This window comes from Sulfitobacter albidus, from assembly GCF_018200035.1.
In the GTDB taxonomy this organism is placed as follows: Bacteria; Pseudomonadota; Alphaproteobacteria; order Rhodobacterales; family Rhodobacteraceae; genus Sulfitobacter; species Sulfitobacter albidus.
The window spans coordinates 239,585-297,084 of sequence record NZ_CP073581.1 but is presented as its reverse complement, the minus strand read 5'-3'; the positions used below and the strand labels follow the sequence as shown (position 1 = coordinate 297,084).

Genomic DNA, 57,500 nt, shown 5'->3' with positions numbered 1-57,500 from the left:
CACCGAGGCGATGGACGAGGTGTCGGACGAGTTGAAGGCGCTGCGCGACCAGCTTGACGGCTACGCCAGCGACACTGCGGGGGCCGACCCGGACGCGCTCAAGGCGCGGTTGAGCGAGATCGCCGGCGGGATCGAAACGCTCTCGGGCGCACCCGTCGCCGACAGCGTGGCGTTCCGCGCGGCAAATACCATCGACGGGACGCCAGACGGCTATAAATCCGCCGCCGAGGCCCTGACCATCGGCCTGTCTGCCGCGAATTGATCGTGCGGCTGACGGCGACTGCACTCTCCCTGGTCATGGGTCTGTCCCTTGCGGGGCAGGCCCATGCGGCAGATCCCTGTGCCGATTACGTCCCGCAGGAGCGCCCGCAGAACACCAGCCGCGACATCGTCGGTCAGGAGCTCGACCAGATCATTGATCAGGGGCACATGCTCTTTGCCGTCTACGAAGACTATCCGCCCTACAGTTGGCAAGAGGCGGGCAAGCCGCGCGGCGTGGACGTCGACATCGCGCGCTTGATTGCAGAAGATATCGGCGTCGAGGCAAGGTTCAACTTTGTCGCCGCCGGCGAAAACCTTGACGCGGATCTGCGCAACAACATCTGGAAAGGGGCGTTGATCGGCGGACGCATCGCGAACGTGATGATGCGCGTGCCCTACGACAGCGCGTTCAAATGCCGGACGGAACAGGTCGTGTTCACGGGCCAATACGCCGCCGAAAGCATTGCGATCGGCTACAGCACCGCCGCCTACCCCGACGAGAAACCGGTGCCGGCCTACTTCCGCTTTGACACCGTCGCGGTCGAGAACGACTCGATCGCGGATTTCTATCTTTCCGCCTTCCCCGGCGGTCAGCTGAGCGGCAAGATGCAGCGATACCCCGACATGCGTGGCGCCATGCAGGCCCTGAACGATGGCACCGTCAAGGCCGTCATGGGTCCGCTTGCGCAAATCGAATACGGGCTGACCGACGCCACCGACGTGCACAGCCCGCCGCTGCCGGGCTTTGCATTAAGCGAATGGACGCTGGGGGTTGGCATCAGTTTTCTCTACCGTCCGCTTGCCTACACGGTCGACGACGCGATCTATGCTGCCTTGCAGGACGGGCGTATCTCGGCCATCTATGAAAGCTACGGGCTGACCCACCAGCCGCCCGAGCGCTGACAAAGGACCAACGCCATGAAGCTTAGCGACCAGAAAACCATCAACGCCGACCGCGAGACCGTCTATGCCGCGCTGCTCAACCCCGAGGTGCTGATGGCCTGCGTGCCAGGCTGTCAGGAGATGTCAGGATCACCCGAGGATGGGTTCGAGGCGACGGTCGTGCAAAAGGTCGGCCCGGTCAAAGCGACATTCAAGGGCGCCGTGCAGCTGAGCGAGATGAACCCGCCCGAAAGCATCACCATCACCGGTGAGGGCAAGGGCGGTGCCGCGGGCTTCGCCAAGGGCGGTGCGGACGTGCGCCTTGAGGCGGAAGGCGACAAGACCATTCTGCACTACGATGTAGAGGCGAAAGTAGGCGGCAAGCTGGCCCAGCTGGGCAGCCGCATTATCGACGGCTTTGCCAAGAAAATGGCAGATCAATTCTTTTCCAACTTTCAGGACGCCGTGGGCGCGCCGGCCCCCGAAGAAGCCGACGAGGTGGTTGAAACGGAAACCGGTGAGACCAAGAAAAAAGGGTGGTTCAACAAGCTCGTCAAGGGCTAGGAGGCCAACACCGCGCCGCGCAAAGCCCCCTTGATGGGGGCTTTTTTCGTCACAGCGTCGTGAGGTTGCCGACAGCGTCCACCAGCGTCACCCGGATCAATCCCGCCTGTGCCTTCATCCGCACTATTTCCGCGCGCGATGCCAGCACCATCGCGGTTGCATAGCCGTCCGCCGTGGTCGCATCGCGCGCCTCGACGCTGACGCTTGACCAGCGAGGGGCGCGCAGCCCGTGCAGGATGTGCCCGCCCCGGCCAAGGGTGTCGCCGCGGGGCTGGAGGTAGCGATCGCGTGGTCGCGCAAGGTGCGCTGTCCCAGCGTGCCGTGCACGGGATCGTTCAAGGCCAAGGTCCATGGGGCGCCCCTGCCGCGATGCTCCCCGATATTGATGAGCGTCTCGGTGAACCCGTGCCGGGCGAGGATCCCGCTCACCAGATCGGTCGCAAACCCCTGCGCGATCCCGTTGAAGGTCAGCGCCTGTCCGGCGTCCAGCGTGACCCCCGGCATCATCCCGACCCGCTCCCACCCCAGTGCTGCGCGCGCGCGGGCCGGATCACGCCCTTCGGCCAGCGCGCGCCAGAGCGGTTGCACTGTCGGGTCAAAAAGTCCGGCGGTGCCTTTGTGGATCTCTGCGGCACGACCCAACAGTGTGCGAAACACCGGCGAGGGGGTTTGCAACCGCCCTGCCGCATTGAGCCGCGACAGTTCGGACGCCGGATCATAAAGGTTGAACGCCGCCTCGACCCGGCGCAGCGCCCCGCGCACCTCGTCCAGAACGCGCGTCTCCATCCCGCGCGCACCGCGCAGGCTGATCTCTACATCCGCGCCCAGCGCGCGGCCGTGCCAGCGCAGCGGGGCCGCATGTGCGGCGGGCGCCAGCGTGCTGGCGGCGGCAATGCTCAGGAAACGGCGGCGCGAAAGGTTCATTCGGCGGCCACCCCATGAAGATTGCGACCCCGACGCGCCTTGATAATCAAGGGCACGCATTGCGTGTCGTCGTCGTGGATCGTCACGCAGTCGAGGCAGCCAAAGCATTCGGAGTACTGAATCTCTCCAGATTTCGCGATGGCGCCATAGGCGCATTTCACCTTGCACAGCTGACAGGGCGATCCGCATTCCCCGCGCCGGTCGATCCATTTGCGCGTGCGAATGAGCCCGCCGATCGCCATGACCGCGCCCAGCGGGCAGACATAGCGGCAGAACCCCTTGAACAGAACCATCGACGACAGCAGCAGCCCGACGGCATAGGCGACGTAGTACCATTCGCGGATGAAGAATGTGGTGATCGCAGTCTTGAACGGCTCCACCTCGATGGCCTTGTCCAGCCGCGCGGGCGCGGTGAAAAGCACCACCAAGAGCACCAGCAGCACCCCGTATTTGAGCCACTTGAGCCGGTCATCCCAAACATCCGACACGTCAATCTGCGGCAGCCGGAGCAAGCGCCCGATATGATGCGCAAACTCCTGCATCGCGCCAAAGGGGCACAGCCAGCCGCAAAACAGCCCCCGCCCCCAAAGCACGAACCCCAGGATTGTCACCCCCCAGATCGCCAGCGAAAACGGATCGTAGAGCAGAAACGCAAGGCTGCCGCCCTCGGCCAGCGTGCGCGTCACGCCCAGTGGTGTGGCGATCGACAGCTGCCCCTGCCCCCACCAGCCGATGAAGCCCACGACAAACGCAAGGATCCCCAAACGGATCGGCGTATAGTGCCGGTGCCCTGCCAAACGGTTGAGGCTGAGGCCCAGCACCGCGATCAGCCCCACAAGGAACACGCCCAGCACCGCCAGATCGCCCGCGCGGTTGCGCAGCGCGTCAAGCCACGGCGGCGAGGGTTTGATGACCTCCGGACGGGCAAAGAATCGCGCGTCGGTGCTGTGATTGATGGCCACCTCGGCGGAGCCGATCTCGGGTTGGAACATGCCGTGTTCGCGCAACGTCTTGACGTTCATCGTCCACTCCGACGCCGGATCGAACCCCAGCCGTCGGTCGGTGCGCAGGATCAGCGAGGCGCCGTCGTGCAACTCTTCCGGCAGGGCATCGTTCAGCTCGACAAAGATGTCCGAATCCCGCATGGCGATGGGAAACCCGCCCTGCTCCATGCTCAGCAGATCGGGCGCGGTATTGCGCACGAATTCATCCGTGACCAGTCCGTGACGCGCCGTCTCGATCACGAGGATCGGCTCGTCCGAGGTCGAGATCTCCATAAAGCTTTGCAGCTCATCAAAGCCCGACGGCGACAGGACGGCGCGGGCAATCGACGGTGGCCCCAGATCGACGATCCAGAAATCCAGAAACGTCTCGTCGGGGTATTCCTGGGCCTCTGGGTCGTCGTCTTCCCACAGGGTATCGGCAAAGCGCGCGTCGATTTCGGCGTTCGACAGCGTCGTTCGGCTGACAAGCCCCTGCGCCACCAGATCATCCCACGTCAAATCCTCATCCACGCTGCGATCAGGGTAGGCGGGCGGGCCTGCGGACACGCCGCCCATCTTCTCGCGCGCCACCTGCAAAGCCGCCGCCAGCAGGCTCTCGTGCGCGATGCGCACGGAGGCCGTCGCCTTGGTCACCCCATCCAGATACACCAGCGCGCTGCCGTCCGACCCCGCGCCGTAGGGTGTGCCCACAACAAGGCTGTCGTGAATGGAATGGCCGCGATATTGTTCGAAAAACTTGTGAAAGGGCGCCTGCCCCAGACCGGAGACAAAGATCGGCTCGTTATGGGAAATCAGTTTCACGTCCAGAAACTGCCCGTTCAGATCCAGCGTCACCAGCATGTTGATCGGCGCACCGGAAAAGCCGGGCAGCGGCGCCATCGGTTCGGTCTCAAGCACGTAACCCGCCTCGGCACCGCCGGAATTGAGCAACTGCCACACGCCCTGATCGTTGACCCGCTCGCCCAGCTCCATCGGGGGACAATCAGTGGCGCGATGGTCTCGCGCGGCAACAGCTCCGCCGCCAGCGCGGTGGCGCAGAGGCATAGGGCACAGAACGCGGCTAAAAGGCGGTGCAATCGCATGGGAATATCGTAGGCGCGGGCCTGCCCCCCGCTCTATGCGACCATAGTCGCGAAGGCCGCGGTTGCGCCTAGGGGAAGCGCCCTCACCGTGCAATATTATGCGCATGCAGAGCGCCCGTGATACCTCTTCCGTCAGTGTCGTATTTGTGTCCCTTGCCGCGCTGGTCGCCCTGTGGGCAGGCGCCGCGTGGATCACGGCAGACGCGAGCGTTTTACCCGGCCCCGCCGAGGTCTGGCGCATCGCCACGCTGGAGGCGCAGAGCGGAGAGCTTTTGCGCCACATCGCGGCCACCCTGCGGCGGGTCGCCTTTGCCTTTGCGCTGGCATTCGGGCTGGGCGCGTTGCTGGGTCTGGCGCTGGGGCTGGTGCCATGGGTCAATCGCTGGCTGGGACCATGGGTGACGGTGCTGTTGAACGTGCCTGCACTCGTGGTCATCGTGCTGTGCTATCTATGGATCGGGCTCAACGAAGTTGCGGCGATCACCGCCGTGGCGGTCAACAAGACGGCGATGGTCGCCGTGACCCTGCGCGAAGGGTTGCGCGCGCTTGATCCCGGCGTGGCGGACATGGCGCGGGTGTTTCGCATGTCTCGCGCCGCGCGGCTGCGCCACATCATCGCGCCGCAGCTGGCCCCCTATATCGCGGGTGCTGTGCGCAACGGGCTCGCCATCATCTGGAAGATCGTGCTGGTTGTCGAGTTTCTGGGCCGCTCCGACGGGGTCGGCTTTCAGATCCACCTTTATTTCCAGCTGTTCGAGACCGGATACGTGATGGCCTACGCGCTCAGCTTTGTGGGTGTGATGCTGGCGATTGAATACGGCCTGCTGCAACGCTGGGAATCGCACAGCCGTCGCTGGCGCGTGACCTAGAGTGCTCTTTTGCTGGGCAATTGCCGCCTGATCTGATGCTGCACCTTTCAGTCGCTCGCACAGGCTGTCATTGTAGCGCCATGAGCGACGAACCTCCCCTTTCCGCCTCCCTCAGCCGGATGATCGCGGACCACCTGACGCGGATCTACCCCGATCTGGACGCCGATATTCTGGCAAGCCACGTCATCGACGCCTTCTGGCCAGACGACACCAGCCGCCGCCGCCGCGCACGTCGTCCGGGTAATTCGATGTGGTCGCAGCGCGACGCGCTGCTGATCACCTACGGTAATTCGCTGATCGACGGGGTGCATAAACCGCTGGATCTGCTCAATGATTTTCTGCGTCGCGACATGCGGGGCGTGGTCAACGGTGTGCATATCCTGCCCTTCTTTCCCTATACCTCAGACGACGGCTTTGCCGTGTCGGATTTTGAGCGGGTCGATCCACAGCTGGGCGACTGGCCCGACATCAACCGCATCGCGGGCGCGTTCCAGCTGATGTCGGATCTGGTGCTCAACCATGTGTCGAGCCAGGGCGCGTGGTTCAACGCCTACCGCCAGCGGCAAGACCCCTTTGATCAGTTCTTTTTCGAGGCCTCGCCCGACGATGATCTGTCGGACGTCGTGCGCCCGCGCACTACGCCGCTGCTGCAAGAGGTCGACACCTCGGACGGGCCACGCCACGTCTGGTGTACCTTCAGCCACGACCAAATTGATCTGGATTTCCGCAATCCACGCGTGTTGATGGAATTCCTGCGCATCATCCGTCTGCATCTGGACAATGGCGTGCGCATCATCCGTCTCGATGCGGTGGCGTTTTTGTGGAAAGAGGTCGGATCGCCGTCGATCCACCTGCCGCAGACCCACGAGATCGTAAAGCTCATGCGCACGCTCGCGAATTTCGCGACCGAGCCGATGATCCTCGTGACCGAGACGAACGTGCCCAAGGCCGAAAACCTCAGCTATTTCGGCGCGCGCGACGAGGCGCATGTGATCTATAATTTCCCGCTGCCGCCGCTGGTGTTGCAGGCGCTGCTGTCGGGGTCAGCCGCGCATCTGAACAAGTGGCAGCGCGGGATGCCCCCCGCACCGCTGGGCTGTGCCTATCTGAATTTCACCGCCAGCCACGACGGCATCGGGATGCGCCCCGCCGAGGGGACGATCCCCGCCGAGGATCAGGCCCGCGTCATCGAAACGGTCAAACGCAGCGGCGGCCTTGTCTCGATGCGCACGCTACCGGACGGGAGCGAGGCGCCCTACGAGATCAATTGCACCTACTTCGAGGCGCTCAAGGAAACCCATGACGGCCCGGACGATCATCACATCGCGCGGTTCCTGTGCTCCCAGACCATCGCGATGTCGCTGGAGGGGATCCCGGCGTTCTATATCCATTCGCTATTGGCCACGCCCAACGATCACGAGGGCGTCGCGCGGCGCGGGATGAACCGCGCGATCAACCGGCACCGCTGGAACTACGACGATCTGCGCGCGCGGCTGGAAAGCGACACGCCCCAGCGCACAGTCCTGAATGCCCTGCGCAACCGCCTGCGCGTGCGGCGCAAACAGGCGGCGTTTCATCCCAACGCCACGCAGTTCACGCCCAAACTGGGCGATGACCGCGTGTTTGGTGTCTGGCGGCAAAGCATCGACCGACAGCAATCCGTGTTCGCGTTGCACAATGTCAGCAGCGACAGCGTGACCCTGCCCGCCGACGTGCTCAACCTGATCGAGGATGAAACATGGGTCGATCTGCTGTCAAACGAGCCCGTGGCGGAAGGGGAGATCACCCTCGCCCCCTACCAATGCCGCTGGATCAGCAACGGGGGTCACTGAAACTCCGCCTCATCGGCAAGTGCTGCGGCCTGCATGTCACGCAGGAAATCCGGATCGGCGGAATGCACGCGGTTCCACGTCGGGATGAACGGCGTCTCGTGCGGATTGTCGAGGAAGGTCTGCCCCGCGCGCATCAGGCTTTCAGCGAACAACTCGATCGAGACTTCCTCGGCGTGGCGATTGATCGTCAGCCCGTTCATCTTGGCGTCTGTATAATAGGCCTCCAGCAGATCGAGCGCGGTGCGGTAATACGTGGCCTTGAGCGTGCGAAAGGTATTGGCGGTGAAGACCGTACCGTCGGCGGCAATCTTGCGGAACACCGCCTTGCAGATGTCGGTCGCCATGCGGTTAAGCCCGGCACTCGCGTCCTCTGGGCTCAGATCCTGGTGCTTGTGATCGTAGGCATCCGCGATTTCGACCTGGCAGACGGCCTTGGGGGCGAGGTTGCGCCACGCCTCTGACAGCACGCCGATTTCCAAGCCCCAGTCGGACGGGATGCGCAGATCGGGCAGGATGTTGGTGCGCATGGCAAATTCGCCCGACAGCGGATAGCGAAAGCTGCGCAGATAATCGATATAATCGCGATCCCCAATCACCCGCTTGAGGGCGATCAGCAGCGGGCTGACCAGCAGCCGCGTCACCCGCCCGTTCATCTTTCCGCTGCCGATGCGGGCGTAATACCCTTTGGCAACCTGGTAGGGGAAATTCGGATTTGCGACCGGATAAATCAGCCGCGCCAGCAATTCGCGGTCGTAGGTCAGGATATCGCAATCGTGGATCGCCATGACCTCGCTGTCGGCGCACCCCAGCAGATATCCCATCGCGGACCAGACATTTTTGCCCTTTCCCGCCTCGGACGGGTACAATCCAAGCCCGTCAAGCCGCTCACCCAGTTGCTTCATGCGCGGGCTGTCGTTCCAGATGACCATGTGGTTCTGGTTCAACCCCTCAAAAAACTTCCGCGCGTGGCGAAACTGTGCCTCATCCGCCCGGTCGAGCCCCACGATGATCCGGTGCAGGTAGCTGACCTGCGACAGCTCGCTGAGGATCTTTGGCATCGCCTCGGTCTCGAGCTCTGAGTAAAGGCACGGCAGGATCAGCGACATGCGACGATTCTGTGCAAAGGTCTCAAGCTCGTGCGTCATCTCGGCCAGCGAGCGATTGCGCAGGTTATGCAGTGTGGCAATGTTGCCGTTCTGGTGGAAGTCGACCATGGGGGCCCCTTATTCGTGTCCTAGTCTATCAAGTAACCCGCACACGCTGTCGGTCCATCCCTTTGGGCCGGGTGCGGCGCTGCGGAGTATCCTGCCCGCCGCCTCACCCTTGAGGGGCGGCAGGGGCGCGCGGTGCGGGTTCGCGATGATCACACCGTAATCCGCCGCCTCAAGCATTTCGGTATCGTTGGGCGCATCCCCCAACGCGAGGGTCTTCACGCCGGGATAGCGCGCGCGCACCTGCGCCATCGCATCCCCCTTGGTGCGCCCGAACGACAGCGTGAGGTACCGCCCGCCCTCGCGCGCGTGAACACCCTTGTCGCCCAGCGCGGAAATGAACGCCGTGCGGCCAGCATCGCTGCCGTGCCACAGCCCCGGCTCGGAAAACCGGCGATCCCGCGCACGTCCCGCATCCTCGCGCGGCAGGCCAGTCTGTGCGGCAACCTCCGCGTCTGTCATATCCCCAAATCCGGTATAGGGCGCGCGCAGATCTGTGGGCAGATCGTCCAGCAGCGCCCGCAAGCGTTTGTACTCATCGCCCGCCGTTTCACCCCCCAGCCCGATCACACCGGCCCCGTTTTCGACAATCGCCGGATGCGCGTGCAAATCCATCGCCTCTTGCAGCACGGTAATCTCGGCGGCGGTTTTGCTGGAGGTCAAGATGACCGGCGCGCCAAGGGCAGCCAGACGCGCCAGCGCGGGGCGCGCGGGCGACCAATCGTAGGTTTCATGATCCAGCAGGGTGCCGTCGAGATCGGAGAACACAAGGAGGGGCGGCAACTTCATCCTCTTATGGTTGAGTGCCACGCGTCGATGTTCAAGCGCAAAACGCCCTACACCCGCAGACGAAAGCCCTTTGCGATATGGCGGCGCACAAAACCGATCAACAACAGGGCAGGCACCAGCGACAGCACCGTCATCGCCATCACCAGCCCCACATCGGTGCGAAAGCCGAACAATCCGTCGATGGCCATGGTGATTGGCTTGCCTCCGGTTGAGGTAAGGATGCGGGCAAAGACGACCTCGACCCATGAGAACACAAAGCAAAAGAATGCCGCCACCCCGATCCCCGGCGCGATCATCGGCACCAGATGGCGCAGGAAAAACCGCGGCAGGCTGTAGCCGTCGAGAAACGCGTTCTCGTCAAAATCGCGGGGGATGGCGGAGATGAAGCTTTCGAGGATCCAGATCGCGATGGGGATGTTGAACAGGCAGTGCACCAGCGCAATGGCGAAAGGCGTATTCAACAGCCCCACCTGCGCAAACAGCAGGAACACCGGCAGCGACAACACCACCGGCGGCATGATCCGAAACGCCAGCAGCATCAGCAGCACGTGGCGATCACCCACAAAACGGTAGCGCGACAGCGCGTAGGCGGCGGGCAAGGAGACGGCCAGCGTCAGCGCGACATTGGCGCTCACGTAGATCAGTGAGTTTGCCAGCGACGCCGTCAGCGCCGGATCCCCTGCAATCGCGCGGTAATTCCTGAGCGACAGGCTGCCTACCATTTCGCCGGGATGAGGGAGCGTGACCGTAAAGCTCAGCATGAGCATCTGCGCAAAAGGCGCGAGGATAAACGCCGCGACAGCAACAAGGGTAAGCGCGCGCATCACGACCGCTCCCGCAGCCCGCGCAATACCAACGTGAAAGCCCAGGCCAGCGTCAGCACCAACAGCACATAGAGCACCGAGCGCGCGGCGGCGGGACCGTAGTTGAAGGCGGCGATCTCCTCCCCCAGATCCAGCGCGAGGAACGTCGTCGCCCCGTCCGGCCCGCCCGCGTTAATGCCGAAGGCTTCGGTATAGATCATCAGACTGTCCATCACGCGCAGCACCAGCGCCATCATCAACACGCCGGTCAGGCGCGGCAGCTCGACATGGCGAAAGATCTGAACACGGCCAGCGCCGTCAATGGCCGCCGCCTGATAATACGCACCCGGTATTGCCGAAAGGCCCGAATACGAAAGGATCGCCACCAGCCCGACCCAATGCCACGTATCCATCGCAAGGATCAGTGCCCAGCTGTGCCAAGCGTTGAATTTATAGTCGAACCCGATACCCAGCGCGGCCATCGCCCGCCCGGCAAGGCCGGTCTCAACATCGACAAACCCCAGCCAGATCCCCGGGATCATGTTCCATGGCACCACCAGCGGCATCGCCAGAACCATCACACAAACGCTGCCCCAAAGCGCATTGCGCGGCAACAGCAGGGCGATGCCCACGCCCAGCGGAAACTGGATGAACACCACCAGCGCAGTGAAGAGTGCACTGCGCCCCAGTGCGGCCCAGAGTGCGGGATCGCGCAGCAGGTCAGCGTACCATTCGGTGCCGACCCAGAAGCGATCCTTGAGCGTGAAGATATCGAAGAATGAATAGTTGATGACCGAGATCAGCGGGATCAGCCCCACAAATACAAGAACCGCCAGCGCCGGCAGCACCAGTATCCACGCGCGGTTGTCGGGCGGCGGCACGGGCTATTGCGCGGCGCGCAGAACGCGGATGTAGGCGGCAGGGTCCAGCGGGGCCGCCCCCTTCCGCGAGGATGACGTATCGGGCGCCAGCGCCGCCATGTCGCCGTGGGCATCGGGCGCCACGCCCCAATCGGCCAGCCGACCAAGGCCCAGATCGTCGATCCACGCATCAAAGCGGTCCAGCGGATCGCCCCGCCCGGGCAATGCTTCGTCCATTATCTCAAGTACCTCGCGCACACGTGGCAAATCCGGCGTCTCGCGCAGGGTTGGGCCCAGAAACCGCCCGCACAGCCCGCCGTGCGGTGCATCAAAACGCCCCCCGACGATGGAGGCCAGCCCATGCGCCGCGCCAAGCCCACCGTTGGCAAGCGCGAGACCACTGGCGAGGCTGACCCACGCCATCTCGTCGAAGGGGCCCCCGTCCAGCACCGCTGGCAACGCGCGCAGACCCCGCGCAATCGCCGGGTGGCTCAGCGCGTCTGTGAACGGGCTGGCGTGGCGGGAGGTATAGGCCTCGATCACCTGACAGATTGCGTCGAGGCCCGATTGCAGGACGACCTGCCTCGGGGCGCCTGCCATCAGATCGGGATCTACAAACGCATGGGTCGGCGTGATTGCCGTTCCCCGCAGGCTGACCTTGGCGCCGCGCGTGGGGATGTCGATAACGGCATTCGCCGTCACCTCGGCGCCGGTGCCCGCCGTCGTTGGTACCGCAATGCAGGGAATATCTGGAGGTCGAGCGAGCGTACCAGCGGGGATCCGGTCAAAATTGTCGTCAAGCGGGGCACCCTGCGAGAGGGCGAATGCCAGCGCTTTGCCCGTGTCCATGACTGATCCGCCGCCGCACGCGACCACCGCGCGGATGGGCGTTCCCCGCGCCGCGGCAAACGCCTCGGCCAGATTGGGGACGGAGGGTTCACCCGATACCCGCACCTCGAAAAGGTCCTGATCCTTGAGCCACCGGGCGGCCGCGTCCGCCGCGGCGCTGGCGCCCCGCACCAGCAGCACACGCCCGGGACCGCCCGGCAGCCCCGTCGCGATCTCCTGCCCCACGCCCGCGCCAAAGCGTATCCGGGTCGGGCTGTTGATTCCGAAGCTGCTCAATAGCTTAACGTCGCCTGCACCGCGCGCTGCCAGTCGGTGTATTTAGCGGCACGGGTGTCGGCGCTCATCTGCGGCTCAAAGGATCGCTCGAGCGCCCATGTCTTGGCAAATTCCGCCTGCGCGGGCATCACGCCCGTTTGCATCCCGGCCAGCCACGCAACCCCCAGCGCCGTCGTTTCTAGCACCTTGGGGCGATCTACCTGCGCGCCGATGATATCTGCAAGAAACTGCATCGCCCAATCGGACGCGCTCATCCCCCCGTCCACGCGCAACACGGCTTCTCCACCCTGCCCCTGCCAATCGGCACGCATGGCGTCCAGCAGATCGCGGGTTTGGTAGCCCACGCTTTCCAATGCGGCGCGCGCCATCTCTTCGGGACCGGAATTCCGGGTCAGACCAAAGATCGCACCGCGCGACTGCGCGTTCCAGTAGGGCGCGCCAAGGCCGGTAAAGGCCGGCACAAGGATCACGCCCTGTTCAGGATCGGACGCTTCGGCCAATGGCTGCGTCTCGGACGCCTCGCGAATGATCTTGAGCCCGTCGCGCAGCCACTGCACCACGGCCCCGGCGATAAAGATCGACCCCTCCAGCGCATAGGTCGGCTTGCCGTCCAGCTGGTAGGCAATCGTCGTCAGCAGGCGGTTTGAGGAGCGCACGATCGTGTCACCGGTATTGAGCAGCGCAAAACATCCGGTGCCGTATGTTGATTTGAGCATCCCCGGCTCAAAGCATGCCTGACCGATGGTGGCCGCCTGCTGATCGCCCGCAACGCCGTTGATCGGAATGGGCCGACCAAACAGATCGGCGCGACATTCGCCGAAATCATCCGCGCTGTTCTTGACCTGTGGCAGCATCTGCATGGGGATGTCCATCAGCTCACAGATCTCGGTGCTCCATTCCCCTTCGCGAATGTCGTAAAGCATCGTGCGGGCGGCGTTCGTGGCGTCGGTCGCATGCACCTTGCCGCCTGTCAGGCGCCAGATGATGTAGCTGTCGACGGTGCCAAACAGGAGCTTGCCGTCCTGCGCCTTTGCCCGCGCGCCCTCGACCGTGTCGAGGATCCATTTCAGCTTGGTCCCCGAAAAATACGGATCCAGCAGAAGGCCCGTGCGTTCCGCAACCATATCCGCGTGCCCAGCGTCGCGCAGTTCCTCGCAGTACGCCGATGTCCGGCGATCCTGCCAGACGATGGCGTTATAGATCGGCTTGCCCGTCTCGCGGTCCCAGACCACCGTCGTTTCGCGCTGGTTGGTGATACCGATCGAGGCGATATCGCCAGCGTCGATGCCCGCGCGTTCGATCACGGCCCGGCAGGTGCCGGCGGTCGTCGCCCACAGATCGCTTGGATCATGCTCGACCCAGCCGGAATGCGGAAAATGCTGGGGGAATTCTTCCTGCGCGGTAGCGGTGGGGCTCAACCCTTCGTCAAACAGGATCGCGCGGGTCGAGGTTGTGCCCTGATCGATGGCAAGAACGTATTTCATGAAGCGGTCCCTTTTGCAGTGGCGGGGGTTCCGTGCCCCGAGGGGTCAGACCAGACCACCAGATAGGGTTAAAACGTGCAAGGGGCCGGGGCGCATCCGCCCCGGCCCGGTTTATCGCGGCACGCTTACTGCCAGGACTTGATCAGCTCGTCGTAGGCGACGGTCTGTGGCTCTTCGTCCTCGTTTTCAAGCTTGGCGTAGGGGGCGCCGGGCTGGCTGAACCAGTATTCGGCGTCCTGCTCTTCGTTCATGACGGGGCCCAGATCACCCTGGACGCCGGCACGCTCAAGACGCTCCAGCACACGCTCCTGATCGGCACACAGCTGATCGAGCGCTTCTTGGGGTGTCTTTGCACCCGACATGGCGTCGCCGATGTTCTGCCACCACAGCTGCGCGAGCTTGGGGTAGTCAGGTACGTTGGTACCGGTGGGCGACCATGCCACGCGCGCGGGCGAGCGGTAGAATTCCACCAGACCCCCCAGACGCGGCGCGCGCTCGGTAAAGTGCTCGCTGTCGATGGTACTTTCGCGGATGAAGGTCAGACCGACATCGGATTTCTTGAGATCCACCGTCTTGGACACCACGAATTGTGCGTAGAGCCAGGCGGCCTGTGCACGGTCAACCGGCGTCGATTTCATCAGCGTCCACGAACCGGCATCCTGATAGCCGATCTTCTGGCCCTCTTTCCAGTAGACACCGTGCGGTGAGGGAGCCATCCGCCACTTGGGCGTGCCGTCCTCGTTCATCACCGGCAGGTCAGGCTCGACCGTAGCGGCGGTGAAGGCGGTGTACCAGAACATCTGCTGCGCGACGTTGCCCTGCGCGGGGATGGGCCCCGCCTCGGAGAATGTCATGCCGGCTGCCGCGGGGGGCGAGTATTTCTGGAGCCATTCGATCGCCTTGGTCACGGCGTAGACCGCCGCAGGCGAGTTCGTCGCCCCGCCGCGTGCCACGCAGGAACCCGTAGGCTGCGAGTTTTCGTTCACGCGGATGCCCCATTCGTCGACGGGCAGGCCGTTCGGCTCACCCACGTCGCCCATCCCGGCCATGGACATCCACGCGTCGGTGTAGCGCCAGCCAAGGCTTGGGTCTTTCTTGCCGTAGTCCATGTTGCCAAAGACTTCGCCCTCGACGTCGAGGTGGCTCAGATCGCGACCGGTAAAGAACTCGGCGATGTCTTCATAGGCGGACCAGTTGACCGGCACGCCCAACTCATAGCCGTAGGCCTCCTGGAAGTCGGCCTTGTTCTTTTCGTCGTTGAACCAGTCGTAGCGGAACCAGTAGAGGTTCGCGAACTGCTGTGTCGGCAGCTGATAGAGCTTGCCATCGGGGCCGGTGGTAAAGCTGGTGCCGATGAAATCCTCGACGTCCAGCGTCGGCAGGGTCACATCAGCGCCCTCACCCGCCATCCAGTCGGTCAGGTTGCGCACCTGCTGATAGCGCCAGTGCGTGCCGATCAGATCGGAGTCGTTGATATAGGCGTCATAGATGTTCTCGCCCGACTGCATCTGCGTTTGCAGTTTTTCGACCACGTCTCCCTCGCCGATCAGATCGTGGGTGACCTGAATTCCGGTGATCGCCGTAAAGGCGGGGGCGAGCACTTCGCTTTCGTACTGGTGCGTTGCAATTGTTTCAGAGACGACCTTGATCTCCATGCCCTCAAACGGCTTTGCCGCGTCGACAAAGAATTGCATCTCGGCCTCTTGCGCGGCGCGGTCGAGCGTCGACAGATCACCGATTTCAGTGTCGAGGAACTGCTTGGCGGCCTCCATGTCGGCAATCGCGGGGGTGCCCAGCATCCCCAGCGCAAACACGACCGCCGTGCTTGATTTCAGATTCAGTTTCATTTGATCCTCCCGGTTGTTGAAACTTGTTTTTGGTTAGTGCCCCGCGCCCGATGAGGGCACGCGGCGGTGGTTCAGACGAAGCGGAAAACCGCAACGGCATAGAAAAGACACACGAGCAGCGCCCACGGCTGGCTGGCGCCCACCAGCCCGAGCCACGCGAGATTGATGAAGGCCGATCCCAGCAGCGTGATGAATAACCGATCCCCCCGCGTCGTCTCCATCCCGAGAATCCCGCGGCGCGGGGTTTCGGGGTAGCGCGCGGCCAACACCGTGAACACGATCAGCGTGCTCGCGATGATGATAAAGAACAGGGCCGTGGGCCAGGTCCATGCCATCCAGTCCATCAAACGGTCCTCCAAGTTCGTGTGGCGCGCATCACACCCTCCCCAGGGCAAAGCCCTTGGCGATGTAGTTGCGCACAAAGTAGATGACGAGCGCGCCCGGCACGATGGTCAGCACGCCAGCCGCCGCCAGCACCCCCCAGTCGATGCCCGCCGCCCCTTGGGTGCGGGTCATGATCGCGCTGATGGGTTTGGCGTCCACCGTGGTCAGCGTGCGCGACAGCAGCAGTTCCACCCAAGAGAACATGAAACAAAAGAACGCCGCGACCCCGATCCCGCTGGAAATAAGCGGCATGAAGATTTTTACAAAGAACCGCCCGAACGAATAGCCGTCGATATACGCGGTCTCGTCGATCTCCTTGGGCACGCCGCGCATGAACCCTTCGAGGATCCAGACCGCCAGCGGCACGTTGAACAGGCAATGCGCCAGTGCCACGGCGATATGCGTGTCGAACAACCCGACCGAGGAATAGAGCTGGAAGAACGGCAGCGCGAACACGGCAGGCGGCGCCATGCGGTTGGTAAGCAGCCAGAAAAACAGATGCTTGTCGCCCAGAAACGTGTAGCGGCTGAAGGCATAGGCGGCAGGCAGCGCCACGGCGAGGCTGATCGCGGTGTTCATCAGCACATAGATCAGCGAGTTGACGTAGCCCATGTACCATGCCGGATCGGTGAGGATCGTGGCGTAGTTGGCAAACGTCAGATTGTTGGGCCACAGCGAGAAGGTATTGAGGATCTCGGTGTTCGTCTTGAGGCTCATGTTCAGCAGCCAGTAGATCGGCAGCAGCATGAACAGCAGATACAGCGTCATGACGATGACCGATCCGCGCACCTTCAGGCGGCGCTTGGCGGGGGCGGCATCGGTCAGCTTGCCGGGGATTGCAGAGACGTCGGTCATGCTCAGGACCCCTTGTTATCCATGGTCGTCATCACGGTGTAGAACACGTAGGAAATGCTCAGGATGACGAGGTAATACATGATCGAGAAGGCCGCGGCGGGGCCAAGGTCGAACTGCCCCAGCGCCATTTTCACCAGATCGATCGACAAAAGCGTCGTGGCGTTGCCCGGACCACCGCCGGTGACGACGAACGGCTCGGTGTAGATCATGAAACTGTCCATGAAGCGCAGCAGGATCGCGATCATCAGCACGCCCGCCATCTTGGGCAGCTCGATATAGCGGAACACGGCCCAGCGACTGGCCTGATCGATCTTGGCGGCCTGATAATAGGCGTCGGGGATGGATTTCAGACCGGCAAAGGCCAGCAGCGCCACCAGCGACGTCCAGTGCCAGACATCCATCACGATGATCGTGGCCCAGGCGGCAAAGGTATCCTGCGTGTAGTTGTAATTGATCCCCAGCGCGTCGAGCGTGTAGCCCAGCAGCCCGATATCCACTCGGCCAAAGATCTGCCAGATCGTACCGACCACGTTCCACGGAATGAGCAGCGGCAGCGACATCAGGACAAGGCACAGCGACGACCAGAACCCGGATTTCGGCATGTTGAGCGCCACGAAGATGCCCAGCGGAATTTCGATGGCCAGGATGATGCCCGAGAACATCAGCTGTCGGCCCAGCGCGTCCCACATCCGATCACTGTCGAGCATTTCCTTAAACCACTCAAGCCCCGCCCAGAAGAACTGGTTCTGCCCGAAAGTATCCTGCACCGAGTAATTCACCACCGTCATCAACGGGATCACCGCCGAGAAGGCCACCAGCAGCAGCACCGGCAGGATCAGGAACCACGCCTTTTGATTATGGGTCTTGTTCATGCTGCCCCCTCCGCACGCCAATCATCGACGTAGACATTCACATGCGCCGGATCGAAAGCGACATGCGCGCTCTCTGACGGCACGGCCTCACCTTCACCCGCGACGATGTTGACCTCCTGGCCGAACAGATCCGCGCGCACGATCTTGTGGCGGCCAACGTCCTCGACCCGGCGCACGCTGACCGGCAGGCCCGTGTCGCCCAGTTTCAGGAATTCGGGGCGCACGCCCAGCTCGACCTTGCCCGCGAGCGGCCCGTACCCTTGCGCGAGGCTGAGTTGGTGGCCCTGAACGGTGGCCGTCTTGCCGCTTACCTCCGCCGGGATCACATTCATGCCCGGCGAGCCGATGAAGTAGCCTACGAAGGTATGCGCGGGCCGCTCAAACAATTCCTGCGGCGTGCCGATCTGCACCACGCGGCCGTCGTACATCACGACGACCTTGTCGGCAAAGGTCAGCGCCTCAGTCTGGTCATGGGTGACGTAGATCATGGTGTGACCAAATTCATGGTGCAGCGATTTCAGCTGCGTGCGCAATTCCCATTTCATATGCGGGTCGATCACCGTCAGCGGCTCGTCGAACAGCAGCGCATTCACGTCCTCGCGCACCATTCCCCGCCCGAGCGAGATCTTTTGCTTTGCATCCGCCGTCAGCCCCGCGCACGTTTATCGAGCGTGTCCTCCATCCCGATCATCGCCGCGATCTGCTGCACGCGCTCGGCGACGTAAGACGGCTTTGCCCCCCGGTTGCGCAGCGGGAACGCCAGATTGTCGCGCACCGTCATCGTGTCGTAGACCACCGGGAACTGGAACACCTGCGCGATGTTGCGATCGGCGGTGCTGGCGCGCGTGACATCCTTATCGTCGAACAGGATGCGCCCCTGACTGGGATGCAGCAAACCCGAAATGATATTGAGCAATGTCGATTTCCCGCACCCCGACGAGCCCAGCAGCGCGTAGGCCTCCCCATCCGCCCACGTATGGTTCAACTCCTTGAGCGCAAAATCATCCTCGCCGCCCGGCTTGGGCAGGTAGGAATGGGCGAGGTTGTCGAGGGTTATCTTGGCCATCGCGCGCTCCTCAGGCCGCGGCCGCGTAAGCGGCAGGAGCCACCAGCGCGCCGTCGGCGTCAAAAATGTAGATGTGGGCGGGGTTCAGGTACACCGGCAGCGCCGCGCCCAAAGCCAGTTGATGCACGCCATGCACAAGGCCGACCCAGGTTTCGCCGTGGTGATCGAGGTGAATGAACGTCTCCGAACCGGTAAGCTCGGTCACCTTCAGCTTGGTGTCAAAGGTGATCGCCTCGGCACTTGGCGTGATTTCCAGATGGTTGGGCCGGAACCCGGCGAGGTAGCTGCCGTCCGCAAGGGCCGCCAGCGTACCCGTGACCGCAGCGGTTTGCCCAGCGCCAAAGCGGATCTCACTGCCCGCTTTGGTCAGCTGCAGAAAATTCATCGGCGGATCGCTGAACACACGCGCTGTCGTCGCATCGACGGGCTTGCGGTAGACGGAGGGCGTCGGCCCGAACTGCGTCACGCGCCCTTCCCACAAGGCGGCGGTGTTCCCGCCCAGCAAAAGCGCTTCCTCGGGTTCGGTGGTGGCGTAGACAAAGACCGATCCGGCCTCTTCGAAAATCTTGGGGATCTCGACGCGCAGCTCTTCGCGCAGTTTGTAATCCAGGTTCGCCAGCGGCTCGTCGAGCAACACCAGCCCCGCGTCCTTGACCAATGCCCGCGCCAGCGCGCAGCGTTGCTGCTGCCCGCCCGACAGCTCCAGCGGCTTGCGATCGAGCATCGGGGTAAGCTGCATCAGGTCTGCGGATTTGCGCACCGCCGCGTCAATCTCCGCTTTGGATTTACCCATCAGGCGCAGCGGGGAGGCGATGTTGTCGTAGACCGTCATCGAGGGGTAGTTGATGAACTGCTGATAGACCATCGCGACACGGCGATCCTGCACGCGCACGCCGGTCACATCACGCCCTTCCCAGATCAGACTGCCGGTGGTGGGCACATCCAGCCCCGCCATCAGCCGCATCAGCGACGTCTTGCCCGACAGCGTCGGCCCCAACAGCACGTTCATTGTGCCACGCTCAAGCGTCAGGTCGGTCGGGCGAATATGCGTCTCCCCGCTCACCACCTTGCTGACCCCTTTAAGCTCCAGTGTCATCGCCGTCTCCTATTCCGCCGCCGCGCTGAGCGCGCTTGCGACACGGTCCCGGATCCAATCATCCAGCACCGAGATTTCTGGCTTGCTCATCCGCAGCCCCAATTTGCTGCGCCGCCAGACGACATCGTCGGCGCGGCGCACGTATTCATGCGCGATCAGCCAATCGACTTCGCGCTCGGTCAGCGTCGCGCCAAAATCCCGGCCCAGATCGGCGGCGGTGGTCGCGCCCTGCAACAGTGTGGCGGCCTCGGTGCCGTAGGCGCGGATCATACGGGTCGCCCACCGCTCGGACAGAAACGGGAAGGCCGCGCGCAGATCCGCGATAAGACGCGCCACGCCATCGTGCGGGAAATCCCCACCGGGCAAGGGCACGCCCGCCGTCCACGGCCCGGACAAGCCCTCAAAAACCGTCCCGATCTCCTTGAGCGCGCTTTCGGCCAGCCGCCGGTAGGTCGTGATCTTGCCGCCAAAGATGTTCAGCGCCGGTGCCCCACGCGCGCGATCCAGTTTGATCACATAATCCCGCGTCGCCGCCGTCGCACTTTTGGCACCATCGTCATACAGCGGACGCACGCCGGAATAGGTCCAGACGATGTCGTCCGTACTGATCGGGTCGGCGAGATAGCCATTGATGAAGTCCACCAGATAGCGTTGCTCCTCCGGCGTGCAGACCGGTTTTTCCGACGCATCCTCGTGCTCGGCATCCGTGGTCCCGATCAGGGTGAAATCGGTCTCGTAGGGTATGGCAAAGATGATCCGCCCGTCGGTGCCCTGAAAGAAATAGCACTTGTCGTGATCGAACAGGCGCTTGGTGACGATGTGACTGCCCCGTACCAGCCGCACGCCGCCCTGGCTGTTTGATTTGAGTGTGCCGCGCAGCACATCCCCGACCCACGGCCCTGCGGCGTTGACCACCATGCGCGCGGTGCGGGTGTCGCGGCGCCCTTCGGCGTCCTCAAGGATGACGTGCCAGATGCCGTCCACGACATCGGCGCTCACAACCTTACTGCGCACTTCGATCGTGGCGCCGCGGGCCTCTGCATCGCGCGCGTTCAGCACCACCAGCCGCGAATCCTCGACCCAGCAGTCGGAATACTCATACGCCCGCGCGAACATCTGTTTGAGCGGTTTGCCTTCGGGCGTGCCGCGCAGCGACAGGCTGCGGGTGCCCGGTAGGATTTGCCGCCCCCCAAGATTGTCGTACATGAACAGACCCATGCGGATCAGCCATGCGGGCCTGCGCCCTTTCATCCAGGGCATCACGGTGTTGAGGATTTTCGACGTGGGCGTTGTGCCGTCGAACCGCATGGATTTGTGATAGGGCAAGACAAAGCGCATTGGCCAGGCGATATGCGGCATCGCGCGCAACAGCGTCTCGCGCTCGATCAGCGCCTCGCGCACCAAGCGGACCTCGAAGTATTCGAGATACCGCAATCCGCCATGGAAGAGCTTGGTCGAGGAGGCAGACGTCGCCGATCCGATGTCATTCATCTCGGCCAGGCAGACTGAAAGACCGCGACCGGCGGCATCGCGGGCGATGCCGCAGCCGTTGATGCCACCGCCGATAACCAGAAGGTCGTATTCAGGTTTCATGTCGACCTCCTCCCAAGAAGCCATTGCTTTGGACGTAATTGCTTACAAAAACCGCGCCTCAAGGAAAGCAAAATATGTTCGTTTTTGCGCGGTTTTCGCTTTCGCCCTGAAATATAACAATTTATTTTTATCTATTCCCCTATTTCTGCGCCGCAGCAAGCGAATTTCTGCGGCTGCAAAGGTGGGTTTCGCACAAAAGGAACCCAAACGAACCCATGTCTTTGCGAAAAATGTGCGCTTTTGCGGCTATACATTTCTGCCACATCGAAACAGACTGACCATATGGTTCAGACCCTGAGAAAGCCGGAAATCATCGATATCGCCCGTCGCGAAGGAAAGGTGACGGTCGAACGGCTGGTGAGCTATTTTGGCGTCACGCCACAGACCATCCGCCGCGATCTGACCGAGCTTGCCGACGCGGGGCAACTTGAACGCGTGCACGGTGGGGCCGTTCTGCCCTCCAACACTGTGAACATCGCCTATAACGAACGGCGCGACCTGAACCAGGCCGCCAAGGTGGACATCGCCCGTGCCTGTGCGGCCGAGATACCAAACGACAGTTCGGTTTTTCTCAACATCGGGACCACCACCGAAGCTGTCGCGCGCGAATTGATCCGTCATGAGGGGCTGTTGGTGGTGACCAACAATCTCAACATCGCCACCATTCTGTCGGGGCATGACGCGATTTCGGTCGTCGTGACGGGCGGCAACCTGCGCCATACCGATGGCGGGCTTGTCGGCGATCTGGCCGCCCACACAATCCGCCAGTTTCGTTTCGACTATGCTGTGATCGGCTGTTCGGCGCTGCATGCGGGCGGTGACATTCTTGATTTCGACATTCAGGAAGTGAGCGTCAGCCAAACGATCATCGCGCAAAGCGATCATGTCTTTCTGGCTGCGGATGCGTCGAAATTCGACCGAAAGGCCCCGGCGCGGATCGCTTCATTGGCGGAGGTCGATGTCTTTTACACCGATAAACCCCCGCCGCCGGCATGCGCAACCGTCTGCGCGGCGGCGGATACGGCCGTAATCGTCACACCGCCGCAGTCGCGGCTCTAGCGGGCCTGACCAGCCGCCCCAATTCCGTCCCATTGTCGCTGAATTTGACACAATTCACCCCTCTCTGACCATAGTTTCACCACTGCAGGCCATTAACCACGATGCCAAAACGGGCGCCCATGCGGGCCCGATCCCGGTTGAGGTAGTGGACAGTGCAGATCAGTTTTTGGGGTTTCGGCGAAGGTTCCGCCGAGGATACATCGGTCGCCAACGGCGCGCAGGACGGCACATTTCAGAATGGCGCCGGGGCAACCTACGGCTCCTTGCAGACCAACGGTGTCGACCAATACGTCGAAGTCGCCCCCGATCCGGCGTTTCAACTGACGCAGGGCACACTGATCACGGAGTTCAGTGCCGACACATTGCACACCGGCGCGATCTTCTCGCGGGACAGCCTCGGGAATGACGAAGGCGGCCACTTTTATCTGCGGGTCCTCGCCGATGGGTCGGTCGAGACGCGATCGCAAACCTCAACGACCAACTACGTGCAGAACACCGGCCCTGGCTTTTACGCCGCCGGGGACGACATCCGCGTCACCTTCAGCTGGGACAATGGCACCGGCGGCACCTTTACCGTCGAGAACCTTACCCAGGGCACCACCTATTCCGAGCCGACCTCCCCCGATATCTCATGGGATCAAGGCGCGTTCAACGAGCCGATCACCATCGGCGCCAACCAGAACCAATCGGGGGACAACACCGCCGACAATCTGCAGCAATATTTCGACGGCAGCATCGACTACGTCTCGATCCACGATACGCCCGAAACCTTTGCCAGCTCTGGTCTGCAGGGCGACGGGATCGTCTCGGGCACCGGCGGCGATGATGTCATCGACGCCGCCTACACCGACGCCACCGACGGGGAGCGGATCGACGCGGGCGACGGCATCTTTGGCACCACCGGCGATCAGGACATCGTCAAGGCGGGTGCCGGAAATGACACCGTGCTTGCGGGCGCGGACAACGATATCGTCAACGCAGGGATGGATAGCGACAGCGTCGAGGGCGGCGCAGGCGACGATATGCTCTTTGGCGATATCCAGACCTCGGGCGCCGCGGGCCTGAATGTCACCTCGCTTGAGCTTGACATCAACAACGTGCGCCCGGGCAGCCTGACGGGTGCGCCCGATGCCGCAGTCGAGGGCGACAGCGTCATCTACGACAACGTCGGCTTTCTGGATGACGGCACCCCGATTTCCGCGCGCCTGACCCTCGTCAGCCGCAGCAACGAAAATCTGACCGTCGACATCGCGGGCCTGGCCGGCGCCGAGATCATCACAAACCGCACCAACGATCCGGCAATGGAGGGAGAGACCGCCAGCTTCCGCCTCGAATTCCTCGATCCCACGACCGACCAGCCCATCAGCCTGACCGGGCGCGCCACCTGGGGCGACATCGACGAAGCCGTCGGCGGCGCCGAAGCGATCAGTATCAGCGACGAGCAGTTCTCGGGCTACGAGACCTCGGTGACCAACCAGCTGACGCTGAGCGAGGCCAACGGCACCTATACGGCGACCGGTGCGTCGGGCGGCGTGAACCTGACACCGGACGACCAGACGGCGTGGTTCAGCGGCCTGTTCGAGGATCAATCCGACATCGCCTTCACAGCAACGACGCGGGGGGCAAACTCAGGCTTCACGCTCAACGGAGACGTCATCGCGGACCCAAACACCGTCAACTTTACCCAGGGCGACGACACGCTGCGCGGCGAGGCAGGCGACGATACGCTGCTGGGCAATGGCGGTGAGGATCTGCTCGTCGGCGGCAGCGATGATGACAGCCTGTTTGGCGGGACGGGGAACGACACCCTGTGGGGTGACGCAGAGGGCGAAATTACCGGCACAGCCGCCGGTGGCAACGACACCCTGCGCGGTGGCGAAGGCGACGACCTGGCCTACGGTGGCGGCGGGGCGGACGTCCTTATCGGCGGCGCGGGTGCGGATCTGCTCGACGGTGGAGCAGGAAACGACAATCTTGACGGAGGCGCGGGCAACGACACGCTGACGGGCGGCGAAGGCGCCGATACGCTTGTGGGCGGCACCGGCAGCGACACGATCTTCGCGGGCGGGCTTGACGTGGTTGACGGCGGCGAAGACGCCGATGGCAGCGATATCGACATTCTCGAGCTGACAGGCGTCGCGGCCGTGCAGTACCTCGACGGGACAGGCGCGGCCTCCGCCACTCCGACAGAGCGCGGGATCGTCACCTTTTCCGATGGCACCACGCTGGCATTCGACAACATCGAAACCCTGAATGCGGCGTTCGGGGACGGCTACGTTGAAGGGGATGCAGGCGACAACCTGATCGATGCAGGTTACACCGGGGATCCCGATCAGGATCAGATCGACAACGCCGATGCCGTATTCGCGGGCGAAGCCCCCGACGACGACATCGTTCTGGCGGGTGACGGCGACGACACCGTGCGCGCGGGTGCGGGGGATGACGTCATCTATGGCGATAGCCAGGCAATCGGCGCCAATGCCGACGGCAGCGGTGGCAACGGCACTGCGACGCCCTGGCAATACGAATACTACGACCTTGACCCGACGGGTAACCCGACCGACCTCGCGGCGGCGGGGTTCACGCAGAACGGTGGGCGCGACAATACCAACACGCTCACCGCGTCGGGTGTTTCCGACAGCATCACACCGGCGGACTACGACACCGCAGATGACTTTGCGCTGAAATTCACCTCGGAGCTCTACATTGAGGAAGGTGGCTTTTACACCTTCTCGACCAGCTCGGACGATGGATCAAAATTGTTCATCGACGGGATCGAAGTCGTCGACAATGACGGTTTGCACGGGCTTGCCACCGAAAGCGGTTTCATCGCGCTTGAGCCGGGGCCGCACCTTGTCGAGATCATCTATTTCGAGAATAACGGCGGCAATCAGCTGTTCTCCAGCATCAGCGGCCCGGATACCGGCGGGACCACCGTCGATCTGGTCAGCTACCCCGGATTGGTCGATCCCGCGCTGAATGACGGGGCGGGCGATGATGTGATCGACGGTGGGGCCGGTGACGATCAGGTGTTCGGACAGGGCGGGGACGACCGCCTTGTGCTCACCGATGGTTTTGGCAACGACACGCTTGTCGGCGGCGAGACCGGCGAGACCGATGGCGACACGCTTGACGCGGGCACTGTCGCGGCGCCACTGACAGTGACCTATACCGCCGAAGAGGCGGGCACGCTCACCGATGGCACCGATACCGCGACCTTCCGCGAGATCGAGACGCTGGAGACCGGCAGCGGCAACGACACGGTCGACGGAATTGCGGATACCGGCGGTATCGTCGCGGAGACCGGCGCGGGCGCGGACAGTATCCTCGCAGGCAGCGGTGATGACATCCTCGATGCGGGCACCGGCAACGACACGGTCAGTGCGGGGACTGGCAACGACACCGTCGAGGCGGGCGCGGGCGCCGATTTTGTCAACGTCGCCGACGGTGACGACCTCGCTTTCGGCGACAGCGGCGACGATACGCTGAACGCCGGTGCCGGAAACGATACGATCTGGGGCGGCGCAGATGCCGACCGGATCAATGGGGGAAGCGGTTCAGACGTCATCTCGGGCGGGTCACCGCAAGCCGCGGTCTTTAACGCGACCGGCACCGACGGTGTCGCGCTGGCCTCGAACGTAAGTGACTTTCCGACGGACGCCATCACCTTCGAGACACGCTTTACCGCCGATCCAATCGGCACGGGGCAATCATCGCTGTTCTCCTATGCGACCCCGACCAGCAACAATGAATTCCTGGTTTTTGCCACAGGTGGCACGATTTCGGTCTTCATCAATGGCTCTTCCATCAATACAGGCGTGCCGACCGCGGATCTGTTCGACGGTACACCGCACAGCTTTGCAGTCAGCTGGGACAGCTCCACAGGCAGCCTGAAGACCTACGTCGACGGCATTGAGACCAGCGACCAGATCCACCAGGCGGGCAATCCGCTTGAAGCCGGGGGCACCATCGCCTTTGGTCAGGAGCAGGACAGCGTGGGCGGTGGCTTTGCCGTGCCCCAACTGTTTGACGGCGCCATCCAAGAGGCCCGCCTGTGGAGCGATGTGCGCACCCCAGAGGAAATCGCCGACTTCGACGATATCCGGCTCGGCACCGAGCTGAGCAACCCCAACCTTGTCGCCGACTGGATCCCCGCCGCCGATCGCACGGGCCTTGAGGATATCGCGGGCGACAACGATGCAATCTTTGCCGGCGACGCGTTCGTTGCCGAGGATACCGCGGACGGAAATGACCGGATTGCGGGCGGCGCGGGCGACGATACGATGTACGGTGACGGCGGGGACGACACCTTCATCCTTGGAGACGGCACCGGCGCCGACAGTGTTGTGGGCGGGGAAAGCAATGAGACAGACGGCGATCTGCTGAATGCCACCAACGTCACGGCGGCCACATCCGTCACCTTTACCGGCGACGAGGCAGGTGCGCTGACCCACGCCACAGGCAGCGCCGACTTCGCCGAAATCGAACGGATCCGGCTGGGGATCGGCGACGACACTGTGGATGCAAGCGCCGACAGCGCGGGCGTCGATGTTTTTGGCGGTGCGGGCAACGACAGCTTCATCGCGGGCACCGGGGCAGATAGCCTGGAGGGCGGCGATGATGCCGATACGTTCAGCTATACCGTCGCAGGCGCGGCCTTTGGCGACACGATCGCGGGTGGCAGTGGTGGCGACGACAATGACACGCTGGATCTGACCGGTACGCTCAGCCCCGGCGGCAGCTACGTCGTGACCGAAACCGACGATGCCGATGGCAACAGCACCAGCGGCACGGTACAGTTCTTTGATGCGGGCGGTGCGCTTGAAGGCACGCTGACTTTCACCGACATCGAGAGCATTGTGCCGTGTTTCACCCCCGGCACGCGTATCGCCACCGACCGTGGCGGCCTGCGGGTCGAGGACTTGCGCGTGGGTGATCTGGTCAAGACACGGGACAACGGCCTGCAACCCATCCGCTGGATCGGGACCAAGGTGCTGAACGCCCGCGATCTGGCGCTGGCCCCCAGCTGCGCCCGATCCGCGTGGCGCGCGGCGCGTTGCGTCCGAACGCGCCGCTGCGCGACATGACCGTCAGCCCCCAGCACCGTTTTCTGCGCGAAGGCGCGAAGATTGAGTTGAACCTCGGTATGGACGAAGCCCTGATCGCCGCGACCCATCTGACCTGCCTCGACGGCGTCGAGACGGCCCCGGACGATAGCGCAACCTACATCCACCTGATGTTCGACGCGCATGAGATCGTGATGTCCGATGGCTGCTGGACCGAAAGCTTTCAACCCGGCGCACGCAGCCTGTCGGGGCTTGATGAGGGTCCGCGCGCGGAGCTTGAAACGCTGTTCCCCGAATTGTTCGACGGCACGGCGGATTACCCCGCCGCGCGCCCGACGCTGCGCCGTTTCGAGGCGGCAATCGCGCTGGCGGATCTGACGCCGCCTGCGCAGTCTGCGCTGTCACTGGCGGCCTAGGCCGCGCGTGACAGGGCGGGCGTGACGGTGCCTGCGACCTCACCCGCAAGGATGCGCGCCGTTGCCGCCGACAGGGTCCAGCCCAGATGCCCGTGGCCGGTGTTGAAATACACGCCCGCCGATTGCCCCGCGCCCACGCGCGGCATCATGTTTGGCATCATCGGGCGCAGCCCGGCCCAGGGCACGACGCTTTCGGTGCACACGCCGGGGAAATACCGCTCGCACCATTTCACCAGCGGGCGGATGCGGTCGTCGCGAATATCGCGGTTCTCGCCGTTGAACTCGGCGGTGCCGGCGATGCGGAAACGCCCCTCGCCCAGCCGCGATGTCACGATTTTGGCCGCGTCATCCAGCAACGACACCGTCGGCGCCGCCGCGCGCGAGGCCTCATCCGTGAGGTTCACGGTGATTGAATAGCCCTTGACCGGATAGATGTTCACCCGCTCGCCCAGTTGCGCGGCAAAGCGGCGCGAGGCGACGCCCGCGCAGATCACAACCGCGTCGTGGTGGGTGCCGTCCACGTCGATGCCGCCGTCCTTGCGCGTCAGCTGTTCGACCGGTGTGCCCATCTTGAACTGCACGCCCTGTCCGCGCAGCCAACCGGCCACGCCCATGGTGAATTTGTGAATGTCGCCGGTCATGTCGCTTTCGGTCCAGAAGCCACCGACCAGATCCCCGCTCAGCTCGGGGCAGTGCGCGCGGACCTCCTCGGGCATCAGTTCCTTGCGCGCGAGTCCGCCTTGGGCGAGCAGTTTGGTCACCTCGCGGGCGTGGTCGAAATCATGCTGCTGAGCATAGAAATGCAGGATCCCGGCGGGGGAGAGATCGAAATCGACGCCCGCCACCTGCGCCATTTCACGCAGACCATCCCGCGCGGCGATGGCCATGCGGGTGGTGCGCACGGTGTTGTCGCGGTACTGCGGGATCGCGCGGATAAATTCCGCCATCCAGCTTGCCTTGTGCCAGCTTGGCTTGAGGCTCACCAGCAGTGGCGCGTCGCGCTTCCACATCCATTTGAGGCCCTTGAGGACCGTGCTCGTCTGGTTCCAGACCTCGGCGTTGGACGCGCTGAGCTGGCCGCCATTGGCAAAGGATGTTTCCATCGCGGCATAGCGCTGGCGGTCGTAGACGGTGACGTCCAGCCCGAGGCGGTGAAGTTCGAATGCAGTAGTCACGCCGGTGATTCCGGCGCCGATGACAGCGATAGAGCGCATGGGGAATTCCTCTCCCAAAAATCGCCCCCTCCGTCACTGGCCTGAGAGTTTCACCCGGATGCAGGGCTTGCTCCTTCGGCGGGTGGCAGTGCCACCACTCTTCGGAGTGTTGAGGGCCGTCGGTCCTGGGTGCCTGAGAGTTTACCGGGGCGGTTGCTCCTTCGGCGGCGGATCGCTCCGCGCTCTCCCGAACGGTCCTTTACGTCGAGGGAAACTACCGTTTCCTATCGGAAACATGCGCAGATTTGTCGCAGACCGTCAAGCGATTCTGGCGGGCATCAGGCTGCCGATCCGCGACCGGGCCACATAGACCACCACGGCGAGCGACAACAGCAAACCGGTGCCCACACCGGCGGCGATCCCGATGCGTACACCGGTCAGACCCCAGTCAATCGGCACGGTAAACAGCCAGATGAACAGGGCGATCCCGATCCATTGGCGGTAGATGCCGATCCACATCGTCCAGCTGGCTTTTTTAAGCGCCTGCAACAGCGAATTGATGGAAAACAGCACCACGTAAAGCGGTAGAATCACCGCCTCGACCTTCAAAAACAGCGCCGAGATGCGGATCACTTCGGCGTCGTCGGAAAATACGCGGGCAGCCCATGCGCCCCCCCACCACAAAAACGGAAACGCCACCGTGCACATGATGACCCCCATGATCCAACAGCGGTGGAACGCCGCGCGGACCCGGTCACTGTCTTGCGCGCCATAGTTCTGTGCCGCGATGGGCACCAGCGCGATGGTGATGCCAAGCGCGGGCAGCAGGAACAGCTGCTCGATCCGCATGGTGATGCCGTAGGCGGCAATCGACGCCTCTCCGTAGGATTTCAGCGCGTATTGCACGATGAACCCGCTTGAGAAGGTCACCAGCAACGCAAAGCCCGCCGGAAACGCCTGCGCCATGATCTCACGGAACTTCGCCAGATCGGGGATGAATTCGGCGGCGCGCAGATCCTGCATGACGGCGCGCCCGAACACGCGCCACAGAATGAAAACCGCCACCCCGGATTGGCTGATCACAGTGGCCAGCGCGATCCCGTTAAAGCCGAGCCCAGGCACGACACCGGGGATCCCGTACATGAGCAGCGGGTTCAGCCCCACGTTGACAAAAAACGCCACCATCAGCGCGCGTTGCATGGATTTGGTGTCGCCGCGCGCTTGCAGGATACCGTTGCCGGAATAGCCGATGATGAATCCCGGCAACGACAGGATCAGCAGATTGAAATACCCCTGCCCCGCGTCGCGGTACGCTCCCGGCTCGGACACCAGTGCGATCAGCGAAGGGCCGGTGAGCAGTGCTGTAAGAATCATCAGCCCGGTCGCAACCACGGCAAAGCTGATGCCCTGCGCCGCCAGATGCCGCGCGTCCGCCGCATCGCGGCGTCCCTTGGCATTGCCCACCAGCGCGCTCATCGCCGAAGAGGTGCCGAAACCGATGGCCACAAGGATAAAGAACGCCTGAAACCCCACCGATAATCCAGCTTGCGCCTGCGTGCCGAACCACCCCGCGTAGAACGTATCGACGACGTTATAGAGCGTGGAAAACAGCATCCCGATCGCCGCAGGTAGTGCGATGCGGCGGAAGTGACCGCTCAGCGGTCCTTGGGTCAGGTCATCGTCGATCATGCAGGCTCCATCAAAAAGGGCGCCCCGGTGAAGGGCGCCCTGTGGTCAGCTATGAAAAGGTCTCACAGACCCCATTTCAGCGCGACTTCCTCAAAGAAGCCTTGCGTCTTTTTCAGCTCGATCCAGCTGTTGACGTAGTTGATCCAGACCTGATCGGTCTGCGGCAGCAGCATCGCGATGGGCGTGGGCGAGCGCGCTTCGCTCACTTCGATCTGCCGCACGTTGGGGAATTTTTGCAGCAGCGTGGACCCTTCGATGTTGGAGGTGATGAACACATCCGCCCGGCCAGAGAGCACTTCCTGGAAGCCGCGCGCGGGGGCTTCGACCACGACGATCTCCGCGTCGGGGAACCACTCCTTGACCATCGCCTCGAACGAGGTGCCGAGCGTGGTTGCGACCTTTACCTCACCGTTGTTAATGCTGTCCCAGCCGTCGAAATTCGCCAGCTTGTCCTTGGTGGTGAAGGGGAACATCTCGACCGCGATATAGCTATCGGAATAGCCTGCCGCCTTGAGGCGCGCGGGGCTGATCGAGGCGGAGCCGGTCATATGGTAGTTGCCCGCCACGACGCCGTTCACCAGCGTTTTCCAATCGGTCGGCACCATTTCAAGCTCGACGCCCATGTCGGCGGCCAGTTGGGTCATGATGTCGATGTCATAGCCCTGATAGCTGTTGGTCGCGGGATCGCGCACGCTCATCGGGTTCCAGTCGCCGGTCGTGCCGACCTTGAGCGTGCCGCCGCTGAGAATCTCGTTGAGCGCCGATTGCGCCGACGAAGCCGTGGCCCAGACAGTCGCGGCAAGGCCCACGGCCAAGCCGATATGTTTCAGAAATTTCATGATGTTTCCCCTGTGGAGTGGTGTTTGACCCTTGAACGGGCCTTGGTGGTGGCGCAGAGGTAATCCCGACTGGCGCCTTGGCAACTGTCAACTATACTATACACCTCAGACAGGGGCCGTCCATGACAGAACAAAACGACGCGATCACACTTTCCGGCGTTAACAAGTGGTTCGGCGACTATCACGCCCTGCGCGACATCGACATGACCGTCGCCCACGGCGAGCGGATCGTGGTCTGCGGGCCGTCGGGGTCGGGCAAATCAACGCTGATCCGCTGCGTCAACGCGTTGGAGCGGCACGACGACGGCACCATCACCGTGGACGGGACCGAATTGCGCGACGAAAGCTCCATCGACGCGATCCGTTCGGAGGTCGGGATGGTGTTTCAGCAATTCAATCTGTTTCCGCATCTCACGATCCTGCAAAACCTCACGCTTGGCCCGATGAAGGCACGCGGCCTGTCGCGCGGCGAGGCTGAGGCGCGGGCGATGAAATACCTCGAACGCGTGCGCATTCCAGAGCAGGCACACAAGAAACCGTCGGCCCTGTCGGGTGGCCAGCAACAGCGCGTGGCGATCGCACGCTCGCTGTGTATGGAGCCCAAGATCATGCTGTTCGACGAGCCGACATCGGCGCTCGACCCCGAGATGATCTCGGAAGTGCTGGACGTGATCGTCGATCTTGCAGACAGCGGCATGACCATGATCGTCGTCACCCACGAGATGGGATTTGCCCGCCGCGCCGCCGACCGCATGGTGTTCATGGATCAGGGCGCCATTGTCGAAACCGGCACGCCCGAAGGATTTTTCGAGAACCCGCAAACAGAACGCTGCCGCACGTTCCTCAACCAGATCCTCAAGCATTGAGAGCGCCCATGAAACGCAACACCCTTCTGGCGCTTGGCGCGCTTTTACTGCTGACGGGCTGCGCGGCCGGAAACTGGGGCTGGTACGTGATCGACCCCTCCACGCCCAATGGCGCATCCAACATCCGCTTTTTGCTCAATGGGTTCGGCAATACGATCCTGCTGTCGGTGATCGCCGCGGTGATGTCGATGGTGATCGGGCTGGTCGTCGCGCTGCCCGGCATGTCCGACAATCGCTGGATCCGCCTGCCCTCCCGCATCTACGTGGAGTTCATCCGCGCGATCCCGCTGCTGCCGATGCTGTTCTGGGTGTTTTACGGGTTGCCGGTAGTGCTGAAATCCATGGGCATTTCGGTCAGTATCGACGCGTTCTGGGGCGCGATCATCACGCTCGCCATCTCGGATTCGGCGTTCACGGCCGAGATCTACCGCTCCGGCATCCAATCCATCGCCAAGGGGCAGACCGAAGCCGCGCGCACCGTGGGCCTGAGCTACACCCAGACGATGCGCTATGTGATCCTGCCGCAAGCAATCCGGCGGATCCTGCCGCCGCTGGCCAACCAATTCATCTATATCGTGAAAATGTCGGCCTTTGCCTCTGTCATCGGGATGCAGGAACTGACGCGCCGCGCCAATGAGCTGGTCGTGACCGAATACCGCCCACTGGAAATCTACACCCTGCTGATTTTCGAATACCTCGTGCTGGTGCTCATCATCAGTTTCTTTGTGCGCTGGCTGGAACGCCGCATGGGCGCGAACGAAAGCCGATAGGAGAGAGCCATGAGCTGGACCAAATTTCTCAATGAGACCAACGCCCGCATCGGCACCCTGCAAAAGCAGACGCCGGGCATGTTCGAGGGTTTTGGCGCCATGTCGAAGGCCGCCAAACGCACCGGCGCGCTGGATGAGAAAACCAAGGAGCTGATCGCCCTGGGCATCGCCATCTCGACCCGCTGCGACAGCTGCATCGGGTTCCACGTCAAATCGCTGGTGCGGCTGGGCCTGACCCGCGAAGAGATGTGCGAGGCGTTGGAAATGATCGGCTACATGGGCGGCGGGCCCTCCATCGCCTACGGCGCCAAGGCGCTGGAGGCTTACGACGAATTCGCCGCATGACATACCGCCGCTACGCGATCTACGCCACGCCCGACGGGAAATTTGCGCAACTGGGTGCAGCGTGGCTGGGGTGGGACATGCACGCGGGTCGCGCGGTGGCGCATCCACCGGATCTGGATCTTTCCGGGGCCACTGAAAGACCGCGCCGCTATGGGTTGCACGCAACGCTCAAGCCGCCGATGCGGTTGGCGCCGGGTTCCGATGCGGAGGGCCTTTCACGGGCCGCGCGCGCGTTGGCCGCCGATCTTCCGCCGATCACGATTGACCGGCTGGACGTGATGACGATGGGCAGATTTCTGGCGCTGCGACCTGTCGATGAAACCGCCGCGCTGCATGAAATGGCCGAAACATTCGTGCGCGGGCTGGATACCTTTCGTGCCGCCCCGTCCGAGGATGAAGTGGCGCGACGGCAAAACCCCCGGCTCAGCGCGCGTCAGCGCGCCAACCTGGCCCAATGGGGCTATCCCCATGTCGTGCAGGATTTCCGGTTTCACATCACGCTGACCGGCCCGTTGCGGGACGCCGAACCCCTACGGGCGCAGGCCCAGCGCCACTTTGCCCCCGTACTGTCGCAGCCCTATACCATCGACCATGTGACGCTGGCCGCTCAGGATGCGCAGGGGTTCTTTCACGCGCTCGAACGCATCCCCTTGGGCAACCTGTGACGGGCCCGCGACCGCCTGCGCAAGGCGCAGCCGTGCATCGGGCAACGCGGCCTCAAGCTGTGGCAGGTCGTTGACACAAAGGAATTTTGCGTCGCGCATCCCCTCGGGCGACAGACGTTTTGCCGCCTTCGCGCCGCTGGTCCCGCTTTTGACGTGCACGTGGTCGCGGGTCACGGCAAAGCGTACTTCGCCGGTTTCGATCAAACGGTGATTGTGCAGGGCCTGCGGCAGGAATTGCCCCAGATCGCGAAACCGGTGCCGGATGTTGTCGAGAAATGCCTGACGATGTTCGACAAATAGGCGGGCCATGACCGACCGGCGCAGCGGATGCACCACATGGGCGGCCGCAAATATCTGGTCGGGTGCGTGCCCCAAGAGGCCGGCGGCATTGGCGTGCATCACCTGATTGAACCGCGCGGGATGCGCGCGTCGATCTGCTTGCGTCACGACGCGTTCATAATTACGCCTTTTGCCCCGCAGAACCGGGGCATTCCCCTCAAACATGTCCGACGGATGCAGCGGCGCGGTGAGGAACACATCGTCATTGAAATAGAGAAAGCGGTTCGACAGCCCCTCGATTCGCCACAACATGCTTTCTATGGCCAGGCTGTTGAAGGTGGGCAGCACATGCTCGAACCCGGCAAAGATTTCGTGATGGCGCACCAGCCTCAGCTTTGCGCGGATCGCGGGCGACAGGCGGGCCGGATCGGGCCCCTCCCCATCGACCACCAGCCAGATCGTGCGGATCCAGGGCGCGTGAAGATTAATCGAGTGCAGGCAAAAGAATATCTCGTCATCCGCGCCCCAGCGATGGGGATTGCTGGCATTCTCGCAAAGCGGTGACGTCTGTCGCCGCAAATAGCTTTCGCGCAGCGCGCGGTGGGTCGGGTCGCCGCCATCGACCCAGGTAATCACCGCATCGATCGGGTCTTCACTGTCAAACACATGCATGATCGTTGATCCCCTGCGGACCTTCACTCTTTTTGGGAAGTAGTTTTGGCCTCGCAAAAGAAAAGGGATCGGTGCACTTTAGTGCCATAAATCCAGACAGGAGGCCGCGCGTGCAGACACCCCCCGAAACCGCAGATCCGCGTGCGTGGATCGGACACAGCCAGACCCGGCAGGACCGGCTGCACGCGGACCCCGCGCGGCGGATGCAGATGACGCTTGATCGCGACGCGACCCTCGACGACGGTATGGCCCTGCCCGCACTTTGGCACTGGCTTTATTTTCTGGAAACCGCGCCGCTGAGCGGTCTGGGTCGGGACGGGCATCCGGCAAAGGGTGGTTTTCTGCCGCCGGTGGCGCTGCCGCGGCGGATGTGGGCCGGCGGTCGGCTGGGCTTCATGCGCCCGCTCGTATTGGGAGAGGAAGCCCGCAAAATCTCGACCATTCGCGCCGTGACACCAAAGAACGGTCGCAGCGGGCCTCTGTGTTTTGTCACCGTGCGCCACGAGATTGCGGGGCCTGACGGTCCCGCGCTTTGGGAAGAGCACGACATCGTCTACCGCGCGGATCCCGCGCCCGGTCCACCGGCTGCGACGCCAACCGATCCCGTCGGGGCGGATTGGGAGACGACCCGGCAAATCGTGCCCTCCGAGGTGATGCTCTTTCGCTATTCAGCGCTGACCTTCAACGGGCATCGCATCCACTACGATCGCGACTACGCGACGGGTGTCGAGGGGCACGCGGGGCTGGTGGTGCATGGCCCGCTGATCGCCACGCTGCTGGCCGATCTTGCCACCTCGCGGCGGGGAGACAGGATGCGCGCGTTCTCCTTTCGCGCGGTGGCGCCGGTGTTTGATACTGCGCCCTTTACGCTGCACGCGCGCGGGGACGGCCCGCGCGAAGAGCTGGCAGCCGCGACCGCCGAGGGGCGGATCGCCATGCGCGCGACCGCGACGTTCTGACGGGCTACCGCCTGCCGCGTGCGACGCTATGATTGCCGCATGATCGTCGTGACCCACCGAACCCTGCGCAACCCCGCCATCCTCAAGGTGCGCCAGCTGCCGCGCAAGTTCTTTGGCCGGGTGACGGTCTGGCCGCGCACGCGCGTCGGGTTCTGGCTTTATCTGCGGCTGATCATCGAGTTTCAGGCGCTGCGCTATGCGCTGACGCTGTTGCCATTGATCCTGATCGGGTTGAGCTGGAACGCCATGGCGCTGCCGATGGCGCAGGCGCCGATCCTGATGGTGGCGATGATCTGGCTGGTGGAAATGCGCCTTTTGCGGGTGCCTAAGGCACGGCGCGCGCGTCTGATCGATGCCGCGGCGGCAGATCGGGGGCTGGATCTGCTGCGCCTGCAGGCCCGCGCCGCGCTGACCCGGATCGCCGCGGGGCGCGACATGAAACGCGGGGAGCTGCATTTGGTGATCGAGCAATCCGAGCTGTGGCGGTTGCCGCCGCTCACCTACGTGTCGGTACAGTCGGAAGACGGGCCGAAGGTGATCGCGCTGAGCGTCGAGGAATGCGCCATCCTGCGCGAAGAGCTGTTCAAGGCGCCCTTGAGCGAGCGATTGCTGCAACGGATCAACCAATCGCAGGGGGTATTCCTGCGCGATGTGACCTTTGACGCGCGAGGCGTGTCGGCGCACGCCCGTCTGGCCGCAGCACTCGGGTGAGATGTCGGATCAGGTATTTTTGAAAGGGTGCAGGGGCGGGCTCAGGCGCCCAGATCGAGAAGGGTTCCGAACGACGGCTCGCGCGCGGGGGCGGCGGGGGTGGCCCAGATGACACGCAGCCCTCGCGGGGCCGGGCCGGGATCGCCTTCAAGATCGGTCAGGAGTACAAGCGCCGCGGCGCCCAGCGCCTGCGCTTGCGCGATGACCGGGGAAAAGGCCGTGCCACCACCGCGCGGCAGGGTCGGCAAGGGCAACCGGGTCTGGGACGGATCAAAGCGGACCTGTTCGCGGATCGCATCGTCAAAGATCATCAGGTGAAGCTCGGCCCGGCTGCGGCGCGCGATGCCCGTCACCTCGGCCCAGAAAATACCCAGCGCTGCGTCGGGGATCGAGCTGGAGGCGTCGAGGCCGATGGCGATGCGCGGCACATCCGTGCGGTTGCGGCGTCCGGCTTCAAACCCCGGCGTCGGGGTTTGCGCAAGGCGGGCCTGGGCAGCTGTGGCGATCCAGCGGCGCGCGGGACGCAACGGGGTCGGCTGTGGCGACTGCAGGACCGCCGCCGTGACCAATCGGCGCAAGACATGCTCCCACGGGATACGCGGGCTTGGCAGATCCGCGAGGCTATGCCCGATCCGACCGATCCCGCGCCCGGCGCCGCGCCCGGCCTGCATGGCGCGGGCGGTGTGCTGGCGCCAGCGGGCAGCGTCCTCGATCTCACCTTGGCTGTCGGGGTTGCCGGTGTCCGGCTCCAGATCGGTCGCGAACTCCTGCGCCTGCGCGTAGCTTTGCGCATCGCCCTCGCGGCCTTGCGCGCCCTCTGATCCCGCGCCCAGCGCGAAGTAGAGCCGTTCGACATCCCAGTTCACGAGTGGTGCGGGCCCCGGTTCCAGCCCGCGCACGGCGCTCAACAGACCGCTCAGCGTCACGGCGGGTCGGGGAAGGGCATGATCGCCCGCCAGCACCGCTTCGTTGACCAGCGCGTCAGCAGCTAGGGTAAAGCGATCAGCGTCGAAGGCCGCGCCCAGCCGCGCGGCCAATGCCGCCTGTCGGGCGGAGTGGCGCAGGGCAACGTGCAGGATGTGGTGACCCGCGAGGCCAATCTGTTCGTGCAGCGGCAGCGCCGCAAATTCGGGCCCGTAGGTGATGCGCGCACCGGCGGTCATCGTGCGCGCGCCGTCGCGGTGGGTGCACCAGAGCGAAAGCGCCGCCAGGGCCGGATCCGCTTCGGCCAAGGCACGCAAGGCGGGGCCCGCGCGGATGGAATGCGTGTCGTTCATCCGCTCTCGCGCGCGGCGAGATAGTCGGCGTAGCTTTGGGAGCTGCGGAATGCCTCCTGTAACCCCTCCGCCAACGCACGCTCGATCAGCAGCTCGAAACCGTAGGTCACAAGCTCGCCCAACGGCAGGCGGGCGAATTCGGGCTCGGGGCGATGCACCGCGAGCGTACGGATCCCGGCAAGCGTGTCGATTGCGGCAGGCAGGCTGCGTTCATCGGCCAAAGCGACAAGGGCATAGACCAGCGCAGTGAGCCCGTGCAGGCTGACGGGGTACATCTCAAGGCGCGCGCGCGCATCGGCGTCCAGCATCGCTTCTGCCTGCACGCTGGCCGCAATATCATCGGCGACCAGCGCGAACTCCGCTGCGGCGGCCTCCCCCACGGTGCCGGCGACGAGCGTATCGCGCAGCATCCTTTCATCGGTGCTGCGCAGAATGGCACTGACGCGGGTCCAGGCGCGGGGCGTGCAGGCGATCATCTCACCGCGGCGCAGGGCGTCTTCGGTCGTGTCGAGCAGGTCAGGCCGGGTGCGGATAAAGGCGGTCACGCTGGGGTGCAGCGCCTGCGGCACGGCGTAGCTGCGCAGCCAGTCAGACGCCTCCGCCCGCAGGTTCAGATGCAAAAGACGATCGGACAGAGCTGTCCCCATCTCGTAAGCGACGGCGCCATCCTCGACCGTGTTGCCCGCCGCCACGATGAAAGTCTGCGGCGGGAGTTGATTTTGACCGATGCGCCTTTCCTGCAAAAGGCCGTAGACCGTGGGTTGCAAGGCGGGTGCGGCGGCTGTCAGCTCATCAAGGAACAGGATCGCGGGGGCGTCGCCCGTTGGCAAATCCTCGGGCGGATACCAGATCGTGCGTTTGGTTTCATGGTCGTAGAATGGCAGGCCGCGCAGATCCTGAGGCTCGATCGTGGTGAGGCGCAGATCGTAGAGGCGGCTGCCGGTTTCGCGCGCGAGCTGTGCGACGATCTCGGTCTTGCCGATGCCGGGACGGCCGTGCAGCATCCACGACGCAGTCAGCTGTCCGGCGGCTTGCGCGGCAAAACCCGCGCGCAGCGCCTCAAGTGCGGCGCCGGCAGTGATGGGCGGGCTGTTGATCGTCATTGGTGTCGCTCCCTGTCTGCGAGACACCTAGCGGGCGGCCCCTGCGCGACAAGGCAAGGCCTTAGCACGCGTGGGTCGCAACCAGCTCCGGCAGGCGGCGGAAATCATCAAAACCTGCCGCATGGGGGATCTCATCGGCGGGCAGCTTGCAATAGCCTGGCAGATACAGCGCGAAGGGCACGTGTGCCGCCAGCGCCGTTGCACCATCCACATCGCTGTCGCCGACGTAAAGCTTCGGGCCCGTGCCTAGCGCCTCAAACGCGTGGTGCAGGGGGCGGGATCAGGCTTGTGCACGGGCAGGGTGTCGCCGCACACGACCGTCTCAAACAGCGGCGCAAGATCGAAGTGGGTCAACACCGCGTGTGTCGCCTGGGTCGGTTTGTTGGTGCACAGGCCTAAGCGGTGACCCGATGCGACGAGGTGTTCAAGCGTCTCACGCACCTGCGGGTAAAGCACTGTGAGCGCATGCGCATCGGCGTAGCGGTCGCGAAATGCGGCGGCCATGGCGGTCTGCAACGCGTCGGGCAGGCCAAGTGCCGCGCGCATCTTGGCCACGAATACGTCCACCCCGTTGCCGATGAAGTCATGGGTCTGCGCAAGCGTGATCTCCCCCGCACCGAGCCCTGCCAAGACCTCATTCGCGACCGCACGAATGTCGGGCGCGCTGTCGATCAATGTCCCATCGAGATCAAAGACAACCCGCGCGCTCATCCCAGCGGCAGACGCTGGCGCACGAGGGTTGTCCAATAGGAACAGCCCCAAGCAATCACGTCGTCATTGAAGTCATACTTGGGGTGGTGCAGCCCCGCCGATGGGCCATTGCCGATATTGATCATCGCGCCGGGCACCTCGTTGAGCATGAAGGAGAAATCCTCGCCCCCCAGCGACGCGGGCATGTCGAGGCTGACCCGGTCCGCGCCCGCGACCTCTATCGCGGCGGCAGCGGCGCGGCGGGTGCCTTCGGGATCATTCACCGTGACAGGGTACATACGGATGTAGGCGAGATGCCCCTTGGCACCGGCGGCGGCACAGGTCTGCGTGACCAGATCGCGCAGCCGCGCCTCGATATGTTCGCGCACTTCTTCGCGCAGGGTGCGCACGGTGCCGGTGATCTCGATCTGCTGCGGGATGACGTTGAACGCGTCGCCCCCGTGGATCGTGCAGAGTGAGACGACAGCGCTGTCCATCGGATCGAGGCTGCGCGCCATCATGCCCTGCGTGGCGCTGATCAAGCTGGCGGCAATCGGCATCGGATCGACGCAAGTGTGCGGCATGGCGGCGTGACCGCCCACACCCTCGACCGTGATGCGCACCTCGTCGACCGAGCCCATGATCGGCCCCTCGTTGATGGTGAATTCGCCCACTGGCAGATTGGGACGGTTGTGCATCCCGTAGACCTCATCGCAGGGCCAGCGGGTGAACATACCGTCCTTGATCATCGCATCGGCGCCCGCCCCGCCTTCCTCGGCGGGTTGAAAGATCACCAGAACACGCCCCGAAAACGCCCGGCTTTCGCACAGCTGTTTCGCAGCACCCAGCAGCATGGTGGTGTGTCCGTCGTGGCCGCAGGCGTGCATCTTGCCCGCGACGGTCGAGGACCACTCCGCCCCCGTCTCTTCCTCAATCGGCAGCGCATCCATATCCGCGCGCAAGCCAATGGTGCGCCCTTCAGATTGGCCAAGGATCACCCCGACGACGCCCGTGCGTCCGATCCCCTCAACCACCTCGTCACAGCCATAGGCGCGCAGACGCTCCGCCACGTTGCCGGCCGTGCGGTTCACGTCGTACAACAGCTCGGGATTGCGGTGCAGATCGCGGCGGAACGCTGTCAGTTCTTCGATCTCCTTGGCGACCCAATTCTCGACGGCCATCAGTTCTCTCCCTTCATGCGGTAGCGGAAATCGCAGTGGCTCGCGCCCTTCATCAGCGTCTGCGTGCGCGTCAGCTCCATGTCCGGGTTGTAGCCGATGCAGAAATCACCGTCACGGTTGCACGACAGCAGATGTCCGATGTCGCCCAGCCCCATCTCCCGGTACATCTCGGAGTATTTGCAGCGGGTGACGTTGAAATCCATCTTGTCGTCGGTGACCTCGATCACCTCGGTCTCCAGCGCACCGCCCGCACGCCACTGCGGCATGATATTCTCGAAATCCTCAAAGGTCGGATCGCGGCCCTTTTCGGCGCGGTTCTTCTCACGCAACCCCGCGCCCTGCTCAATCGCGGATTTCGAGCATGCCTCGCCGATGATCGCCTCGGCCTCCGCGCGCGAATGGCGCTCGGTCACGACCTCCAGCACGTGGGAGAGGATCATCGCCTCGATCCGGCGGCGCAGCAGGATGGGGATGTTGGTCAGATCGACGGTCTCGGGTGTGACCCCTTTTTCGGTCAGCTCATTCATCGCTTAAATCTCCTTTTGGTCGGCGCGTTTGAGCCACGCCAGATAGGTGGGGGCCAGCCGCGTGACCAAGCCATGCATCGGGAACGGCGCAGGCTCGGTCAGTGGCAGGGCCAGCGTTTCAATATCCTCGCCGGTAACGGCGCGGGCCAGCTCGCGGCCCATGGCGGTGCCGAACGCCACGCCGCGCCCGTTGCAGGCCATCCAGGCAAAGCCGTCGGGACCGATCCGGTGTACCCGCGGAAAACGGTCAAGGGTCATGCCGACGTAGCCGGACCAGACATGCGTCATCTCGGGCACGCCCATCTCGGGGAAGGCTTCGGCCATGTTGGCCGCCGCCTTGGCGCGCACGCGGGCCTCGACGTTGCGGCGGCCCATGACGGCGCCGCCGGTAATCATCCGGTTGCGCGCATCGTAGCGGAAAAACCGCAGATCGCCGCGCGTGTCGCTGACCGCCTGTCGCCCCGGCACGATCTGCGCGCGCAGATTGTCACCCAGGGGCTGCGTTGCCATCTGCCAGCTGACCACCGGGATCAGCGAGCGTGCGAGGCGCGGCGCCAGCGATGGCACCAGCTCGGCGGTGTAGGCATTGGTCGCAAGGATCAGCGCGCGCGCGCGCAGCGTGCCCTCGGGCGTGGTGATGACCCATTCGACACCCTCGCGGGCATAGCGCGTGACCCGCGCGCCCTCGTGAATGACAGCGCCCAATCCCTCCGCCGCCTTGGCCAGACCGCGCGCAAAGGCGAGCGGGTTGATGTGCCCGCCCGTGGGGTTCAGCATCGCGCCGTGCCAGAAATCGGTGCCCAGCAGATCGCGGGTTTCGTTCGCGTCGCGCAGCTCCGCCGGGAAGCCATAGCGCTGCCAAGCCTCGACCCGCTTGGCGATCAGTTTGACCCGGCCCGGCGTGTGTGCGGGCTGCATCCAGCCGCTTTGCTCCGCCTCCGCGTCCATGCCGAATTCCCGCGCAAGGCCAAAGAGCGTGTTGGCAGAATTCCCGATCAGATCAACCATGCGGCGGCCTGCGTCACCGAAGCGTTTCACCCAGACGTCCGGTTCGGCGCTTGTCAGGATCGGGATCACCTGCCCGTTGTTGCGCCCCGACGCGCCCCACCCGACTGACGCCCCCTCCAGCACCGTGACCGCATGACCGCGCCGCGCCGCTTCGACCGCTGCCGAAAGGCCGGTAAAGCCACCGCCGATCACGGCCAAATCCGTCTCTGCCGCCCCCTTCAGTAGCGGGCGCGGGACACGCACGGGCGCCGTGGCGGCCCAGATCGACGGCTGATGCTTGGGCGGCTTCATGCGCTGAGCTTGGGCGGGGTCCAGTCGCGCCCGGGTATCGAGGACATGAGCGTGCGGGTGTATTCCGCCTGCGGGTCGGCAAAGACATCCGCCGTGCGCCCCGCCTCGACGATTTCGCCGCGCTGCATGACGATAATGCGGTCGCACAGTTGTGCCGCGACGCGCAGATCATGCGTAACGAACAACAGCGACAGCGACATGCGCGCGCGCAGATCGGCCAGCAGTTTCAGCACCTGCGCCTGCACCGATACATCGAGCGCCGAGACAGGCTCATCCGCCACGATCACCTTGGGCTCCAGCGCGAGCGCGCGGGCGATGCCGATGCGCTGACGCTGCCCGCCCGAGAATTCATGCGGAAAGCGGTCGGCGGCGGCGGGCGACAGTTCCACCAGTTCCAGCAGATCGCGCGCCTTGGCCCGCGCCTCTTCGCGCGGCATGCCGTGCACGATGGGCCCTTGGGCGATCAGATCGACGACCCGCTTGCGCGGGTTCAGCGACGCCATGGGATCCTGAAACACCATCTGGATTTCGGCCCGTTTCGCGCGCAGCTGCGACGGGGTACAGGCCAGCAGATCCGTCTCGCCCAGTTGCACCGCGCCGCTGTCAGCCTCCAGCAGACGGGTCACGATGCGGCTGACGGTGGTCTTGCCCGATCCGCTTTCGCCCACCACGCCAAGGGTCTCGCCCCGCCGCAGGGTAAAGCTGAGATCATTGACCGCCACGACCGCCTTACGTTTGCCCGTCAGCAGACCACCGCGCGCGCGGAACGTCTTGCGCAGGTTCTTGCCCTCCAGCACGATGGGCGCATCGCTCTGCTGCGGCGCGGGTGGTTTGAGATCGGGCACCGACGCGATCAGCGCGCGGGTGTAGGCGTGTTGCGGGTTGTTGAGCACCTCTGACGCCGGGCCGCTTTCGACCATCTCGCCCTGACGCAGCACGACGACGTGATCGGCAATTTCTGCCACCACGCCAAAATCATGGGTGATGAACAGGACGCCCGCGCCTTCCTCTTCTTGCAGGTCGCGGATCAGCTTGAGGATCTGCAGCTGCGTGGTCACATCGAGCGCGGTCGTCGGCTCGTCCGCGATGATGAGTTTGGGCGACAACGACAGCGCCATGGCGATCATCACGCGCTGGCGCTGCCCGCCGCTGATCTGGTGCGGATAGGCGTTGTAGGCGCTGGCGGGATCGGGGATCTGCACCCGCTCAAGCATGGCAATGGCGTGGGCGTGGCGGTCGCGGCGCGGGGCGTCCATATGCAGGCGCAACATCTCGTCGAGCTGCCAGCCCACGGTTTTCTGCGGGTTGAGCGCGGTCATCGGCTCCTGAAAGATCATGGCCATCTGCGCGCCACGGATCCGTTTCATCTGCGCCTCGGTCTGCGCGACGATATCGGTGCCGTCGAAAGTGATCGTGCCGCCAACCGTGCGCACGTGTGGCTCCGGCAGCAGGCGCATCACCGCCCCGGCGGTGAGCGATTTGCCCGAGCCACTTTCCCCGACAAGGCACACGACCTCCCCCGCCCTGACCTGCAAATCCAGCCCGTCGAGCGCGAGCGGACGGTCGGCCCCCTTGGGCAGGGCGATTTGCAGCCCCTTGATCTCCAATACCACGCTCATTGCTTTTGCCGCGGGTTGGCCGCGTCGTTCAGCCCCTCGCCCACCAGCGAAAAGCTGAGCACAGTCAGCACGATGACGATACCCGGGATCACGGCACAATAGGGATCGGTGCGCAGCACGGCGCGCCCCTGCCCGATCATGTTCCCCCAGCTGGCGTAATTGGGATCGCCCAGCGACAAAAACGCCAGCGCCGATTCCAGCAGGATCGACAGCGCCATGATGACGGAGGCATAGACGATGATCGGCGGCAGCGCGTTGGGCAGAATCTCGCGAAAGATCAGCGCGCCGTTCGACACGCCGAGGTTGCGCGCGGCATCAACGAATTCGCGGTCGCGCAGGGACATGAATTCGGCCCGGACCATGCGCGCCGGCGCGGTCCAGCTGACGATACCGATGGCGACGGTTATCCATTCGATCTTGGATCCCATGATCGCCACGAGAGTCAGCAGCAGCACGAAATTCGGGATGGTTTGGAAAGCTTCGGTGATGCGCATCAGCAGATCGTCGACCCAGCCGCCAAAGTACCCCGCCAGTGCGCCGATCACCACCCCGATGGCAATCGCGACCAGCGTCGCGGCAACCCCGACAAGCAACGAGATACGCGCACCATAGAGGATCCCCGCAAAGATATCGCGGCCCAGCTGATCGGTGCCCAGCGGCGTCTCCCACGATTGAAAGGGCGGTGTCAGCGGCGCGCCCGCGCGCGCCAGCGGATCGCCCGGCGTGACCACGCCCGCCAGCAGCGCCATGGCGAGCACCACGATAAACAGCCCCAGCCCCAGCAATGCTGCACGGTTGCGCCTGTAGCGGCGCCAGAAAACGATCGCGCGCGACGGCTCGGGGGCGCTGAGTTCGGTATCGGTGAGGCTCATTTCAGCTCAATCCTGCTGTCGAGACGGGCGTAGAGAAGATCGGTGAGAAAGTTCACCACCACCACGATGACCGAGCACAGAAAGATGATGCCCATCAGCGTGTTCATGTCGCGCTGGATCACGGACTGATAGGCCAGCTGCCCCAGCCCCGGCAGGGTAAAGATCGTCTCGACCACCACGGATCCCCCCAGCACCGTCGAGAATTGCAGCCCCAGCAGCGTCACCACCGGCAACAGCGCGTTGCGCATGATATGGTGGATCATCAGGCGGCTCTCCGAGGCGCCCTTGGCCCGTGCGGTGCGCACGTAATCGAGGTCGGCAACCTCCATCACGCTGGCGCGCATCAGGCGCAGGTAGAACGAAAGATAGATCAGCGAGAGCGCCGCAGTGGGCATGATCAGATGGCGCGCCACGTCCAGCACATGGTCCCAGCCGGTGTAGAAGCCCGCGATGGTCTTGATCCCACCGACGGGCAGCCAGCCGAGCTTCACCGAAAATACCAGCATCATCATCAGCGACAAAAAGAACGACGGCGTCGCATAGAACACCAGCCCCAGCGTCGAGATCACGTTGTCCGTCGCGGAATACGCCCGCCGCGCGGCGATGGCACCCAACGCGATGCCCACGGTGAACGCAAGGCTCAGCGAGGTGGCCATCAACAGCAGCGTCACGCCCAGCCTATCCCACAGAACCGTGGCGACGGGTTGTTCATAGACGAACGACCAGCCGAAATCGAATGTCGCAAGCTTGGTCATGTAGACCCACAGCTGCACGTAAACGGGTTGATCCAGCCCGTATTCCGCCCGCAGCCGCGCGATGAATTGTGCATCCGCGCCGCCCATGTCGCCGACCAGCGCATCGACCGTATCACCCGGCGCGAGTTTGAGCAGAAGAAAGGTGCCGATCATGATCAGGATGATCACCGGCACGGCCTGCGCCAGACGGCGCAAGGCGTAGATCAGCAAAGGCGGCAAGCCAAGCTTCATGGGAGTCCGTCCAGATCAGGTGTGATAGGGCGCGATCCGGGGGGACCGGATCGCGCCCCGCAAAAAGCTGCTATTCGGCCAGCCACAGGTCGTACCAGCTGGAAGAATTCCAGCGGGGCGTGTTGTGGTGGTTTTGCAGCTTCTTGTTCGTGACAGAGATGAACGGATGCTCGATCGCGAACATCACTGGCAGGATCTCCTGGTTCTTGCGCTGGATCTCGTGATACATCGCCGCGCGTTTTTCGGGATCAAGCTCGGACGCGGCGTCGTCGATCATCTGGTCGATCTCATCGTCCTGCCAGCCGAACTGATTGGTCCAGGGCGTGCCCGCAGGCTGGCCCGAGCGCAGCCAGACCATCGTGCTGACCGCCGGATCAGAGCGGAACTGGTGCCAGCCGTTCGCCGTGTCAAAATCATAGTCGCGGTAGACACCGTTCAGGAACCCCGGCGCGTCGTTGGTCAGGATCTCAACGTCGATGCCGACCTCTTTCATCGCCTGAGCGTAGTATTCGCCCCAAAGCTGGGTGTATTCGCCCCAGGGCGCGGGACGGTGGCGCAGGGTGAAGCGCACACCATTGTCATCGGCGGGATAGCCCGCCTCGTCCAGCAGCGCCTTAGCCTTTTCCACATCGTATTCGTACACCGGCACGTCGTCGGTGTAATTCGCGCCTCCCGCCGCAGGCACCGGGCCACGACCCGGCGCCGCAAATCCGCGCATGATGTTTTCGATCGCAAAATCGATGTCGAGCGCGTGGTGCATCGCCTGGCGGACCTTCACATTGGCGAGGATCTCGTTGCGGTGGTTGAATTCGAGCGTCGAGTGGGCGACGTTGTTCTCGTATCCCTTTGTGCCGACCTCGAAACGATCATCATTCGACAGGCGCTCCACATCCGCCATCGACACACCGATAAACCCGCTTTCGTGCACCTCGCCCGCCTCAAGCGCGGCGGCGGCGGCGGATTTATCGCGGATGAACCGCCACACGACGCGGTCAAGGTGCGGATAACCCTCGCGCCAGTAGTCTTCGTTCTTGACGGCCATGACGTATTGACCGCGCTCGTACTCCACGAATTTGAACGGGCCCGTGCCCACCGGCGCGGTGTTGTATTCGTTTTTGAGGATGTCCGTCCCTTCATAGAGGTGCTTGGGCATCGGATGGCCCAAATCGGGCATCGCGGCCACGAACAGATCCAGCGGCATCGGTTTTGAGTAATTGAACACGGCCGTCAGATCGTCGGTGCAATCTACGGACTCCAGATTGGCCTGAAGCGCGGAGGAATAGTTCAGCAGCGGCTTCCACATCTCCATCGCGGTAAAGGCGACGTCGTCGCAGGCAAACGCCTCGCCGTCGTGCCAATTGACCCCTTCGCGCAGCTTGACCGTGATCGCGAGGCCGTCGTCGCTGGTCGACCATTCGGTCGCCAGCACAGGCTCGTAGCCGTCGTAGCTGCGGTCGATCAACGGCTCCACGATCTTGCCGGAGATATAGTAAACCCCCGTCGAGGCGCGCAATGCGGGGTTGAGCGTTCGTTGCTCGGAATTCATGTGAACGATTACGGTGCCGCCCTTGCGCACTTCCTGTGCGCTTGCGGCAGTTCCAAGCCCGAGCGCCGCGGCGCCCGCGACGGCCCAGACACATGTTTTGAAAAACCCTGTTGTCATCTTATCCGTCCCTGCGTTGATTTTCTGATTGATTGAGTGCAATCATACCCGCTCAACCTTAGGGTTATCCGGTTGCTAGTCAAGATTCTCCAATGTTCGAAAAGGACAAGTTTCATGCCCCATCCCAGCCTCGGGATCGACCATTGCTTTGCACTTGTGCATGATCTCGAGACTGCGGCAGCGCAGTACCGCAAGCTGGGTTTTACACTGTCACCGCGCGGCGAACATTCGGCAGAAAAAGGCTCGGCCAATTATACAATCATGTTTCCCAACGACTATTTTGAGCTTTTGGGCCTTACGGCCCGCACACCCTTGAACAGCTCGCGCGCGGAGATCCTGCAAAAGCAAGGCGAGGGTCTGCACGCCATCGCCTGCCGGATCAAAGATGCCGCAGCGGGGGCCGAGGCGCTGAAGGCACTGGGAATCTCTGCCGGAAAAACAGGCAGTTTTGAGCGGCCCGTGCCGCTGCCCGGTGGCGGGACGGCCCGTGCCGCGTTCACGACATTGCCCTTTGCCCCCGCCGAAGTGCCCCGCGGAATCGTTTTCATGTGCGAGCATCACACCCCCGACAGCGTCTGGCTGCCCGAATTGATCGACCACCCGAATGGTGCCAGCGGCCTTTCTGCCATCGTGGCGCTGAGTGACGCGCCCGTCCATGAGGCGGCGCAATTCGCGCGGCTCTGGGCCGAGGGCCGGGTGACGACGACGGCTGAGGAGACCCGTATCGATACAGGCCCCGCTTCGGCGCCGGTAATCCTGATGACGCCAGCGCAAATGGCGCAGGCCTATCCCGGCGTCGATGCGACCGGCACGGCTGAGGGGGCCTTTACAGTGCTGCGCCTCTCCTCAGACGCGCTGGAGCAAAGCCGCGCGGCGGTCGAGGCGACAGGCATCCGCCCAATCCCGACGGCCCGTGGTTTTGCCATCCCGGCCGAATACGCCAGCGGTGTCGTTCTGGAATTCTGCGCCAAGGCTTCGGACGCGGAGCGGTCACGCTCCTGACAGGCCCGCAGATCAGTTCAGACAAAGGCCGCAACCGCGACAATCGATAACGCCAAATACGCCCCTGGGTAAAACGACCGGCGCCCGACACCCGCCCAGGCGGTAAAACACCGTGGCGACGATATTCTTGCGTTTACAACACCCGCAATCGCCGTAGTCTGCGTGCCTTGACGTGCACCTGACGATCAAAGGCCCTCCCGACATGACCCCATCAGCGTTGACGATTGAAACAAGCGACAAGGACTGGCTGGCAAAAACGCTGGAAATGGACATTATTTTCGGGCGCCTCTATCCAAATCAGCGGTTGATCGAGGACGAGTTGATGGACCGCTTCGGCCAATCCAGGCACCGTGTGCGCCGGGCCATCGACACGCTGGTTCTGGGCGGCCTTGCCATACGTGAGGTAAACAAGGGCGCGCATGTGTGCAGCTACTCCGGCACCGAGATCGAGCAGATGTACGAATTGCGCAACATCCTGCACGCCGCCGCGCTCGAACGGATCGACTTTCCGCTGTCTGCCGAGGCCCTGCAGGATCTGCGCGATATTCACGACGCGCACGGCGCGGCAATCGCTGCGCAGGATTTCCCGCAGGTGTTCCAACTCAACAACGCGTTTCACAAACGCATCTTCGCGTGTTGCGGCAGCCCGGTACTGTGCGAGGCAATTTCGGTTCAGGCGCGCCGCACCTATCCGATCCGATCCCTGAATTTTCACCAATCTGGGTTTCTGGAAGAGACCCAGGCAGAGCACGCGCAGATGATCGGCGCGCTGGAAGCCGGTAACCTTGCCGTGCTGATCCCCCTGCACGCAGAGCATATCCTGCGCCCGATGCAGGCCTATCTGGCGCAATACGATCTGGGTCGCGGCTGAAAATCGTTGACCTCTCACAAGGTCGAAACAATGCAGTGAATTAACCTCGATTAATTCCCAATCTGTCCTACTTTCGCCATTTTTCACCAGCAAGTTGTACTCAGCGCCCAAAGGGGCAATGGCATTTTCGGAGTGAACAGATGCGAATTCTTGCGGTCGATGACGATCCCATCATCCTGGAGCTTCTCAAGCAATTCGTGACGGTTTTCGCGAACCACGAATTGCAGACTGCAAGCTCGGGGATCGAGGCGCTTGAATTGATGCAGGGTCCGGATGCCCCGCAGATCGATTGCTTCATGCTGGATATACAGATGCCCCGGATGGACGGGATCGAGCTGTGCCAGGCGCTGCGCAAGATGGAGGCGCATACCAATACGCCGGTTGTCATGCTCACTGCCATGTCCGAAAAACGATACATCGACGCAGCCTTTGCCGCCGGAGCGACCGACTACGCCACAAAACCCTTCGACGTGACCGAGCTGAAGGCCCGTATTGCAATGATCGACGAGCTTGTGAAAAGCCGCGCGCCGAAGACCAGCAAGATTTTTGCCGCTCAGGCCTTGCATGATCAACAAGACCCGCAGGACATGCCGCTGGAGCTGCATACGCCGATCCTGCTCAATGACGTGGACAATGTGATCGAATGCACCGCGATGGAGAACTATGTCGCCCAGCTGTCGCGCAACTCGCTTTTCGGCTCGACCGTCTTTGCGTTTACATTGCGCAAGGTTGAAGGGTTTCACAGCACGCTGTCGCCGGCGGAGTTCCGTTTCCTGATCGAGGACATAGCCGAGGTGATCTCGGACACGCTGTCGGAGCACCAGTTTCTGATGACCTACGCCGGTAGTGGCACATTCGTGTGCATCACGGAATCGGGCTGGCGCCCGGACATGACGCAGCTGTGCGATCACGTGAATCTTTACCTTAGCCGTGCGCAGATTTTGTGTAATGATGGTACCGAGCTGCACCCAAGGGTGAGTGCTGGCGCTGCGATCCGGCTGGTCTGGAAATCCGGGGAGCAGATCCTCAACGCGCTGGGTCAGGCGCAGGCCTCCGCCGAAGAGGCCGCGATCGAATACGAACGGCTCAAGAATGACTTTTTCCAGTTCGGGAGAACCGCATGAACGCCGCCGCATTGGAATTGCCAGGACTGGACAAGATCCGGGCGCGCTTTGTCGAAATGCTCGAAGAGCGTAGCAGCCGCATCGCGCAGCACGCGCTTGCCGCCTGGGACGCTGAGACAGCCGAAGAGATCAACCGCAACCTGTCGGATGCCAAGGATATCCTGCACCAGATCGCGGGCAGCGCAGGCACCGTCGGTTTTCCCGAGCTTGGCGCAATGGCGCAGGAATGCGAGATGGAGATTATTGCCCATCTCGACGGCGAATACGCCGATCTTGCGGTTTGCCCGGGTCAAATCATCTGGCGCATCGACGGCTTTGTCGCCAGCTGTCTGGAACTGCGCACCTGACTTGCGCGAACACCACCACCTTGAAGGATGTCACCGCCCCGCAATTCCCTGCGGCGGCGGTGCTATCGCGTTGGTGTGTCAGGTGTCTGCGCGTCGGCCCCGCGCGCCGGTCTGTCGGCGCCTGCGTCTCACGCATATCAGGCGATGGCAGCCTTGATTTGATCGGCCAGTGCCATCGGATCAAATGGTTTGCTGATCACTTCCGCCGCGCCGATGGCGCGCAGCTCGTCCAGCTCGGATTCCTGCGCGCGCGCGGTCATGAAGATCGCTGGCGTATCCTTCAGATGCGGCATCCCGCGCATATGCGCCAGCGTTTCCTTGCCCGTCATCCCTGGCATCATCATGTCCAGCAGGATGATATCCGGCGTGACCGTCTCAACCAGTTTCAGCGCATCGGGTCCGGATTCGCACTGCGTCACCTCGAACTCGCCCGACATCTCCAGCGACAGTTTTGCAATTTCGCGGATATCGGCGTCGTCTTCGACATGCAGTAATTTGATCATTAGGTTCTCGGTCCCCGTTCGGTCGTGTTATCCGGCGTGACGCATGCGCGCGGCGCCGGGCACAGTATCCGAGATATCGGACCGCATAGGAAGGGTGAAATGGAACGTGGTCCCCTGCCCTTCGATGCTCTTGAACCCGATTGTCCCGCCAAGCATATCGACGATCGCCTTGCTGATGCTCAAACCCAGCCCGGTGCCGCCCTTGGCGGTGCGATCGGAATTGGTCATATCGGCAAAGCGTTGGAAGATCTTGTGCTGCTCTCCCAGCGGGATACCTGCGCCCTGGTCGGTGACACTGATGCGCACTGAATCGTCGAGTTGTTCCAGCGCCACCGTAATCTTTCGCCCGGCCCCCGAGAATTTCGCGGCGTTCGTCAGCAAATTGTTGAGCACCTGCATGATGCGGTTTGCATCCGTGTCGACCCAAACGGGGCGCTCTCCGCCAACGACGTCGATTTCCAGATCAAAGCGCTGCACAAACACGGCAGAAGCCTCGCGCGCTTCATTGACAAGCGCCGCAAGATCAACCGGTTTGACATCGAAATGCATCCCCCCTTCGAGATCTTTTCGAGGTCGAGGATATCGTTGATGATCAGCACCAGCCGCTCGGCGTTGCGGTGCGAAATTTCGACCATGCTGCGCGCCGCGCCAGGCAGATCGCCCGCAGCATTCGACAGCAACAGCCCCATCGAGCCCTTGATCGACGTCAACGGCGAACGCAATTCGTGACTGACAGTCGAGATGAAGTCGGCCTTGCGCTGTTCTTCGGCAAGTTGATACGAAATATCGTGCAGCATAAGCATGATGTAACCGGCGCCATCGTCGCCCGCGAAACACCGCAGCGTCACCTGGAAGGTTGTCTGGCCCAATCGCACGGTCGCGGGCGCGGTACCCGGATTGCCGTGCACGACTGCGTCGTGAAGATCCCTATGCAATTCAGGGTGAAGAAGATCCGTCAAGGGCACGCCCGAGCGCGATGCGTCGACAACACCGGAGCGCACGCGTGCGGCTTCGTTGAAATAGATAAATGCAGCTTTGCGGGGATCAAAGATCCAGACCTCGTCTGCCAGAACGTCAAAGGCCGATACCGCAAGCGCGGCCCGACCGGGCGATCCGCCGCCCCTTGCGCGGGCCATCATCAGCGACCCGTAGGCGGCTGTACCGCCAGCGATCAGCGCCGCGGCAAGCAGCAAGGGCTGTGCCTGCGCCTGCGACAGGATGTTCAGACTGGATCCGACGGCCGCACCTGCGAACAAGGCGGCGGCACTGGTAAGAAGGGTCTGGCTGGTCAACGTATCGCTCCATCACTGACTGGACGGCGCTTGGAGGCGTGTCCGGACTGCGGGCAACATTTCAGATCAAAATGACAATAATGCGGCGTTGTCGCAAATTAGCTGAAAGACAGCCGTTTCGAGACCGAATGCTCATTGACCGCGTCGCGGATCGTTGCCGTGATCTCTTCGATCTCGACCTGCGATTTTGTCAGCGTCGCATGAGCACGCGGATCCTCTACGCCATTTGCCGCTGTCAGCACGATCAAGCGCGCCTGCGGCTGTTTCCGCTGCACCTCGGCCAACAGGTCGCGGCCGTCACCATCCGGCAGCGTCCAATCCATCACGACGGCGTCCCACTTGTCCTTATCGAGGATCGAGCGTGCCTCTGACAGGCTGCGCACGCCGACGAAATCAGCGCTTTCTCCGAAACCTGCACGGATGACGTCGATGAAATCAAGGTCGTCCTCGACGTGAAGCACCTTGATCGGGCGCGCGGACAGCACGCGCTGGTGCGGTGCGTCATCCCGCGGGACAAGAGCATCAACGTCTACCAGTGGCGCAGTAAACCAGAATACGGTCAAACCTCCGGGCGCGCTTTCGAACCCGATCTTGCCCGACTGGCGCGAGACGATCTGCCGCGTGATATTCAGCCCCAACCCGGTCCCGCCCTTTGACCGGGTATCGGAGCCATCTGCCTGCGTGAACGCGTCAAAGATCGATTCGCGAAAGCTGTCGGGCACACCGGGACCGGTATTCTGAACAAAGACGATTGCCTCGTCGTCCAGCCGCTCAAATTGCACAGTGACCTCGGTATCGGGATCGGAATACTTGCAGGCGTTGGACACCAGATTTGCCAGCACCTGTTTTGTCCGGCTCGCGTCGATGTTGACAATGACGTCCCCCTTCGGGGCGTCGATCCTGATCGTGTTTTGATGTTCCAGCGCAAACGGCTGCATTTCAGCGACGGAAGCCTCGATGATATCGCCAAGATTGTTGTTCTCGATGTCGAACACGACCTCTCCCGATGAAATCTTCTCAAGATCAAGGATGTCGTTGACGATCATCGTCAGGCGGTCGGCATTGGTGCGCGCGATTTCCAGCAAGCGCGTTGTGCCCGCCGACATATTCTTGGCTTCGGTCGCGCTCAGCAATCCCAGCGCGCCCTTGATCGAGGTCAGTGGCGTGCGCAATTCGTGGCTGACCGTGGCCACGAATTCGCTCTTGATCTGCTCGACCTTCTTTTTGTCGGTCACGTCGACGATCTGCGCGATATAGACCAATTCGTCGATGTTCTTGTCGTGGGTCCAGGTGACGCTGAACAGACCCCAACGCTCCTCGCCTCCTTTGGTCAGCAGACGCAGTTCCGCCTCGTAAGTACTCTCCTGACCATCGTTGACACGGTTTTGCACCTCGTTGGCCAGCGCGCGGAATTCATCCGGATCCAGCAGATCGCTCAGGCGCATCTTGTTGATCATCGCCTCCTCGCTATAGCCCACAAGCGTGCTGAGCGCACCGTTGGCTCCCACGAGATTGCCCTGCTCATCCATCAGCGCCATACCGACGGGCGCGTCCTCAAGAACCATCCGGAATCGCTGCTCGCTCAATTCCAGCGCATTTCTGGCGTGGCGGATTTCGGTGATGTCGGTCTGGGTGCCGACCAGCCGCAGGGCGCGCCCCTCCCCGTCCCGCTCTGTCGCGACCGCATCGGAATACATCCAGCGCCAGTCATCGCCGAATTTCACCCGGTATTCGGCCTTGGTCCGTGTCGCCTGTCCGTTTATGCAACGCTGATCCGCCTCGAGAAGCGCTGGCAGATCCTCTTTATGCACGCGGCCCATGAAGTGGCGCTGGTGATCGAACTCCTCGGTCAGATCCGCCGTTCCCATGATCGTATGCCACGTATCCGAAACGATTGACTTGCCGGTTTCGAGATCGACCTCAAAGATGCCGATCTCTGCGCCGGCCAAGGCCGCATCATAGCGTTTGCGCACGGATTCGACACGTTGCCGCGACATGATCGCGGGGGTCACGTCGCGCACCAGCGCGGTAATCCTGCTGCTGCCGTCCGCATCGGTCCAGGTGTTCATCTCCACATCGAGGAAAAGCCGCTGACCGTTGGCACAGATCCCTTCGGCGTTATACCCCTGCGTCTGTCCCGCCCCCGGCTTCAGCGCGACAAAGTCGGAAAGGCTTTTGCCATCGAAAGCCGCCCGATCAATCGCGAACAGAGCAGCCGCACCGGCGTTGGCAAACTGAATTTCCCCGTCGTCATCGGTCACCAGCACGGCAGCCATGGTCGTATCGAGGGTCGCGCGCCGCTCTTGCTCGCGCGCGCTCAACAGTTTGGTCCGCTCTTCCACCGCCTTGGCCAGCGCTTCGCCGCGCAGGTTCACGTATTTCAACGCCATTGCCAGCAACGCCGAGAGCATGATGCCAATCAACGCCAGCAATAGAGGCAGATAGCTCAGCATCGTTCCATCAAAGGAAGGGGTGCTGGTGTAGCGCAGGGTCCATCGCTGACCAAAAAGCTCGATCGGGTAATCTAGCGTGAATTGCCCGGCTTCGCTATTCTCCGCACTGCTGTCGAAAAAGTGCGTGCTGCCATCCGGCCGATCGGAGGCAAAGACCTCAAGGTTGTAGTTCAGCCCCTGCGAGAACGTTGCCCCGGCCAGCATTTCGCGCGCGATAAAGGGCGCAGCGACCCACCCCAGAAAGTCACCCTCGGCCGTCGACTGGGTCTCGGGCACAAATTCCTTGGCGAAAATGGGACGCACCAAGAGAAACCCGTCACTTTTACTTTTATCCTGAACAAGAACGATGCGCTGTGACATCAACATGGTGTTTTCGCGCCGCGACCGTTCGAAAATCTCTCTGCGCAGCGGATCTGCCGAGACATCCAACCCCAACGCGGCGCCATTCTCCGCCAGAGGCGAGACGCGTGACACAACAAAAAGCTCGCTGTGGGTCGTCTCAGGATAAACGGTGATGTCGCGTCCGTATTCGCGCGAGATATTGCTTTCCAGAAATCGTCGGCCCAGTGGATTGATCGCCCGGATATAGCTCACGCCCAACATCGCGGGGCGGGTTTCCGAGAGTTTTTGCGCCCCGACATATTCGTTGTATTCAAAAAGCGAGACGTTTTCACGCACGCCCAGAAACGCGCCGACGCCGCGCAGAACTTCCCCGTAGCCTTCGACCCGCGAAACGACGACCTCGACGCTGTCGGCGGTGATCGCCCGGAATTCGGCTGACGCGTTCATCCGCTCTGCCCGGGAGGCATAGTGAAAGAGCGCCGCGCTCATCACGAGGCTGGTGATCACCAGCAATAGGGCAAAACGCTTGGACAAACTTTGCGTCCTTGTTACCAACATTTCCTCCGACGCAGCGCGTGCATTAACGTCAGAATGCCCGCTCCAGTCCTTCAGGTAAGATCATCTATAGGTTGAAATATTCTTTAGCGCCACGAATTTCACCCTTTCGTGCGGCATAGCGCTGTTGCCATTGCCGGATCACGCCACGCGAAAAGGGCTACGGTTATCCCGGATATGATTGAACGACGGACCGCGCAAAGATACCGATATATTTGTAAAATATGAATGAAAGTGCAATCGTCGGGCCCATGGCATAGCGGCCGGGCACCGTAATCCCCGCCCAATCCGGCATCATCCGCCCGACGTGGGGGCGTGCCATTTTCAACACAGTGAAGGTGACCACAACAAAGGCGGACAGGGCCAGGACAAAGGCGGCGACCCCGTCGACGGGAATGAAAAGAAACACAACCGGGAGGAGTTTCACGTCCCCCCCTCCCAGCAAACGCGCTGCAAACGCAAGAAAGCACAGTCCAAAGACCACAGCGGCGGCGACCATCCGGCCGGTGACATCATCGGGAGGGCCGGACAACAGACAGCCCAGTACAAAGATCAGGCCAAGGGCGGCGACGCTTTCGTTGCCGATGCGGCGATACCGCAAATCCGTGTAGACAACATGCATCAGGATCGCCGTCGGCGCCGCCAGCCAAAACACGGTGTCGATCACCCCTGTCGGTCCCGCTCAGAACTGATCATGGCAAGCAGCTCGACCTGGCCGGATGTCTCTGTCTTGGCATAGATGTTGCGCAGATGGGTCCGCACCGTCGGGATAGAGATATCAAGCGCCTCGGCGATGTCCTTTGCCTTGGCCCCTCCCGCCAGCAATTGGCAGACCCTGCGTTCGGAGCGGCTGAGCCCGCAGCGATTCCGCTCCCCCAGGATGGCGCCGTCCGGCTCATCG

The 57,500-nt window shown here is 63.0% G+C and carries 51 protein-coding genes, 3 pseudogenes and 2 riboswitches (2 of these 56 running past the window's edge); of the genes and pseudogenes, 18 read left to right on the top strand and 36 right to left on the bottom strand.

The features are described from left to right. The 3 genes in view from pedF to KDD17_RS01420 are tightly spaced (at most 35 nt apart) and all read left to right on the top strand, a layout consistent with a single transcriptional unit that may run on beyond the window. Positions 1–262, top strand: partial view of a cytochrome c-550 PedF gene (pedF, locus tag KDD17_RS01430; protein ID WP_212704950.1) — the 3' end only. The gene continues 437 nt to the left of window position 1, outside the view; the window shows 262 of its 699 coding nt (coding positions 438–699); its start codon lies off the left edge, out of view; it ends in the stop codon at positions 260–262. Positions 263–297: 35 nt separating this feature from the next. Continuing rightward, complete coding sequence (locus KDD17_RS01425) at positions 298–1,164, top strand: substrate-binding periplasmic protein (RefSeq protein ID WP_212704949.1); 867 nt, start codon at positions 298–300, stop codon at positions 1,162–1,164. A 15-nt stretch (positions 1,165–1,179) separates the two neighbouring features. Further along, positions 1,180–1,707 carry an SRPBCC family protein gene (locus KDD17_RS01420; RefSeq protein WP_212704948.1) on the top strand — a complete coding sequence of 176 codons (528 nt, stop codon included), beginning with the start codon at positions 1,180–1,182 and terminating at the stop codon, positions 1,705–1,707. 123 nt (positions 1,708–1,830) lie between these two features. Here the strand turns inward: KDD17_RS01420 and KDD17_RS01415 are convergent, their stop codons facing one another. Continuing rightward, a complete protein-coding gene (locus tag KDD17_RS01415; RefSeq protein WP_254796854.1) occupies positions 1,831–2,631 on the bottom strand; it encodes an FAD:protein FMN transferase in 801 nt (266 codons plus the stop codon). Further along, complete coding sequence (locus KDD17_RS01410) at positions 2,628–4,607, bottom strand: 4Fe-4S binding protein (RefSeq protein ID WP_212704947.1); 1,980 nt, start codon at positions 4,605–4,607, stop codon at positions 2,628–2,630. The genes KDD17_RS01415 and KDD17_RS01410 overlap by 4 nt, the downstream gene beginning before the upstream one ends. A 214-nt stretch (positions 4,608–4,821) precedes the next feature. Here KDD17_RS01410 and KDD17_RS01405 point away from each other — a divergent pair, with 214 nt between their 5' ends. Beyond that, positions 4,822–5,586: an ABC transporter permease gene (locus KDD17_RS01405; protein ID WP_212704946.1), complete on the top strand. Its 765-nt coding sequence runs from the start codon at positions 4,822–4,824 to the stop codon at positions 5,584–5,586. Between the two features lie 80 nt (positions 5,587–5,666). Then, complete coding sequence (locus tag KDD17_RS01400; protein WP_212704945.1) at positions 5,667–7,418, top strand: alpha-amylase family glycosyl hydrolase; 1,752 nt, start codon at positions 5,667–5,669, stop codon at positions 7,416–7,418. Here the strand turns inward: KDD17_RS01400 and KDD17_RS01395 are convergent. From KDD17_RS01395 to glpD, 13 genes and pseudogenes are all read right to left on the bottom strand, one after another. Continuing rightward, positions 7,412–8,632, bottom strand: a complete 1,221-nt coding sequence (locus tag KDD17_RS01395; protein WP_212704944.1) for a glycosyltransferase family protein — start codon at positions 8,630–8,632, stop codon at positions 7,412–7,414. The two genes, KDD17_RS01400 and KDD17_RS01395, sit on opposite strands and share 7 nt — an antisense overlap. 9 nt (positions 8,633–8,641) lie before the next feature. After that, on the bottom strand, positions 8,642–9,418 hold the full coding sequence (locus KDD17_RS01390; protein ID WP_212704943.1) for an HAD-IIB family hydrolase: 777 nt from the start codon (positions 9,416–9,418) through the stop codon (positions 8,642–8,644). A 47-nt stretch (positions 9,419–9,465) separates the two neighbouring features. After that, the gene (locus tag KDD17_RS01385; RefSeq protein WP_212704942.1) at positions 9,466–10,242 is read right to left on the bottom strand and encodes a carbohydrate ABC transporter permease; all 777 of its coding nucleotides are present in this window, start codon (positions 10,240–10,242) and stop codon (positions 9,466–9,468) included. Beyond that, positions 10,242–11,102: a carbohydrate ABC transporter permease gene (locus KDD17_RS01380; RefSeq protein WP_212704941.1), complete on the bottom strand. Its 861-nt coding sequence runs from the start codon at positions 11,100–11,102 to the stop codon at positions 10,242–10,244. Before KDD17_RS01380 ends, KDD17_RS01385 begins: the two co-directional genes overlap by 1 nt. 3 nt (positions 11,103–11,105) lie before the next feature. Next, a complete protein-coding gene (locus KDD17_RS01375; RefSeq protein WP_212704940.1) occupies positions 11,106–12,206 on the bottom strand; it encodes an iron-containing alcohol dehydrogenase in 1,101 nt (366 codons plus the stop codon). Further along, positions 12,203–13,690, bottom strand: coding sequence for a glycerol kinase GlpK (glpK, locus tag KDD17_RS01370; protein ID WP_212704939.1), 1,488 nt, complete (start codon positions 13,688–13,690; stop codon positions 12,203–12,205). Before glpK ends, KDD17_RS01375 begins: the two co-directional genes overlap by 4 nt. Positions 13,691–13,815: 125 nt before the next feature. After that, positions 13,816–15,537 carry an ABC transporter substrate-binding protein gene (locus tag KDD17_RS01365; RefSeq protein WP_212704938.1) on the bottom strand — a complete coding sequence of 574 codons (1,722 nt, stop codon included), beginning with the start codon at positions 15,535–15,537 and terminating at the stop codon, positions 13,816–13,818. A 71-nt stretch (positions 15,538–15,608) separates the two neighbouring features. Beyond that, entirely contained in the window at positions 15,609–15,881 is a 273-nt protein-coding gene (locus KDD17_RS01360; protein WP_212704937.1) for a DUF2160 domain-containing protein, read from the bottom strand. A gap of 31 nt (positions 15,882–15,912) precedes the next feature. After that, on the bottom strand, positions 15,913–16,776 hold the full coding sequence (locus KDD17_RS01355; protein ID WP_212704936.1) for a carbohydrate ABC transporter permease: 864 nt from the start codon (positions 16,774–16,776) through the stop codon (positions 15,913–15,915). 2 nt (positions 16,777–16,778) lie between these two features. Further along, positions 16,779–17,648: a carbohydrate ABC transporter permease gene (locus KDD17_RS01350; protein ID WP_212704935.1), complete on the bottom strand. Its 870-nt coding sequence runs from the start codon at positions 17,646–17,648 to the stop codon at positions 16,779–16,781. Continuing rightward, positions 17,645–18,714 (bottom strand): annotated as a pseudogene (locus KDD17_RS01345) (ABC transporter ATP-binding protein). Before KDD17_RS01345 ends, KDD17_RS01350 begins: the two are co-directional and overlap by 4 nt. Before the next feature lie 10 nt (positions 18,715–18,724). Next, complete coding sequence (locus tag KDD17_RS01340; RefSeq protein WP_212704934.1) at positions 18,725–19,810, bottom strand: ABC transporter ATP-binding protein; 1,086 nt, start codon at positions 19,808–19,810, stop codon at positions 18,725–18,727. Between the two features lie 9 nt (positions 19,811–19,819). Next, positions 19,820–21,403 (bottom strand): glycerol-3-phosphate dehydrogenase, encoded by a 1,584-nt coding sequence (gene glpD / locus KDD17_RS01335; RefSeq protein ID WP_212704933.1) that lies wholly within the window; start codon positions 21,401–21,403, stop codon positions 19,820–19,822. On the opposite strand from glpD, the gene KDD17_RS01330 reads away from it, so the two are divergent. From KDD17_RS01330 to KDD17_RS01320, 3 genes and pseudogenes are all read left to right on the top strand, one after another. Further along, a complete protein-coding gene (locus KDD17_RS01330; protein WP_212704932.1) occupies positions 21,402–21,701 on the top strand; it encodes a hypothetical protein in 300 nt (99 codons plus the stop codon). The two genes, glpD and KDD17_RS01330, sit on opposite strands and share 2 nt — an antisense overlap. Further along, entirely contained in the window at positions 21,686–22,462 is a 777-nt protein-coding gene (locus tag KDD17_RS01325) for a DeoR/GlpR family DNA-binding transcription regulator (protein ID WP_212704931.1), read from the top strand. Before KDD17_RS01330 ends, KDD17_RS01325 begins: the two co-directional genes overlap by 16 nt. 152 nt (positions 22,463–22,614) lie before the next feature. After that, positions 22,615–27,944 (top strand): annotated as a pseudogene (locus tag KDD17_RS01320) (Hint domain-containing protein). Here the strand turns inward: KDD17_RS01320 and KDD17_RS01310 are convergent. From KDD17_RS01310 to KDD17_RS01300, 3 genes are all read right to left on the bottom strand, one after another. Further along, positions 27,941–29,158, bottom strand: coding sequence for a D-amino acid dehydrogenase (locus KDD17_RS01310; RefSeq protein WP_212704929.1), 1,218 nt, complete (start codon positions 29,156–29,158; stop codon positions 27,941–27,943). The pseudogene KDD17_RS01320 and the gene KDD17_RS01310 sit on opposite strands and share 4 nt — an antisense overlap. A gap of 26 nt (positions 29,159–29,184) precedes the next feature. Next, positions 29,185–29,267, bottom strand: a riboswitch (glycine riboswitch). A gap of 2 nt (positions 29,268–29,269) precedes the next feature. Next, positions 29,270–29,358: riboswitch (glycine riboswitch) on the bottom strand. A gap of 58 nt (positions 29,359–29,416) precedes the next feature. Next, positions 29,417–30,787 (bottom strand): MATE family efflux transporter, encoded by a 1,371-nt coding sequence (locus KDD17_RS01305; RefSeq protein ID WP_212704928.1) that lies wholly within the window; start codon positions 30,785–30,787, stop codon positions 29,417–29,419. A 62-nt stretch (positions 30,788–30,849) separates the two neighbouring features. Further along, positions 30,850–31,626 carry an ABC transporter substrate-binding protein gene (locus KDD17_RS01300; RefSeq protein ID WP_212704927.1) on the bottom strand — a complete coding sequence of 259 codons (777 nt, stop codon included), beginning with the start codon at positions 31,624–31,626 and terminating at the stop codon, positions 30,850–30,852. A 122-nt stretch (positions 31,627–31,748) separates the two neighbouring features. On the opposite strand from KDD17_RS01300, the gene KDD17_RS01295 reads away from it, so the two are divergent. Genes KDD17_RS01295 through KDD17_RS18680 form a run of 4 tightly spaced genes read left to right on the top strand, consistent with a single transcriptional unit; the run spans position 31,749 to position 34,272 of the window. Next, the gene (locus KDD17_RS01295; protein ID WP_212704926.1) at positions 31,749–32,492 is read left to right on the top strand and encodes an amino acid ABC transporter ATP-binding protein; all 744 of its coding nucleotides are present in this window, start codon (positions 31,749–31,751) and stop codon (positions 32,490–32,492) included. 8 nt (positions 32,493–32,500) lie between these two features. Beyond that, positions 32,501–33,262 (top strand): amino acid ABC transporter permease, encoded by a 762-nt coding sequence (locus KDD17_RS01290; RefSeq protein ID WP_212704925.1) that lies wholly within the window; start codon positions 32,501–32,503, stop codon positions 33,260–33,262. 9 nt (positions 33,263–33,271) lie between these two features. Further along, positions 33,272–33,607, top strand: a complete 336-nt coding sequence (locus KDD17_RS01285; protein WP_212704924.1) for a carboxymuconolactone decarboxylase family protein — start codon at positions 33,272–33,274, stop codon at positions 33,605–33,607. Then, complete coding sequence (locus KDD17_RS18680) at positions 33,604–34,272, top strand: DUF1045 domain-containing protein (protein WP_254796852.1); 669 nt, start codon at positions 33,604–33,606, stop codon at positions 34,270–34,272. The genes KDD17_RS01285 and KDD17_RS18680 overlap by 4 nt, the downstream gene beginning before the upstream one ends. Positions 34,273–34,824: 552 nt before the next feature. Here the strand turns inward: KDD17_RS18680 and KDD17_RS18675 are convergent. Further along, a pseudogene (locus tag KDD17_RS18675) lies at positions 34,825–35,223 on the bottom strand (Stealth CR1 domain-containing protein); the annotation flags it as partial. A gap of 110 nt (positions 35,224–35,333) precedes the next feature. Here KDD17_RS18675 and KDD17_RS01275 point away from each other — a divergent pair. Both KDD17_RS01275 and KDD17_RS01270 read left to right on the top strand, forming a co-directional pair. Continuing rightward, the gene (locus KDD17_RS01275; protein ID WP_254796851.1) at positions 35,334–36,182 is read left to right on the top strand and encodes an HTD2 family dehydratase; all 849 of its coding nucleotides are present in this window, start codon (positions 35,334–35,336) and stop codon (positions 36,180–36,182) included. A gap of 18 nt (positions 36,183–36,200) precedes the next feature. Next, complete coding sequence (locus KDD17_RS01270) at positions 36,201–36,893, top strand: hypothetical protein (protein ID WP_254796850.1); 693 nt, start codon at positions 36,201–36,203, stop codon at positions 36,891–36,893. A 41-nt stretch (positions 36,894–36,934) separates the two neighbouring features. On the opposite strand, the gene KDD17_RS01265 is transcribed toward KDD17_RS01270, so the two are convergent. From KDD17_RS01265 to KDD17_RS01220, 11 genes are all read right to left on the bottom strand, one after another. Next, on the bottom strand, positions 36,935–38,170 hold the full coding sequence (locus KDD17_RS01265) for a vWA domain-containing protein (RefSeq protein WP_212704922.1): 1,236 nt from the start codon (positions 38,168–38,170) through the stop codon (positions 36,935–36,937). Then, complete coding sequence (locus KDD17_RS01260; protein ID WP_212704921.1) at positions 38,167–39,273, bottom strand: AAA family ATPase; 1,107 nt, start codon at positions 39,271–39,273, stop codon at positions 38,167–38,169. Before KDD17_RS01260 ends, KDD17_RS01265 begins: the two co-directional genes overlap by 4 nt. Before the next feature lie 61 nt (positions 39,274–39,334). Beyond that, positions 39,335–39,484 carry an HAD family hydrolase gene (locus KDD17_RS19055; RefSeq protein WP_348541473.1) on the bottom strand — a complete coding sequence of 50 codons (150 nt, stop codon included), beginning with the start codon at positions 39,482–39,484 and terminating at the stop codon, positions 39,335–39,337. A gap of 35 nt (positions 39,485–39,519) precedes the next feature. After that, entirely contained in the window at positions 39,520–39,984 is a 465-nt protein-coding gene (locus KDD17_RS01255) for an HAD hydrolase-like protein (protein ID WP_348541472.1), read from the bottom strand. After that, positions 39,981–41,144, bottom strand: coding sequence for a M20 aminoacylase family protein (locus KDD17_RS01250; RefSeq protein WP_212704920.1), 1,164 nt, complete (start codon positions 41,142–41,144; stop codon positions 39,981–39,983). Before KDD17_RS01250 ends, KDD17_RS01255 begins: the two co-directional genes overlap by 4 nt. Next, entirely contained in the window at positions 41,144–41,671 is a 528-nt protein-coding gene (locus KDD17_RS01245) for an L-2-amino-thiazoline-4-carboxylic acid hydrolase (protein ID WP_212704919.1), read from the bottom strand. The genes KDD17_RS01250 and KDD17_RS01245 overlap by 1 nt, the downstream gene beginning before the upstream one ends. A gap of 3 nt (positions 41,672–41,674) precedes the next feature. Further along, entirely contained in the window at positions 41,675–42,970 is a 1,296-nt protein-coding gene (locus KDD17_RS01240) for an NAD(P)/FAD-dependent oxidoreductase (protein WP_212704918.1), read from the bottom strand. Next, positions 42,967–44,589 carry an ABC transporter ATP-binding protein gene (locus KDD17_RS01235; protein WP_212704917.1) on the bottom strand — a complete coding sequence of 541 codons (1,623 nt, stop codon included), beginning with the start codon at positions 44,587–44,589 and terminating at the stop codon, positions 42,967–42,969. The genes KDD17_RS01240 and KDD17_RS01235 overlap by 4 nt, the downstream gene beginning before the upstream one ends. After that, positions 44,586–45,461, bottom strand: a complete 876-nt coding sequence (locus tag KDD17_RS01230) for an ABC transporter permease (protein ID WP_212704916.1) — start codon at positions 45,459–45,461, stop codon at positions 44,586–44,588. Before KDD17_RS01230 ends, KDD17_RS01235 begins: the two co-directional genes overlap by 4 nt. Beyond that, entirely contained in the window at positions 45,458–46,447 is a 990-nt protein-coding gene (locus tag KDD17_RS01225; RefSeq protein WP_212704915.1) for an ABC transporter permease, read from the bottom strand. Before KDD17_RS01225 ends, KDD17_RS01230 begins: the two co-directional genes overlap by 4 nt. A 70-nt stretch (positions 46,448–46,517) precedes the next feature. After that, entirely contained in the window at positions 46,518–48,110 is a 1,593-nt protein-coding gene (locus KDD17_RS01220; protein WP_212704914.1) for an ABC transporter substrate-binding protein, read from the bottom strand. 114 nt (positions 48,111–48,224) lie between these two features. On the opposite strand from KDD17_RS01220, the gene KDD17_RS01215 reads away from it, so the two are divergent. The 4 genes from KDD17_RS01215 (at position 48,225) to KDD17_RS01200 (ending at position 51,454) form a co-directional block, all read left to right on the top strand. Continuing rightward, complete coding sequence (locus tag KDD17_RS01215; RefSeq protein WP_212704913.1) at positions 48,225–49,112, top strand: VOC family protein; 888 nt, start codon at positions 48,225–48,227, stop codon at positions 49,110–49,112. A gap of 202 nt (positions 49,113–49,314) precedes the next feature. Further along, positions 49,315–49,983, top strand: a complete 669-nt coding sequence (locus KDD17_RS01210) for a GntR family transcriptional regulator (protein ID WP_212704912.1) — start codon at positions 49,315–49,317, stop codon at positions 49,981–49,983. Between the two features lie 140 nt (positions 49,984–50,123). After that, positions 50,124–51,107 carry a response regulator gene (locus tag KDD17_RS01205; protein ID WP_212704911.1) on the top strand — a complete coding sequence of 328 codons (984 nt, stop codon included), beginning with the start codon at positions 50,124–50,126 and terminating at the stop codon, positions 51,105–51,107. Continuing rightward, a complete protein-coding gene (locus KDD17_RS01200) occupies positions 51,104–51,454 on the top strand; it encodes an Hpt domain-containing protein (RefSeq protein ID WP_212704910.1) in 351 nt (116 codons plus the stop codon). The genes KDD17_RS01205 and KDD17_RS01200 overlap by 4 nt, the downstream gene beginning before the upstream one ends. A 137-nt stretch (positions 51,455–51,591) precedes the next feature. Here the strand turns inward: KDD17_RS01200 and KDD17_RS01195 are convergent, their stop codons facing one another. The 6 genes from KDD17_RS01195 to KDD17_RS01175 all read right to left on the bottom strand — a co-directional run. Continuing rightward, positions 51,592–51,957 (bottom strand): response regulator, encoded by a 366-nt coding sequence (locus KDD17_RS01195; protein ID WP_212704909.1) that lies wholly within the window; start codon positions 51,955–51,957, stop codon positions 51,592–51,594. Between the two features lie 27 nt (positions 51,958–51,984). After that, complete coding sequence (locus KDD17_RS18670; protein WP_254796849.1) at positions 51,985–52,356, bottom strand: sensor histidine kinase; 372 nt, start codon at positions 52,354–52,356, stop codon at positions 51,985–51,987. Next, positions 52,332–53,249, bottom strand: coding sequence for a histidine kinase dimerization/phospho-acceptor domain-containing protein (locus tag KDD17_RS18665; RefSeq protein ID WP_254796848.1), 918 nt, complete (start codon positions 53,247–53,249; stop codon positions 52,332–52,334). The genes KDD17_RS18670 and KDD17_RS18665 overlap by 25 nt, the downstream gene beginning before the upstream one ends. A gap of 98 nt (positions 53,250–53,347) precedes the next feature. Further along, on the bottom strand, positions 53,348–56,578 hold the full coding sequence (locus tag KDD17_RS01185) for a PAS domain S-box protein (protein ID WP_212704908.1): 3,231 nt from the start codon (positions 56,576–56,578) through the stop codon (positions 53,348–53,350). 187 nt (positions 56,579–56,765) lie between these two features. Then, positions 56,766–57,266 carry an A24 family peptidase gene (locus tag KDD17_RS01180; RefSeq protein ID WP_212704907.1) on the bottom strand — a complete coding sequence of 167 codons (501 nt, stop codon included), beginning with the start codon at positions 57,264–57,266 and terminating at the stop codon, positions 56,766–56,768. Beyond that, positions 57,263–57,500 carry the 3' portion of a helix-turn-helix transcriptional regulator gene (locus KDD17_RS01175; RefSeq protein ID WP_212704906.1) on the bottom strand. Its footprint extends 599 nt past the window's final position, so the window shows 238 of its 837 coding nt (coding positions 600–837); its start codon lies off the right edge, out of view — the gene reads right to left on this strand; its stop codon occupies positions 57,263–57,265. The genes KDD17_RS01180 and KDD17_RS01175 overlap by 4 nt, the downstream gene beginning before the upstream one ends.

What these genes read in the sequence shown, in the direction of transcription:
- KDD17_RS01255 (WP_348541472.1), bottom strand. Translation starts at nt 39,984, where the DNA reads ATGAGCGCGCGGGTTGTCTTTGATCTCGATGGGACATTGATCGACAGC.
- glpK (WP_212704939.1), bottom strand. Translation starts at nt 13,690, where the DNA reads ATGAAATACGTTCTTGCCATCGATCAGGGCACAACCTCGACCCGCGCG.
- KDD17_RS01400 (WP_212704945.1), top strand. Translation starts at nt 5,667, where the DNA reads ATGAGCGACGAACCTCCCCTTTCCGCCTCCCTCAGCCGGATGATCGCG.
- KDD17_RS18670 (WP_254796849.1), bottom strand. Translation starts at nt 52,356, where the DNA reads ATGCAGGTGCTCAACAATTTGCTGACGAACGCCGCGAAATTCTCGGGG.
- KDD17_RS01290 (WP_212704925.1), top strand. Translation starts at nt 32,501, where the DNA reads ATGAAACGCAACACCCTTCTGGCGCTTGGCGCGCTTTTACTGCTGACG.
- KDD17_RS01325 (WP_212704931.1), top strand. Translation starts at nt 21,686, where the DNA reads ATGGTTCAGACCCTGAGAAAGCCGGAAATCATCGATATCGCCCGTCGC.
- KDD17_RS01310 (WP_212704929.1), bottom strand. Translation starts at nt 29,158, where the DNA reads ATGCGCTCTATCGCTGTCATCGGCGCCGGAATCACCGGCGTGACTACT.
- KDD17_RS01385 (WP_212704942.1), bottom strand. Translation starts at nt 10,242, where the DNA reads ATGCGCGCGCTTACCCTTGTTGCTGTCGCGGCGTTTATCCTCGCGCCT.
- KDD17_RS01240 (WP_212704918.1), bottom strand. Translation starts at nt 42,970, where the DNA reads ATGAAGCCGCCCAAGCATCAGCCGTCGATCTGGGCCGCCACGGCGCCC.
- KDD17_RS01405 (WP_212704946.1), top strand. Translation starts at nt 4,822, where the DNA reads ATGCAGAGCGCCCGTGATACCTCTTCCGTCAGTGTCGTATTTGTGTCC.
- KDD17_RS01295 (WP_212704926.1), top strand. Translation starts at nt 31,749, where the DNA reads ATGACAGAACAAAACGACGCGATCACACTTTCCGGCGTTAACAAGTGG.
- KDD17_RS01210 (WP_212704912.1), top strand. Translation starts at nt 49,315, where the DNA reads ATGACCCCATCAGCGTTGACGATTGAAACAAGCGACAAGGACTGGCTG.
- KDD17_RS01250 (WP_212704920.1), bottom strand. Translation starts at nt 41,144, where the DNA reads ATGGCCGTCGAGAATTGGGTCGCCAAGGAGATCGAAGAACTGACAGCG.
- KDD17_RS01360 (WP_212704937.1), bottom strand. Translation starts at nt 15,881, where the DNA reads ATGGACTGGATGGCATGGACCTGGCCCACGGCCCTGTTCTTTATCATC.
- KDD17_RS01230 (WP_212704916.1), bottom strand. Translation starts at nt 45,461, where the DNA reads ATGAGCCTCACCGATACCGAACTCAGCGCCCCCGAGCCGTCGCGCGCG.
- KDD17_RS01260 (WP_212704921.1), bottom strand. Translation starts at nt 39,273, where the DNA reads ATGACGATCAACAGCCCGCCCATCACTGCCGGCGCCGCACTTGAGGCG.
- KDD17_RS01410 (WP_212704947.1), bottom strand. Translation starts at nt 4,607, where the DNA reads ATGGAGCTGGGCGAGCGGGTCAACGATCAGGGCGTGTGGCAGTTGCTC.
- KDD17_RS01425 (WP_212704949.1), top strand. Translation starts at nt 298, where the DNA reads ATGGGTCTGTCCCTTGCGGGGCAGGCCCATGCGGCAGATCCCTGTGCC.
- KDD17_RS01330 (WP_212704932.1), top strand. Translation starts at nt 21,402, where the DNA reads ATGTCGACCTCCTCCCAAGAAGCCATTGCTTTGGACGTAATTGCTTAC.
- KDD17_RS01355 (WP_212704936.1), bottom strand. Translation starts at nt 16,776, where the DNA reads ATGACCGACGTCTCTGCAATCCCCGGCAAGCTGACCGATGCCGCCCCC.
- KDD17_RS01285 (WP_212704924.1), top strand. Translation starts at nt 33,272, where the DNA reads ATGAGCTGGACCAAATTTCTCAATGAGACCAACGCCCGCATCGGCACC.
- KDD17_RS18680 (WP_254796852.1), top strand. Translation starts at nt 33,604, where the DNA reads ATGACATACCGCCGCTACGCGATCTACGCCACGCCCGACGGGAAATTT.
- KDD17_RS01300 (WP_212704927.1), bottom strand. Translation starts at nt 31,626, where the DNA reads ATGAAATTTCTGAAACATATCGGCTTGGCCGTGGGCCTTGCCGCGACT.
- KDD17_RS01220 (WP_212704914.1), bottom strand. Translation starts at nt 48,110, where the DNA reads ATGACAACAGGGTTTTTCAAAACATGTGTCTGGGCCGTCGCGGGCGCC.
- glpD (WP_212704933.1), bottom strand. Translation starts at nt 21,403, where the DNA reads ATGAAACCTGAATACGACCTTCTGGTTATCGGCGGTGGCATCAACGGC.
- KDD17_RS01225 (WP_212704915.1), bottom strand. Translation starts at nt 46,447, where the DNA reads ATGAAGCTTGGCTTGCCGCCTTTGCTGATCTACGCCTTGCGCCGTCTG.
- KDD17_RS01350 (WP_212704935.1), bottom strand. Translation starts at nt 17,648, where the DNA reads ATGAACAAGACCCATAATCAAAAGGCGTGGTTCCTGATCCTGCCGGTG.
- KDD17_RS01305 (WP_212704928.1), bottom strand. Translation starts at nt 30,787, where the DNA reads ATGATCGACGATGACCTGACCCAAGGACCGCTGAGCGGTCACTTCCGC.
- KDD17_RS01245 (WP_212704919.1), bottom strand. Translation starts at nt 41,671, where the DNA reads ATGAATGAGCTGACCGAAAAAGGGGTCACACCCGAGACCGTCGATCTG.
- KDD17_RS01395 (WP_212704944.1), bottom strand. Translation starts at nt 8,632, where the DNA reads ATGGTCGACTTCCACCAGAACGGCAACATTGCCACACTGCATAACCTG.
- KDD17_RS01235 (WP_212704917.1), bottom strand. Translation starts at nt 44,589, where the DNA reads ATGAGCGTGGTATTGGAGATCAAGGGGCTGCAAATCGCCCTGCCCAAG.
- KDD17_RS01340 (WP_212704934.1), bottom strand. Translation starts at nt 19,810, where the DNA reads ATGACACTGGAGCTTAAAGGGGTCAGCAAGGTGGTGAGCGGGGAGACG.
- KDD17_RS01365 (WP_212704938.1), bottom strand. Translation starts at nt 15,537, where the DNA reads ATGAAACTGAATCTGAAATCAAGCACGGCGGTCGTGTTTGCGCTGGGG.
- KDD17_RS01215 (WP_212704913.1), top strand. Translation starts at nt 48,225, where the DNA reads ATGCCCCATCCCAGCCTCGGGATCGACCATTGCTTTGCACTTGTGCAT.
- KDD17_RS01420 (WP_212704948.1), top strand. Translation starts at nt 1,180, where the DNA reads ATGAAGCTTAGCGACCAGAAAACCATCAACGCCGACCGCGAGACCGTC.
- KDD17_RS01205 (WP_212704911.1), top strand. Translation starts at nt 50,124, where the DNA reads ATGCGAATTCTTGCGGTCGATGACGATCCCATCATCCTGGAGCTTCTC.
- KDD17_RS01265 (WP_212704922.1), bottom strand. Translation starts at nt 38,170, where the DNA reads ATGAACGACACGCATTCCATCCGCGCGGGCCCCGCCTTGCGTGCCTTG.
- KDD17_RS01200 (WP_212704910.1), top strand. Translation starts at nt 51,104, where the DNA reads ATGAACGCCGCCGCATTGGAATTGCCAGGACTGGACAAGATCCGGGCG.
- KDD17_RS01195 (WP_212704909.1), bottom strand. Translation starts at nt 51,957, where the DNA reads ATGATCAAATTACTGCATGTCGAAGACGACGCCGATATCCGCGAAATT.
- KDD17_RS01415 (WP_254796854.1), bottom strand. Translation starts at nt 2,631, where the DNA reads ATGAACCTTTCGCGCCGCCGTTTCCTGAGCATTGCCGCCGCCAGCACG.
- KDD17_RS01390 (WP_212704943.1), bottom strand. Translation starts at nt 9,418, where the DNA reads ATGAAGTTGCCGCCCCTCCTTGTGTTCTCCGATCTCGACGGCACCCTG.